This window comes from Limnohabitans sp. MORI2 (assembly GCF_027925025.1).
Taxonomy (GTDB): Bacteria; Pseudomonadota; Gammaproteobacteria; order Burkholderiales; family Burkholderiaceae_C; genus Limnohabitans.
In genome coordinates this window covers 2,158,249-2,214,422 of the sequence record NZ_AP027058.1, presented here as the reverse complement: position 1 = coordinate 2,214,422, position 56,174 = coordinate 2,158,249, and the positions used below count along the sequence as shown (strand labels likewise).

59 protein-coding genes and 1 tRNA gene (2 of these 60 only partly in view) are annotated in these 56,174 nt (G+C 55.7%); 47 read left to right on the top strand and 13 right to left on the bottom strand.

Going from position 1 to position 56,174, the window contains the following annotated elements; translation table 11 throughout:
- From QMG27_RS10555 to QMG27_RS10495, 13 genes are all read left to right on the top strand, one after another.
- Window positions 1-771 carry the final stretch of an ATP-binding protein gene (locus QMG27_RS10555; RefSeq protein ID WP_281811142.1) on the top strand. The gene continues 1,590 nt to the left of window position 1, outside the view, so 771 of the gene's 2,361 nt are visible here — the last part of the coding sequence; its start codon lies off the left edge, out of view; its stop codon occupies window positions 769-771.
- A gap of 73 nt (window positions 772-844) precedes the next feature.
- Entirely contained in the window at window positions 845-2,944 is a 2,100-nt protein-coding gene (locus tag QMG27_RS10550) for a 4Fe-4S binding protein (RefSeq protein WP_281811140.1), read from the top strand.
- A 7-nt stretch (window positions 2,945-2,951) separates the two neighbouring features.
- Entirely contained in the window at window positions 2,952-3,569 is a 618-nt protein-coding gene (locus tag QMG27_RS10545) for a molecular chaperone TorD family protein (RefSeq protein WP_281811138.1), read from the top strand.
- Window positions 3,570-3,738: 169 nt separating this feature from the next.
- Window positions 3,739-3,957 (top strand): formate dehydrogenase, encoded by a 219-nt coding sequence (locus QMG27_RS10540; RefSeq protein ID WP_281811135.1) that lies wholly within the window; start codon window positions 3,739-3,741, stop codon window positions 3,955-3,957.
- An 11-nt stretch (window positions 3,958-3,968) separates the two neighbouring features.
- Window positions 3,969-6,932: a formate dehydrogenase subunit alpha gene (locus tag QMG27_RS10535; RefSeq protein ID WP_281811133.1), complete on the top strand. Its 2,964-nt coding sequence runs from the start codon at window positions 3,969-3,971 to the stop codon at window positions 6,930-6,932.
- 12 nt (window positions 6,933-6,944) lie between these two features.
- Window positions 6,945-7,574, top strand: a complete 630-nt coding sequence (gene fdh3B, locus QMG27_RS10530; RefSeq protein ID WP_281811131.1) for a formate dehydrogenase FDH3 subunit beta — start codon at window positions 6,945-6,947, stop codon at window positions 7,572-7,574.
- Window positions 7,571-7,792, top strand: a complete 222-nt coding sequence (locus QMG27_RS10525) for a hypothetical protein (protein WP_281811129.1) — start codon at window positions 7,571-7,573, stop codon at window positions 7,790-7,792. Before fdh3B ends, QMG27_RS10525 begins: the two co-directional genes overlap by 4 nt.
- Before the next feature lie 15 nt (window positions 7,793-7,807).
- Window positions 7,808-8,947: a formate dehydrogenase subunit gamma gene (locus QMG27_RS10520; protein ID WP_281811127.1), complete on the top strand. Its 1,140-nt coding sequence runs from the start codon at window positions 7,808-7,810 to the stop codon at window positions 8,945-8,947.
- Between the two features lie 22 nt (window positions 8,948-8,969).
- A complete protein-coding gene (locus tag QMG27_RS10515; protein ID WP_281811125.1) occupies window positions 8,970-9,335 on the top strand; it encodes a hypothetical protein in 366 nt (121 codons plus the stop codon).
- A gap of 72 nt (window positions 9,336-9,407) precedes the next feature.
- Window positions 9,408-10,286 (top strand): formate dehydrogenase accessory sulfurtransferase FdhD, encoded by an 879-nt coding sequence (locus QMG27_RS10510; protein ID WP_281811123.1) that lies wholly within the window; start codon window positions 9,408-9,410, stop codon window positions 10,284-10,286.
- Entirely contained in the window at window positions 10,283-12,928 is a 2,646-nt protein-coding gene (locus QMG27_RS10505; RefSeq protein ID WP_281811121.1) for an FtsX-like permease family protein, read from the top strand. Before QMG27_RS10510 ends, QMG27_RS10505 begins: the two co-directional genes overlap by 4 nt.
- 8 nt (window positions 12,929-12,936) lie before the next feature.
- Complete coding sequence (locus tag QMG27_RS10500) at window positions 12,937-13,644, top strand: DNA alkylation repair protein (protein WP_281811119.1); 708 nt, start codon at window positions 12,937-12,939, stop codon at window positions 13,642-13,644.
- 24 nt (window positions 13,645-13,668) lie between these two features.
- Complete coding sequence (locus QMG27_RS10495; RefSeq protein ID WP_281811117.1) at window positions 13,669-14,079, top strand: group II truncated hemoglobin; 411 nt, start codon at window positions 13,669-13,671, stop codon at window positions 14,077-14,079.
- Window positions 14,080-14,106: 27 nt separating this feature from the next.
- On the opposite strand, the gene QMG27_RS10490 is transcribed toward QMG27_RS10495, so the two are convergent.
- The gene (locus QMG27_RS10490; RefSeq protein WP_281811115.1) at window positions 14,107-14,748 is read right to left on the bottom strand and encodes a Smr/MutS family protein; all 642 of its coding nucleotides are present in this window, start codon (window positions 14,746-14,748) and stop codon (window positions 14,107-14,109) included.
- On the bottom strand, window positions 14,745-15,422 hold the full coding sequence (gene radC / locus QMG27_RS10485) for a DNA repair protein RadC (RefSeq protein ID WP_281814611.1): 678 nt from the start codon (window positions 15,420-15,422) through the stop codon (window positions 14,745-14,747). The genes QMG27_RS10490 and radC overlap by 4 nt, the downstream gene beginning before the upstream one ends.
- 65 nt (window positions 15,423-15,487) lie before the next feature.
- Here radC and QMG27_RS10480 point away from each other — a divergent pair, with 65 nt between their 5' ends.
- From QMG27_RS10480 to QMG27_RS10435, 10 genes are all read left to right on the top strand, one after another.
- Window positions 15,488-15,946, top strand: coding sequence for an FKBP-type peptidyl-prolyl cis-trans isomerase (locus QMG27_RS10480; protein WP_281811113.1), 459 nt, complete (start codon window positions 15,488-15,490; stop codon window positions 15,944-15,946).
- Window position 15,947: 1 nt separating this feature from the next.
- On the top strand, window positions 15,948-16,877 hold the full coding sequence (gene ispH / locus QMG27_RS10475; RefSeq protein WP_281811111.1) for a 4-hydroxy-3-methylbut-2-enyl diphosphate reductase: 930 nt from the start codon (window positions 15,948-15,950) through the stop codon (window positions 16,875-16,877).
- A 20-nt stretch (window positions 16,878-16,897) separates the two neighbouring features.
- Window positions 16,898-18,340 carry a serine--tRNA ligase gene (serS, locus tag QMG27_RS10470; protein WP_281811109.1) on the top strand — a complete coding sequence of 481 codons (1,443 nt, stop codon included), beginning with the start codon at window positions 16,898-16,900 and terminating at the stop codon, window positions 18,338-18,340.
- Window positions 18,341-18,372: 32 nt separating this feature from the next.
- Window positions 18,373-18,852 carry a hypothetical protein gene (locus tag QMG27_RS10465; protein WP_281811107.1) on the top strand — a complete coding sequence of 160 codons (480 nt, stop codon included), beginning with the start codon at window positions 18,373-18,375 and terminating at the stop codon, window positions 18,850-18,852.
- 34 nt (window positions 18,853-18,886) lie between these two features.
- Window positions 18,887-18,976: transfer RNA gene (locus tag QMG27_RS10460), tRNA-Ser, on the top strand.
- 205 nt (window positions 18,977-19,181) lie between these two features.
- The gene (locus QMG27_RS10455) at window positions 19,182-22,343 is read left to right on the top strand and encodes a CHAT domain-containing tetratricopeptide repeat protein (protein WP_281811105.1); all 3,162 of its coding nucleotides are present in this window, start codon (window positions 19,182-19,184) and stop codon (window positions 22,341-22,343) included.
- Between the two features lie 22 nt (window positions 22,344-22,365).
- Window positions 22,366-22,815 carry a hypothetical protein gene (locus tag QMG27_RS10450; RefSeq protein ID WP_281811103.1) on the top strand — a complete coding sequence of 150 codons (450 nt, stop codon included), beginning with the start codon at window positions 22,366-22,368 and terminating at the stop codon, window positions 22,813-22,815.
- Window positions 22,816-22,901: 86 nt separating this feature from the next.
- A complete protein-coding gene (locus QMG27_RS10445; protein WP_281811101.1) occupies window positions 22,902-23,600 on the top strand; it encodes a hypothetical protein in 699 nt (232 codons plus the stop codon).
- 37 nt (window positions 23,601-23,637) lie between these two features.
- Window positions 23,638-24,873 (top strand): voltage-gated chloride channel family protein, encoded by a 1,236-nt coding sequence (locus tag QMG27_RS10440; RefSeq protein ID WP_281811099.1) that lies wholly within the window; start codon window positions 23,638-23,640, stop codon window positions 24,871-24,873.
- A gap of 10 nt (window positions 24,874-24,883) precedes the next feature.
- Entirely contained in the window at window positions 24,884-25,318 is a 435-nt protein-coding gene (locus tag QMG27_RS10435; RefSeq protein WP_281811097.1) for a hypothetical protein, read from the top strand.
- Between the two features lie 28 nt (window positions 25,319-25,346).
- On the opposite strand, the gene QMG27_RS10430 is transcribed toward QMG27_RS10435, so the two are convergent.
- Complete coding sequence (locus QMG27_RS10430) at window positions 25,347-25,544, bottom strand: hypothetical protein (RefSeq protein WP_281811095.1); 198 nt, start codon at window positions 25,542-25,544, stop codon at window positions 25,347-25,349.
- Window positions 25,545-25,564: 20 nt separating this feature from the next.
- Here QMG27_RS10430 and QMG27_RS10425 point away from each other — a divergent pair, with 20 nt between their 5' ends.
- The 10 genes from QMG27_RS10425 to ccmI are packed head-to-tail and all read left to right on the top strand — an operon-like array spanning window position 25,565 to window position 33,505.
- On the top strand, window positions 25,565-26,488 hold the full coding sequence (locus QMG27_RS10425) for a GNAT family N-acetyltransferase (protein ID WP_281811093.1): 924 nt from the start codon (window positions 25,565-25,567) through the stop codon (window positions 26,486-26,488).
- 3 nt (window positions 26,489-26,491) lie between these two features.
- A complete protein-coding gene (ccmA, locus tag QMG27_RS10420; RefSeq protein ID WP_281811091.1) occupies window positions 26,492-27,130 on the top strand; it encodes a cytochrome c biogenesis heme-transporting ATPase CcmA in 639 nt (212 codons plus the stop codon).
- On the top strand, window positions 27,127-27,798 hold the full coding sequence (gene ccmB / locus QMG27_RS10415) for a heme exporter protein CcmB (protein WP_281811089.1): 672 nt from the start codon (window positions 27,127-27,129) through the stop codon (window positions 27,796-27,798). Before ccmA ends, ccmB begins: the two co-directional genes overlap by 4 nt.
- Entirely contained in the window at window positions 27,795-28,538 is a 744-nt protein-coding gene (gene ccmC, locus QMG27_RS10410; protein ID WP_281811087.1) for a heme ABC transporter permease CcmC, read from the top strand. The genes ccmB and ccmC overlap by 4 nt, the downstream gene beginning before the upstream one ends.
- Window positions 28,535-28,726 carry a heme exporter protein CcmD gene (ccmD, locus tag QMG27_RS10405; RefSeq protein ID WP_281811085.1) on the top strand — a complete coding sequence of 64 codons (192 nt, stop codon included), beginning with the start codon at window positions 28,535-28,537 and terminating at the stop codon, window positions 28,724-28,726. Before ccmC ends, ccmD begins: the two co-directional genes overlap by 4 nt.
- On the top strand, window positions 28,726-29,178 hold the full coding sequence (gene ccmE, locus QMG27_RS10400; protein WP_281811083.1) for a cytochrome c maturation protein CcmE: 453 nt from the start codon (window positions 28,726-28,728) through the stop codon (window positions 29,176-29,178). Before ccmD ends, ccmE begins: the two co-directional genes overlap by 1 nt.
- A complete protein-coding gene (locus QMG27_RS10395) occupies window positions 29,175-31,094 on the top strand; it encodes a heme lyase CcmF/NrfE family subunit (protein ID WP_281811081.1) in 1,920 nt (639 codons plus the stop codon). Before ccmE ends, QMG27_RS10395 begins: the two co-directional genes overlap by 4 nt.
- Complete coding sequence (locus QMG27_RS10390) at window positions 31,091-31,672, top strand: DsbE family thiol:disulfide interchange protein (protein WP_281811078.1); 582 nt, start codon at window positions 31,091-31,093, stop codon at window positions 31,670-31,672. Before QMG27_RS10395 ends, QMG27_RS10390 begins: the two co-directional genes overlap by 4 nt.
- Entirely contained in the window at window positions 31,669-32,172 is a 504-nt protein-coding gene (locus tag QMG27_RS10385; RefSeq protein WP_281811076.1) for a cytochrome c-type biogenesis protein, read from the top strand. The genes QMG27_RS10390 and QMG27_RS10385 overlap by 4 nt, the downstream gene beginning before the upstream one ends.
- A 1-nt stretch (window position 32,173) precedes the next feature.
- Window positions 32,174-33,505, top strand: a complete 1,332-nt coding sequence (gene ccmI, locus QMG27_RS10380) for a c-type cytochrome biogenesis protein CcmI (protein ID WP_281811074.1) — start codon at window positions 32,174-32,176, stop codon at window positions 33,503-33,505.
- A gap of 63 nt (window positions 33,506-33,568) precedes the next feature.
- Here the strand turns inward: ccmI and QMG27_RS10375 are convergent, their stop codons facing one another.
- The 6 genes from QMG27_RS10375 to QMG27_RS10350 are packed head-to-tail and all read right to left on the bottom strand — an operon-like array spanning window position 33,569 to window position 38,446.
- Window positions 33,569-34,162: a response regulator transcription factor gene (locus QMG27_RS10375; protein ID WP_281811072.1), complete on the bottom strand. Its 594-nt coding sequence runs from the start codon at window positions 34,160-34,162 to the stop codon at window positions 33,569-33,571.
- Between the two features lie 22 nt (window positions 34,163-34,184).
- A complete protein-coding gene (locus QMG27_RS10370) occupies window positions 34,185-35,381 on the bottom strand; it encodes a tryptophan--tRNA ligase (protein WP_281811070.1) in 1,197 nt (398 codons plus the stop codon).
- Window positions 35,382-35,401: 20 nt separating this feature from the next.
- Complete coding sequence (locus QMG27_RS10365; RefSeq protein WP_281811068.1) at window positions 35,402-36,073, bottom strand: site-2 protease family protein; 672 nt, start codon at window positions 36,071-36,073, stop codon at window positions 35,402-35,404.
- A gap of 45 nt (window positions 36,074-36,118) precedes the next feature.
- Window positions 36,119-36,754, bottom strand: a complete 636-nt coding sequence (locus QMG27_RS10360; RefSeq protein ID WP_281811066.1) for an L-threonylcarbamoyladenylate synthase — start codon at window positions 36,752-36,754, stop codon at window positions 36,119-36,121.
- On the bottom strand, window positions 36,754-37,647 hold the full coding sequence (locus tag QMG27_RS10355) for a 3',5'-nucleoside bisphosphate phosphatase (protein WP_281811064.1): 894 nt from the start codon (window positions 37,645-37,647) through the stop codon (window positions 36,754-36,756). The genes QMG27_RS10360 and QMG27_RS10355 overlap by 1 nt, the downstream gene beginning before the upstream one ends.
- Window positions 37,616-38,446, bottom strand: a complete 831-nt coding sequence (locus tag QMG27_RS10350; RefSeq protein ID WP_281811062.1) for a TatD family hydrolase — start codon at window positions 38,444-38,446, stop codon at window positions 37,616-37,618. The genes QMG27_RS10355 and QMG27_RS10350 overlap by 32 nt, the downstream gene beginning before the upstream one ends.
- 92 nt (window positions 38,447-38,538) lie before the next feature.
- Between QMG27_RS10350 and QMG27_RS10345 the strand changes: the two genes are divergently transcribed.
- Window positions 38,539-38,964 carry a universal stress protein gene (locus QMG27_RS10345; protein WP_281811060.1) on the top strand — a complete coding sequence of 142 codons (426 nt, stop codon included), beginning with the start codon at window positions 38,539-38,541 and terminating at the stop codon, window positions 38,962-38,964.
- A 42-nt stretch (window positions 38,965-39,006) separates the two neighbouring features.
- Here QMG27_RS10345 and QMG27_RS10340 read toward each other — a convergent pair whose 3' ends face one another.
- A complete protein-coding gene (locus QMG27_RS10340; protein ID WP_281811058.1) occupies window positions 39,007-39,540 on the bottom strand; it encodes an Rrf2 family transcriptional regulator in 534 nt (177 codons plus the stop codon).
- 128 nt (window positions 39,541-39,668) lie between these two features.
- Here QMG27_RS10340 and nhaR point away from each other — a divergent pair, with 128 nt between their 5' ends.
- Window positions 39,669-40,565, top strand: a complete 897-nt coding sequence (gene nhaR, locus QMG27_RS10335; protein WP_281811056.1) for a transcriptional activator NhaR — start codon at window positions 39,669-39,671, stop codon at window positions 40,563-40,565.
- 15 nt (window positions 40,566-40,580) lie between these two features.
- Here the strand turns inward: nhaR and lolD are convergent, their stop codons facing one another.
- Entirely contained in the window at window positions 40,581-41,258 is a 678-nt protein-coding gene (gene lolD / locus QMG27_RS10330) for a lipoprotein-releasing ABC transporter ATP-binding protein LolD (protein WP_281811054.1), read from the bottom strand.
- Between the two features lie 8 nt (window positions 41,259-41,266).
- The gene (locus tag QMG27_RS10325; protein WP_281811051.1) at window positions 41,267-42,538 is read right to left on the bottom strand and encodes a lipoprotein-releasing ABC transporter permease subunit; all 1,272 of its coding nucleotides are present in this window, start codon (window positions 42,536-42,538) and stop codon (window positions 41,267-41,269) included.
- A 60-nt stretch (window positions 42,539-42,598) separates the two neighbouring features.
- Between QMG27_RS10325 and QMG27_RS10320 the strand changes: the two genes are divergently transcribed.
- The 9 genes from QMG27_RS10320 (at window position 42,599) to QMG27_RS10280 (ending at window position 52,488) form a co-directional block, all read left to right on the top strand.
- Window positions 42,599-43,630: a hypothetical protein gene (locus tag QMG27_RS10320; RefSeq protein WP_281811049.1), complete on the top strand. Its 1,032-nt coding sequence runs from the start codon at window positions 42,599-42,601 to the stop codon at window positions 43,628-43,630.
- Between the two features lie 4 nt (window positions 43,631-43,634).
- Window positions 43,635-45,344, top strand: a complete 1,710-nt coding sequence (gene recJ, locus QMG27_RS10315) for a single-stranded-DNA-specific exonuclease RecJ (protein WP_281811048.1) — start codon at window positions 43,635-43,637, stop codon at window positions 45,342-45,344.
- Between the two features lie 17 nt (window positions 45,345-45,361).
- Window positions 45,362-46,123: a spermidine synthase gene (locus tag QMG27_RS10310; RefSeq protein ID WP_281811046.1), complete on the top strand. Its 762-nt coding sequence runs from the start codon at window positions 45,362-45,364 to the stop codon at window positions 46,121-46,123.
- 116 nt (window positions 46,124-46,239) lie between these two features.
- Window positions 46,240-46,725 carry a tripartite tricarboxylate transporter TctB family protein gene (locus QMG27_RS10305; RefSeq protein WP_281811044.1) on the top strand — a complete coding sequence of 162 codons (486 nt, stop codon included), beginning with the start codon at window positions 46,240-46,242 and terminating at the stop codon, window positions 46,723-46,725.
- 17 nt (window positions 46,726-46,742) lie between these two features.
- Window positions 46,743-48,254: a tripartite tricarboxylate transporter permease gene (locus QMG27_RS10300; RefSeq protein WP_281811042.1), complete on the top strand. Its 1,512-nt coding sequence runs from the start codon at window positions 46,743-46,745 to the stop codon at window positions 48,252-48,254.
- 103 nt (window positions 48,255-48,357) lie between these two features.
- On the top strand, window positions 48,358-49,632 hold the full coding sequence (locus QMG27_RS10295) for a DUF3422 domain-containing protein (protein ID WP_281811040.1): 1,275 nt from the start codon (window positions 48,358-48,360) through the stop codon (window positions 49,630-49,632).
- On the top strand, window positions 49,629-51,470 hold the full coding sequence (locus tag QMG27_RS10290; protein ID WP_281811038.1) for a gamma-glutamyltransferase family protein: 1,842 nt from the start codon (window positions 49,629-49,631) through the stop codon (window positions 51,468-51,470). Before QMG27_RS10295 ends, QMG27_RS10290 begins: the two co-directional genes overlap by 4 nt.
- Complete coding sequence (locus QMG27_RS10285) at window positions 51,463-52,074, top strand: EndoU domain-containing protein (protein ID WP_281811036.1); 612 nt, start codon at window positions 51,463-51,465, stop codon at window positions 52,072-52,074. The genes QMG27_RS10290 and QMG27_RS10285 overlap by 8 nt, the downstream gene beginning before the upstream one ends.
- A gap of 3 nt (window positions 52,075-52,077) precedes the next feature.
- Window positions 52,078-52,488 carry a hypothetical protein gene (locus QMG27_RS10280; RefSeq protein WP_281811034.1) on the top strand — a complete coding sequence of 137 codons (411 nt, stop codon included), beginning with the start codon at window positions 52,078-52,080 and terminating at the stop codon, window positions 52,486-52,488.
- A gap of 24 nt (window positions 52,489-52,512) precedes the next feature.
- On the opposite strand, the gene QMG27_RS10275 is transcribed toward QMG27_RS10280, so the two are convergent.
- Window positions 52,513-54,273 (bottom strand): cation:proton antiporter, encoded by a 1,761-nt coding sequence (locus QMG27_RS10275; protein ID WP_281811032.1) that lies wholly within the window; start codon window positions 54,271-54,273, stop codon window positions 52,513-52,515.
- Window positions 54,274-54,363: 90 nt separating this feature from the next.
- Between QMG27_RS10275 and QMG27_RS10270 the strand changes: the two genes are divergently transcribed.
- The 3 genes in view from QMG27_RS10270 to QMG27_RS10260 are tightly spaced (at most 30 nt apart) and all read left to right on the top strand, a layout consistent with a single transcriptional unit that may run on beyond the window.
- On the top strand, window positions 54,364-55,272 hold the full coding sequence (locus tag QMG27_RS10270; protein WP_281811030.1) for a DMT family transporter: 909 nt from the start codon (window positions 54,364-54,366) through the stop codon (window positions 55,270-55,272).
- Window positions 55,272-56,066, top strand: a complete 795-nt coding sequence (locus QMG27_RS10265) for an SDR family oxidoreductase (RefSeq protein WP_281811028.1) — start codon at window positions 55,272-55,274, stop codon at window positions 56,064-56,066. Before QMG27_RS10270 ends, QMG27_RS10265 begins: the two co-directional genes overlap by 1 nt.
- 30 nt (window positions 56,067-56,096) lie before the next feature.
- On the top strand, window positions 56,097-56,174 hold the beginning of the coding sequence (locus QMG27_RS10260) for a hypothetical protein (RefSeq protein ID WP_281811026.1). It continues 390 nt past the right edge of the window; 78 of the gene's 468 nt are visible here — the first part of the coding sequence; it begins with the start codon at window positions 56,097-56,099; its stop codon lies off the right edge, out of view.

Below are 56,174 nucleotides of genomic sequence, written 5' to 3'. Positions count from 1 at the left end.
GGGAATGCGATTAAATTCACAGAAGATGGCACCATCACTGTGGCGTCACGTGTGTTTGCGGTGCGTGCCGACGATGAGTTCCGACTGGAAATTTCGGTGGCAGATACGGGCATTGGTTTTGATGACGCACGGGTCGAATCTTTATTTAGCCCATTTACACAAGCTGACGAATCGATCACGCGTTCTTACGGTGGCACGGGTTTAGGTTTGGCGATTACGAAAAGTTTGATGCAACTCATGGGTGGTGATGTCACTGCCAAAAGCCAGCCAGGGCAAGGGGCCTGTTTCACCATCAACTTTCCTGTTCAACGTGTGACCGAAGAAACCACGTTGATCCGTGCCGCTTCTGGTGGGGGTGTCATGCTGTCTGATGACAGTGTGGCCAACAAGGTGTTGACTGTTCTTCTGGTTGAAGACCATGAAATCAACCGTAAATTGGCGCAGATCATGTTGCAGCGTATGGGGCATCAATTTGTACTCGCCAACGATGGGCAGCAGGCCCTGAACTGCCTAGACAAAGAGCGCTTTGATGTGGTCTTGCTCGACGTGATGATGCCAGTGATGGATGGGCTCACAGCGTTACGTATTTGGCGTGAGCGAGAGCTTGAACGTCAGTTGCCGCGCACAACTGTCCTGATGGTGACAGCGCATGCGATGACTGGGGACCGAGAGCGATTCATGGCCGCAGGGGCAGATGGCTACGTGTCTAAGCCTATGTCTGAGATTGCTTTGCGCAAGGAGATTCAACGTGCTTTGCTTCGCAATGCCTAAGTAAAGGGGATATATCAGCGGGGCTTTGCAAGGCCGCTACCATTGCGCCTTCACTGATTCACGCCTCCCTCGCATGACCACACTGATTTGCGACTGCAATCAAACCCAACCTCTGGACCCCAAAGCACTGGGCGAAAGCCTGTCTGAGTCACTTGCGCTGCACACTGCGTTGTGCCGTCGCGAGGCCGGAGCATTTGTGCAAGCCGTGCAAGGCACGGACGATGTGGTGGTGGCCTGTACCCAAGAGCAACGCTTGTTTGGCGAGCTGGCGGTACAGGCTCAGGCCAAGACTTCGGTCATTAAGTTTGTCAACATCAGAGAAACAGGAGGGTGGAGCCATGACGCCAAAAATGCTTCGCCCAAAATCGCTGCGCTTTTAGCGACCGCCCATTTGCCTGATCCTGAGCCTGTGCCCACGGTGACATTCAAAAGTGCTGGGCGCTTGCTCATCGTAGGGCCACTTGATGCAGCCGAACAAGCTGCGGCGTTGCTGGCCGATACCTTGAATATCACGATCTTTAGCCAAGGTGCTGGCGAGGCGGGCGGTGCGCAAGCTCGTCGTTATCCCGTGCTGGGTGGGCAAGTGGTGCGCGTGGATGGTTGGCTGGGCGCGTTCAAGCTCACCTGGCAAAACAACAACCCGATTGACCTTGATCTCTGCACACGTTGCAACGCATGCGTGTCCGTTTGCCCCGAGCAAGCGATTGGCCTCGACTACCAAATTGACTTGAGCAAGTGCAGCTCGCATCGCAACTGCGTGACGGCATGTGGGGCCATTGGCGCCATCAACTTCCAGCGCGAAGCGCAAGAAGAAACGGCAGAGTTCGACCTCGTGCTCGACCTGCGTGAGCAAAGCGCTTTCACACGCCACGCTCTGCCTCAAGGCTATTTCCGTGGCGCAACGCCTGCCAACTTGCTGCGCTTACGGGAGCTGGTGGGTGAGTTTGAAAAGCCCAAGTTCTTTGACTACAAACAAAAACTGTGCGCGCACAGCCGCAACGAAAAAGTAGGCTGCAACGCCTGCGTGGATATTTGCTCTGCTGAAGCTATCAGCTCTGATAAATCACGCCAACAAATCAAGGTCAATCCAAATTTGTGTGTGGGCTGCGGTGCGTGCACCACGGTGTGCCCCACTGGTGCACTGACTTACGCTTACCCGCGAGCGAGCGAGCAAGGAACGAAGCTTAAAACGCTATTAAGCACCTACCAAAAAGCAGGTGGCAAAGATGCGGTCATTTTGTTGCACAGCCAAGATGCGGGCCAAGCTTTGGTGAATGAACTAGGCCGCGCCGCGCAGCTCAAGGTGGCGCAAGGCCTGCCTGCACATGTCATCCCCGTGTCTTTGTGGCACACCGCCAGCTTAGGTTTGGATGTGTGGCTCTCAGCCTTAGCTTACGGTGCAGCCCAAGTGTTGGTTCTGCAAACTGCTGAAGAGGCTCCGCAATATGCCGATGGACTGAAGGCGCAAATGACTCAAGCCCAGGCGATGCTTGAAGGCTTGGGCTATGCCAAGCCTGGCCAGATGCTTGTGCAGTTGGTACATGCCACACAAGCGATGGAGCTGGATGCCGAGCTGCAACGCCTCACCACAGGCCAGCAGCGTCTGAATTGCAGCGTGCCTGCGGCTACGTTTGCGGTGATGGCCGAAAAACGCAGCACGCTGAGCATGGTGATTGACCACTTGCTAGAACACGCGCCCGTCTTGAAAACTGCAGCTGCCCCTGAAGCTTTGGCTTTGCCTAAAGACGGTGCGCCGTTTGGTTTGGTTGAAGTTAATAAAGATAAATGCACTTTGTGCATGAGCTGCGTCAGCGCGTGCCCTGCCAATGCGCTGCAAGACAACCAACAAGCACCGCAGTTGCGATTCTTTGAAAAGAACTGCGTGCAGTGTGGTTTGTGTGTCAGTACCTGCCCTGAGAAAGCGCTCAACCTCGTGCCGCGTTTGTTACTCACGCCCCAACGCAAAGAAGTGCGCGTGCTCAATGAAACCCAGCCTTATGGCTGTGTGCGATGCGGTAAACCCTTTGGCACGCTCAAAGGCATCGAGGCCATGATCGGCAAATTGGCAGGCCACGCGATGTTCCAAGGTGAGGCGCTGGAGCGCCTCAAAATGTGCGGCGACTGCCGCGTGATTGACATCTACTCTTCTGACGACGAGCACAAAATTTTGTAAGCCATTTATGACTGACCTTCACTTGTCTTCCGCCCTTGACGAAGAAACCGCTCGCGCCGAGTTGTACGGTTTAATTTCGGAGTTGTTCTACGCCCCGCCGCGCTCTGAGTTGCTGGCGCAGTTGCGCGTGGCGGCCACCGATGCCCCAACCTCGGGGGGCTTTTTGGAGGAGCCATGGCGCCAACTCGTGGGCGTGGCTCGCGACATGGACGACAAGAGCATTCATAACGAACATCACACTTTGTTTGGTGGCGTGGGCAAGCCCGAGGTCTATGTGTATGCCTCGCATTTTTTGACTGGCTTCTTGAATGAAAAGCCTTTGGCGCAATTGCGCACTGACTTGACAGCGCTGGGCTTAGGTCGCGATGACACCACCATGTCTGAGACCGAAGACCATGTGTCGTACGTGTTTGAAGTCATGCGCTTTTTGGTGGCGGGCGACGACGTGGCCGTGTCCAACCTGACGCAGCAAGCCAAATTTTTTGCTGCACATGTGCAAACTTGGGTGCCCGCGTTTTGCGATGCTTTGCAGGCTACGCCGCGCGCGCGTTTCTACGCTGCACTGGCTGAGCTGACTCGCGCGTTTGTCAGTGTTGAAGCGCAAGGCTTTGACATGTTGGCTTAAAAATTCGGATTTATTTTTTCTTTTGATGAACGTTATGACGCTTAGGTGACATAACCCAATGGTGGGATTGTTTTTTAGACGGAATTGTGGTTATTCCGCCCTAGACAAACTCACAACATTGTTACAGTATGCAAACTCGTGCATAAGAATATCCAATGAGGAGCTAGACATGCCAAAAGAAAAACTGAATGACCAGGCGACACACTCGCGCCGTGGCTTTTTTATGGGTGCTGCCGCTGCAGGCGCAGCCGCAGCAGCTGTGACAGCTATGCCTGGTCTCAGCACTCCCTCAGCTGAAATGAACAAACTTCCTCCCGCACCCGAAAACGGCGGCGGCTACAGCTTGAGTGAACACGTCAAGCGTTACTACCAGACCACTCGCGTCTGAAGGAGATACACATGTTGTTGACCCGTAAATCCGATTCAACTGCCCAAACTGTTGGCAGTTCTGCGTTTGTAGGCCGCTTGCAACGCGGTTTGTCGCAAGCACTACCTACCTTGGATCGTCGCGGCTTCTTGCGTCGTTCGGGCTTAGGTATTGGCGTGGGTTTGGCTGCGACGCAACTCACTTTGGTGAAGAAAGCCCAGGCATCTGGTGCCATGTCCAAAGACGGCGCTGGCAAGATCGAAGTCAAACGCACTGTGTGTACCCATTGCTCTGTGGGTTGCGCTGTGGATGCCGTGGTCGAAAACGGCGTTTGGGTGCGCCAAGAAGCGGTGTTTGATTCCCCCATCAACCTCGGCGCACATTGCGCCAAAGGTGCTGCCTTGCGTGAGCACGGCCACGGTGAGTTCCGCTTGCGTTACCCGATGAAGTTGGTCAACGGCAAATACGAGCGCATCAGCTGGGATACCGCACTCGACGAAATCAGCGCTAAGTTGCTGGAGCTGCGCAAGACCTCTGGCCCAGACAGCGTTTACTGGATTGGCTCCTCCAAGCACAACAACGAACAAGCCTACTTGTTGCGCAAGTTTGTGAGCTACTTTGGCTCCAACAACTGCGACCACCAAGCCCGTATTTGTCACTCCACCACCGTGGCCGGTGTGGCCAACACTTGGGGTTATGGTGCGATGACCAACTCGTACAACGACATGCAAAACAGCAAGGTCGCTTTGTACATTGGTTCTAACGCTGCCGAAGCCCACCCTGTGTCGATGCTGCACATGCTGCACGCCAAAGAAAACGGCTGCAAGATGATCGTGGTCGACCCACGTTTCACACGCACAGCGGCCAAGGCCGATGAGTACGTGCGCATTCGCTCTGGTTCTGACATCGCTTTCTTGTTCGGTCTCTTGCACATCATTTTCAAGAATGGTTGGGAAGACAAGAAATACATCAACGACCGCGTGTTCGGCATGGACAAGGTCAAAGAAGAGGTGATGGACAAGTGGACACCTGACAAGGTGGAAGAGGTCTGCGGCGTCACACCAGAGCAGTTGCTCAAAGTGGCCACCATGCTGCACGAGAACAACCCTGGCACCATCGTGTGGTGTATGGGCCAAACCCAACACACCATTGGTAACGCCATCGTGCGTGCCTCTTGCATCTTGCAGTTGGCCCTAGGTAATGTGGGTAAGAGCGGTGGTGGCACCAACATCTTCCGCGGTCACGACAACGTGCAAGGCGCAACCGACGTGGGGCCTAACCCCGACTCATTGCCTGGTTACTACGGCATCGTCGAAGGTTCATGGAAACACTTCGCCAAAGCATGGGGTGTGGAATTCGATTGGCTCAAAGGCCGCTTTGCCAACCCCGGCATGATGACCAAACCTGGCATCACCGTGTCGCGTTGGATTGACGGCGTTCTCGAAAAGAACGACCTGATCGACCAAGACAGCAACCTCAAGGCCGTGTTCTATTGGGGTCATGCACCCAACTCACAAACCCGTGGTTTGGAAATGAAGCGCGCCATGGACAAGCTCGACTTGTTGGTGGTGGTTGATCCCTACCCATCGGCCACAGCCGCGATGGCAGCCATGCCCGGCAAGGCCGAAGACCTCAACCCCAACCGCGCGGTGTACTTGTTGCCCGCTGCGACACAGTTTGAAACCAGCGGTTCTTGCACAGCATCGAACCGTTCGATTCAGTGGCGTGAGAAGGTCATCGAGCCCTTGTGGGAGAGCCGCTCTGATCACATGATCATGTATCAATTGGCGCAAAAGCTTGGCTTTGGCCCAGAGCTGGTCAAGAACTACAAGCTGCAAAAAGTCAAAGGCATGGACGAACCCATGGTCGAAGACATCTTGCGCGAAATCAACAAGTCGGTCTGGACCATTGGCTACACCGGTCAAAGCCCAGAGCGCTTGAAAGCGCACATGCGCAACATGCACCTCTTTGACGTCAAGACCCTCAAGTCCAAAGGCGGCAAAGACAAAGAAACCGGTTACGACTTTGGTGGCGACTACTTCGGCTTGCCTTGGCCTTGCTACGGCACACCCGAACTCAAGCACCCAGGCTCGCCCAACCTGTACGACACCTCCAAGCACGTCATGGATGGCGGCGGTAACTTCCGCGCCAACTTTGGTGTTGAGAAAGACGGTAAAAACCTGTTGGCTGAAGATGGCTCGCACTCCAAAGGCGCGGACATCACCACGGGCTACCCTGAGCTCGATCATGTGTTGCTCAAGAAACTCGGCTGGTGGGACGAACTCACCGATGCCGAAAAAGCATTAGCCGAAGGCAAGAACTGGAAGACCGACAACTCCGGCGGCATGATGCGTGTGTTCATGCAAAACCACGGTTGCCATCCTTTTGGCAACGCCAAAGCGCGTGCCGTGGTGTGGAACTTCCCAGACCCCATCCCACAACACCGCGAGCCTTTGTATGGCACACGTCCTGACTTGATGGAGAAGTACCCCACACACGCTGACAAAAAAGCGTTCTGGCGTCTGCCCACCTTGTACAAAACCGTGCAAGACAAAAACATGGCTGACAAGGTGCACGAGAAGTTCCCGCTCATCCTCACTTCAGGCCGTTTGGTCGAGTACGAAGGTGGCGGCGAAGAAACCCGTTCCAACCCATGGTTGGCCGAGTTGCAACAAGAAGCCTACGTGGAAATCAACCCCAAGACCGCAGCAGATCGTGGCATCCGCAACGGCGAGCGCGTGTGGTTGAAGAGTCCCACTGGCGCACGTTTGAATGTGCAAGCGTTGGTGACTGAGCGCGTGGACACAGGCACTGTTTGGATGCCGTTCCACTTCTCTGGTCGCTGGCAAGGTGAAGACCTGCTCAAGTACTACCCCAAAGGCGCTGCGCCTGTGGTGCGAGGTGAGGCGGTCAACACGGCCACCACCTATGGTTATGACAGCGTCACCATGATGCAAGAAACCAAAACCACCGTTTGCAACATCGAACGCGCCTAAGGAGAAATTGATATGGCACGCATGAAATTTATCTGTGACGCTGAGCGTTGCATCGAGTGCAACGGTTGCGTCACCGCTTGTAAAAACGAACACGAAGTTCCATGGGGTGTGAACCGTCGCCGTGTGGTCACCTTGAACGACGGCGTACCCGGTGAGAAATCCATCTCAGTCGCTTGTATGCATTGTTCAGACGCGCCTTGTATGGCGGTTTGTCCTGTGAACTGCTTCTACAAGACCGACGAAGGTGTGGTCTTGCACGACAAAGATGTGTGCATCGGTTGCGGCTACTGCTCATACGCTTGCCCATTTGGCGCACCTCAGTTCCCAAGCCAGGGCACCTTTGGTGTGCGCGGCAAGATGGACAAGTGCACGTTCTGCGCCGGCGGCCCAGAAGCCAACGGCAGCCAAGCCGAGTTTGAAAAATACGGTCGCAACCGTTTGGCCGAAGGCAAATTGCCTGCGTGCGCCGAAATGTGCTCGACCAAAGCCTTGCTCGCTGGTGACGGCGACGTGGTGGCCGACATCTTCCGCAACCGTGTGGTCAAACGCAACAAGGGTGCTGAAGTGTGGGGCTGGGGTACGGCTTACGGCTCTAAGCAAGCCGGTCAAGCGCCTGCCAAGGTCGAAGGAGTGAAGAAATGATGAAACGCCTTTCACTCATGGTGCTCAGCGTGGCCGCACTCACTGCTTGCGGTGAGAAAGCTCAAACCCTTGGTACCAAAAAAGATGCCACAGCCTTTAGTGGTGCTGAGAATGCGTTCGTGGCGACGGGGTGGACCGCCGGCGACAAAAACAGCTGGGAGCAACACCTGCGCGCTCGCGCTCAATACGGCCAAAACGACAACAGTCGCGCACCGTAAACCAAGGGGCACATCATGTACCGCTCTTTTCAATCGGTGTTGTGTGCAGCGTTGACAGTGTTTGCACTGTCGGCGGTGGCACAAGACAAAACGCCTGCAGCAGCCCCCGCTGTGCAGAGCGTGAACATTCAAGACGTCAAGCCTGACGCCAGCGATTCGCCTGGCTACGCCGAGCAAACCAATGGCGAACGTGGCAAAGTCCAGCCCGGCAACAACGCGCCCATGTGGCGTGATGTGGGCAAAGGCGTGGAAGGCTACAGCAGCTTGCCCAAGTCACAAGCCCCAGAGGCGGGTGTGTTGATTCAACCTTTCGTTCAGTACCCTGGCTCACGCCTCACCAACGGTGGCGAAGCATGGCGGCAAGTGCGCAACAACTGGATCATCCCTTATGGTGGTTCGTTGCTCCTGATCGTGTTTGGCGCGATCGCCTTGTTCTATTGGCGCAAGGGCATGATCATGATGCACGGTGCGCCCACCGGCGTGGAGATTGAACGCTTCACACCATTCGAGCGTTCAGCCCACTGGGTCAATGCCATTGCCTTTGTGGTGTTGGCGTTGTCTGGCCTCACCATGGCGTTTGGCAAGTTCATCATTCAGCCCATCATTGGCGACACGCTGTTTGGCTGGATCACTTACATGCTGAAAAACGCGCACAACTTTGCTGGTCCTCTCTTCGCGGTGTCGCTCACCATCGTGTTCATCACGTTTGTGAAAGACAACTTGCCAAGCAAGGAAGACATCACTTGGATTCTCAAGGGCGGTGGTCTGCTTAGCGGCAAAGAAGTCCCTTCACACCGTTTCAATGCAGGCGAAAAAGTGGTGTTTTGGGCGGGTGTGTTTGGCCTCGGCTTAGTGGTGGTGGCGTCTGGCTTGGTGCTGGATAAAGTCATTCCTTTCCTTGTGTACGAGCGCAGCACCATGCAAATGGCGCACATGATTCACGCAGTGGCAACCGTGTTGATGATGGCCATGTTCATGGGACACATATACATGGGCACCATTGGCATGGAAGGCGCCTACAAAGCCATGAAAACCGGTTATGTGGATGAAACATGGGCCAAAGAGCATCACGAACTTTGGCACGACGACATCAAGGCTGGCAAGATTCCAGCTCACCGCTCCGAAGAAGCTTCGGGCACCACAGCGCATGTTTGACGCGCTGAATAGGAGAATAAGCATGAACAAAGCACTCTTTGCACTGATCTTGGCCGCTGTCAGCGCCACGGCCTTTGCCAAATTGCCACCTCTGAGTGACGAAGCCAAAGCCAAGGCTGAGGAAGCCAAAGCCAAAACAGCGCACACAGCCAAAGTGGATGCCTACTTGCTGTGCAAGTCGCAAGACAAAGTGGCAGCGCATGTGCAAAAAACAAACAAAGCAAAAGCTGGCAAGCCCGAGGCCACACCGCCTTGTGCTGACCCTGGCAAGTTTGTTTACACACCACCAGAGGCCGCCGCTTCTGCACCAGCCGCTGCCGCTTCGGCCCCAGCTGTGGCAGCCGCACCTGCGAAAGCTGTAGCGCCCGCTGCACCGGTGAAAAAGTAACCCATACAGCCTTGCTGTTCATTGGGCCGCACCGCAAGGTGGCGGCCCTTTTTGTTGTAGCCTACTCAGCTTATGTCCTTAGATTCTTCTGTGCTGCCGCACCTCACTCAAGCTAAAACCGAATTGACCCGTCATATCGATGTCGTCAACGAGCACGGCGTGCACGAGCAGGTGTCCATTCCTGCCGAGCGTGCGCTCACGGTGTATGTGGACAAGCGCGAAATTGTCACGCTCATGACCTTGGGTGAACATCCCGAGTTGTTGGTGTTGGGCTATTTGCGCAACCAGCGTTTGGTGAACGATGTCAGTGAGGTCGAGTCCATCACGGTCGATTGGGATGCCGGCGAAGATGGCGCAGGCGTGGCTGCTGTCAAAACGCGCCACGGCATTGCTGACATTGCGACCCGCACCGAAAAACGCGTGGTCACCACGGGTTGCGGCCAGGGCAGTGTGTTTGGTGATTTGATGGCTGAGATAGACACATTGGAATTGCCCGATGCACGCATCAGCCAAGCGCGTTTGTATGCCGTGCTCAATGCCATTCGCTTGCAAGAAACCACGTACAAGTCTGCAGGCTCGGTGCATGGTTGCGCTTTATTCGATGGTGAGCGCATGCAAATGTTTGTAGAAGACGTGGGGCGTCACAACGCCATCGACACCATCGCCGGATGGATGTGGATGAATGGCGTGACGGCCAATGTCGATTCAATTTTTTACACCACAGGCCGTTTGACCAGCGAGATGGTGATGAAGTCCGCACAAATGGGCGTGGCCGTGGTGGTGTCGCGCAGCGGCATCACACAAATGGGATTTGACGTGGCCAACCGTTTGAATTTGTGCACGATTGGCCGCGCGACGAACAAACACTTTCTTGCCTACACCGCGAACGAGCGTTTGCTGTTGCAGCCTGAACTGGCTGTGGGTGGCGTGCACAAGGTGCACAACGCATGAGTCAAGGCAAGCACATGGTGTCCACGGGCGTGACATGGTGGACGCAGGCTTGGCGCACGTTATGGCGTGACGCGCGTGCGGGCGAGCTTCGCTTGTTAGTCGTGGCGGTGGCATTGGGCGTGGCCGCACTCAGCTCGGTGAGTTTTTTGGCGGACCGATTGAATGGTGGTTTGCAACGTGATGCACGCCAACTCTTGGGGGGCGATGTGGTGGTGGTGAGCGACCAAGCCACGCCCGCACACATCGTGCAGCGCGCCAAAGCTGAAGGCTTGCAAGGCGTAACGACATTGAGTTTTCCCACCATGGCGCGTGGACAAGCGCAAAGCGGTGCGGAGAGCAACAGCCGTTTGGTAGCGCTCAAAGCCGTGGAGGCGGGCTACCCTTTGCGTGGTGAACTCACAGTGGCTAGCAGCTTGGCTGCTGCGCAGCTTGAACTCAACCATGACAGCACCAACCTCATTCAAGACGGCGGCAAGTTGGGGGCTGAAAAAATCAAAGGTATTCCAGCGCGTGGCGAGGTGTGGATGGAGGTTTCAGGCTTAGAAGCCTTGGGCCTTGATGTGGGCGACAGCGTGTTGCTTGGCAACAACCGTTTGCGCATCAGCCGCGTGTTGGTGAATGAGCCCGACCGTGGCGCGGGTTTCATGAATTTCGCGCCGCGTGTGTTGATGAACGCGGTTGATCTGGAAGCTACCGCCTTGGTTCAGCCCGCCAGTCGCGTCACATGGCGTTACGCCGTGGTTGGCGCAGACAACGCGACTCAAAACTTTTTGGCATGGGCTGAAGCCGAGAGTAAAAAACCAGAGGTGCGTGGCGTGCGTGTGGAGTCGCTCGAAGCAGGTCGCCCTGAGATGCGCCAGACCTTGGATCGTGCGGGTAAGTTTTTGAACCTCGTGGCGTTACTCGCTGCTTTGCTCAGTGCCGTGGCAGTGGCCCTGGCCGCACGCGCATTTGCTGCACGTCATTTGGATGACTGCGCCATGCTGCGTGTGTTGGGTCTGAGTCAACGCCATATTGCGTTGTCGTACTCCGCAGAGTTTGTGTGGGTTGGCACGTTTGCCAGCGCGTTGGGTTTGGCTTTGGGTTATGCCGTGCATTTGGTGTTCGTGGCGTTGCTCAAAGGTTTGGTCGAGACGGCTTTGCCTGCGCCAAGTATGTGGCCCGTGGTGTATGGACTAGGTGCTGGTCTGACTTTGTTGCTTGCATTTGGTTTGCCGCCCGTGTTGCAACTGGCCAGCGTGCCACCCTTGCGCGTGATACGCCGCGATGTGGGTGAGCTCAAGGCCACGACGCTCAGTGTGTGGGCCTTAGGCTTGGCAGGTTTTGCACTGTTGTTGATTGCGGTGAGCCGTGATTTGAAACTCGGCCTCATGGTGGTGGGGGGGGGGGCAGCTGCAGTGTTGTTGTTTGCGGGCATGGCTTGGTTGGCCGTGCAGGTGTTGCGCCGCAGCGTGGTGGAGGGGAGTGCGCCGCCTTGGTTGATGCTGGCGACACGACAGGTGAGTGCCCGCCCCGTCTATGCCATGGTGCAGGTGAGTGCGCTGGCCGTTGGCTTGTTGGCGCTGGCTTTGTTGGTGTTGCTGCGTACCGATCTCATCAGTAGCTGGCGCAATGCGACGCCAGTGGATGCCCCCAATCGTTTTGTCATCAACATCCAGCCCACACAAACCGATACATTTTTGCAAACCCTGCGCGATGCCGGTGTGAGCAAGCTCGACTGGTACCCCATGATTCGCGCACGTTTGGTGGCAGTGAACGGCAACACTGTCACGCCTGACAGTTACACCGAAGAGCGTGCCCAGCGTTTGGTAGACCGAGAGTTCAATGTGTCCTTTAGCGCCGACAGGCCTGAACACAACACAGTGGTCGCGGGCGCGTGGCAAGCGGAAGAAGCAGATGGTTTGAGCATTGAAGAAGGCATTGCCAAAACTTTGAAACTCAAACTGGGGGATACCTTGCGCTTTGACATGGCCGGTGTATTGCACGAAGCACGCATCACCTCTGTGCGGCGTGTGGACTGGGCTTCGATGCGTGCCAACTTCTTTGTCATGTATCCCGTCAGCCGAATGACCACCGGTGCTGGTTTTGATGTGCCCACCACTTACATCGCGGCTTTCCGTGCACCACAGCGCGCGGTCGCGACGGACAAGCCCACACCATCGTTTGACAACCAACTCATCAACCGTTTTCCCAACGTCACCAATGTAGACATGGGCGCGACCTTGAATCAAGTGCAAAGCGTGCTCGGTCAAGTGGTGCGTGCGGTGGAGTTTTTGTTCTTGTTCACTTTGGCAGCGGGTCTGGTGGTGTTGTTTGCGGCAGTGACGGCGACGCGTGAAGAACGTGCGCGTGAATACGCGGTGCTTCGCGCCTTGGGTGCATCGAATCAACTGCTGGCCAATGTGCAACGCGCCGAGTTGGCAGGCATTGGCGCACTGGCTGGTTTGCTGGCCACCTGTGTGGCCATGTTGATGGGCTGGGGGTTAGCCCGCTTTGCGTTTGAGTTTGAATGGACGGCCAGCCTATGGGTGCCTTTGCTTGGGGCCATGGTGGGTGCGTTACTGGCCTTGGCCGCAGGCTGGTGGGGCTTGCGCGATGTGCTGCGCCGCCCCGTGGTGCAGACCTTGCGGCAAGCGTCTTGAAGGTGGCGATGACGTCTAAGCAAGCCATGAAGCCCAAGCAGTTTGTGCTCGCGGTTCAACACGCCCTCACACCTTTGGCTGATGCGGTCAGGGCTGAGCAAATGAAAGCCTACTTGCTCAACCAGTTTGAATTCTTGGGTTTGCCAGCGCCCGTTAGGCGCGCAGCGGCCAAAAGCATAGGCAAAGTGCAGTGGCAAAGCTCGGCTGATTTGTTGGCCGCTGCTGAGTTGCTGTGGCAAAAACCCGAACGTGAGTACCGTTACACCGCGGTGGATTTGCTGCGTCAACACAGCCAGCAACTCTGTGTGAATGATTTGCCTGCACTACAGGCACTGTTGTTGCGCGAGCCTTGGTGGGAAACCGTGGATGGCCTAAGTGCGGTCATCGCCGAGGTGATGCATGTGGCCGTGCAGCAAAAACCCAATGCCGCCAGAGTGATGGACCCGTGGCTCAAGCACCCTAGTCATTGGGTACGCCGAGCAGCCATGCTGCACCAGCTCGGTTGGCGCTTAGACACTGACAGTGCTCGCTTGTTTGGCTATGCACAGGAGCTGGCCGAGGAAAAAGAATTCTTCATCCGCAAAGCCATCGGCTGGGCTCTGCGCGACTATGCACGGTGGAATCCACAAGCTGTGACGCACTTTTTGGTGGAACACCGCACACGGTTGTCTGGCCTGACGGTACGCGAAGCTGCCAAACATTTGACCTTACCCTGATCGATTGGCGCGACAATCAGCCTTATGCAAATCGAAGAAAAGCCACCTTTTGATACGCCGTTTGAATGGATCGGGGGCGAGCCTCGCGTCAAACTATTGGTGGATCGTTTTTACGACTTGATGGATTTAGAGCCAGCATATCTAGAGCTGCGCGCAACCCACGGCCCTGATTTGTCCAACGCCCGCGAGCGCTTGTTCATGTTCTTGTGCGGTTGGTTGGGTGGCCCGGATTACTACATTGAAAAGCACGGTCATCCACGTTTGCGCATGCGCCACATGCCATTCTCCATCGGCATCAAAGAACGCGACCAGTGGGTCGCATGCATGGACCAAGCGATGGGTGAAACACACGTACCCGAAGAGCTGCGCACCCGTTTGAAAGCCAGCTTTTTCCAAACTGCAGATTGGATGCGTAACCGAGACGTCACGTTCTGACGTCAATGCTGTGCAAGCGCTGGCGGTTTATGCGGCGCTTGGCCCCAGCAACACCACCAACGCCCCTGCACCGCCGTCCGAAGGCTTGGCTTGCACAAAGGCAATCACTTCTTGCTTTTGTACCAGCCAGCGCTGTACTTTGCTTTTGAGCACTGGCTCTTTGCCGGGCGAGCCCAAGCCTTTGCCGTGCACCACGCGCACGCAACGCCAGCCCATGCGTTTGGCATCACGCACAAATTGGCCTACGGCTTCGCGGGCTTCGTCGCTACGCAGACCGTGCAGGTCAAGCTGGCCTTGAATGCTCCATTCGCCCTTGCGTAGTTTGCGTGTCACGTCGGTTCCAATGCCGGGGCGACGAAAGCTCAGTTGGTCGTCTACGTCGAGCAAGGTGCTCACATCAAACTCGTCGCTCATGCTCTCGATCAAGGCCGCTTGGTCGTCCAGCGTTTGTTGCAAGGGACGTGCGGCAGGGCGTTGTGGCGTGATCAGCACGCGGGGCTTTGCTGCGATGGGTTTGACGTTACCCACAGCATGGGTGAATAAATTGCGCTCTGCCTCGGCGCGGCGCTCGGCTTCTTTGCGGGCTTCTTCGGCCGCGGCAGCTGCTTTGGCTGCGTCATTCACTTGTTTGCGAATCGCGCCCAAGTCTTGCAACGATTTGGCTTTCACAGCAGCCCCTCTTCAGCCATCGACAAATACTTGCCTTGCGCCACGATGATGTGGTCGCGCACAGTCACATCAATGAGTGCCAAGGCTTCTTGCAGGGTGCGGGTGAGTTTCATGTCAGCTTGTGAGGGCTTGACCGTGCCGCCCGGATGGTTGTGTGCCAATACCACGCCGTCTGCGCCCAAGGCGAGGGCGGTCTTGGCCACTTCGCGCGGATAGACCATGGTTTGCGACAGCGAGCCGCGAAACATGGGCTGGTACGACAACAGGCGGTTGTGGGCATCAAGGAACAAAACTGCAAAGACCTCGTGTTTGAGTTGGGCGAGTTCGAGTTGGAGGTATTGTTTCACCGCATTGGGTGAATTCATCACGGTGGTTTCCGTTAATTGTTGCGTCAAGGCGCGACGGGCCATTTCCAGCACCGCCACCAGCTGCGAGCGTTTGGCGTCGCCGCCCATGCCTTTGCAGGTTTTGAGCTCTGCCGCACTGGCGTGGATGAGGCCCGCAAAGCCCTTGAAGCGGTCCAGCAGCTCTTGGGCCATCACAAACACGCTTTTGCCTTTGATGCCGGTGCGCAGAAAAAGGGCCAGCAGTTCGGTGTCGGTCAGCGCCGAGGCCCCGTGTTTGAGGAGTTTTTCGCGGGGGCGCATCTCAGCCGGAAGCTGGGCAATGGTCATGGGTTCGGGCATTCGGTCCATAGCGAGAGCTTTCTACAATAGGCGGTTCAACCAAAAAGAGTCCTATGACTGCATCCAACGCTCACCCTACCATCGGCCCCGATTCTTTTTTAACGCTGCACTATCGGCTTTCGGGACCGCAAGGCGACGTGATCAACACGTTCAACGACAAACCTGCCACGCTCTCGCTGGGTTCGGGCGAGTTGTCGCCCGCGTTGGAGCAGCATTTGTTGGGTTTGGCTGAAGGCACGCACACCACGTTTGAACTGGCCGCAGGCGAGGCCTTTGGCGAACGCAACCCCGACATGCAGCAATGGGTGAGCAAGAACTTGCTCAAAGAGTTTGGCGACCCCGATGAGCAATACAACGTAGGCGATGTGGTGCAGTTCCCTGCGCCCACGGGCAAGGGCTCGTTTGCCGGCGCGATTCAGCAGGTGACTGACGACGCGGTGTTGTTTGACTTCAACCACCCACTGGCCAACCAGCCGGTGACGTTTGAAGTGCAAGTGATTGGTGTGCTCTGACATGAGCTTGCAAGAAATCGTCTTGGCTGAACCCCGTGGCTTTTGCGCGGGCGTGGACCGCGCCATCGACATCGTGGAGCGGGCGCTTGAGAAGTTTGGCGCACCCGTGTATGTGCGTCACGAAATCGTGCACAACACCTTTGTGGTGGCTGATCTCAAAAGCCGTGGTGCGATCTTCATCGAAGACTTGGCCGAAGTTCCCGCAGGCGCGACGCTGGTGTTCAGCGCCCATGGTGTGCCCAAGGCGGTGGAAGAAGAAGCAGCACGCAGAGGCTTTCACGTGTTTGATGCCACTTGTCCCTTGGTGACCAAGGTGCATGTGGAAGTGGCCAAGCTGCACAAAGAAGGCTTTGAGTTCATCATGATTGGCCACAAAGGCCACCCCGAAGTTGAGGGCACGATGGGCCAGTTGCTCGACGGCATTTACTTGGTCGAAGACGTTGAAGACGTGGCCAAGGTGCAACCCAAACAAACGGAACGCTTGGCCGTGGTGACGCAAACCACCTTGAGTGTGGACGACGCAGCGCACATCACCGAGGCGGTGGTGGCGCGCTTTCCCAACATTCGCAAACCCAAGATGCAAGACATTTGCTACGCCACGCAAAACCGCCAAGACGCGGTGAAGGTGCTGAGCAAAGCGGTGGAAATGGTCATCGTGGTGGGTAGCCCCACCAGCTCTAACAGCAACCGCTTGCGCGATGTGGCCGAGCGCTCTGGCGTACCCAGCTACATGGTGGACAACGCGGATGAACTCCAAGAAGCGTGGTTCACAGGTAAAACCTGCGTCGGCTTGACTGCGGGGGCATCGGCCCCTGACATCTTGGTGCAACAAGTCATTGCCCGCATGCGCGCTTTGGGCGCGGTGTCGGTGCGCACGCTCGATGGCGTGCAAGAAACCATCAAATTCCCGCTCCCCAAGGGACTGAAATAAAAATACGAAGGACGAAGTACATGCTCGACATCAACCAACTGCGCCGCGATTTGCCCAGCGTCATTGCCAAACTCGAAAGCCGCAAAAAGCCGCAAGCCTTTTTGGATGTGGACAAATACCAAGCGCTAGAAGCCGAGCGCAAAACCTTGCAGACACGCACCGAAGAGCTGCAAAGTCAACGCAATAAAGTGTCTAAAGAAATTGGCATGTTGATGGGGCAAAGAGCTCGTTTGGTAGCGGCAGAAGAAAACGATGTGGTTGATGCGAATGACATGAGAGTTGCTTCGCTAAAAGACGAAGTTGCCAAAATTAATACTGAACTTGACACCTCGGCTGTGCGCTTAGACGCGTTGCAAGCGGAGCTGCAAACCTTGTTGCTGGCTGTGCCCAACTTGCCTTTCGTTGCGGATGCTGGGTCCCCATATGAAAGCGTTCCTGTTGGGGAGGATGAAACTGGCAATAAAGAGTTGCGTCGTTGGAGTCCTACGGGTCAAGACCCCGCACCTTTGGGCTTCGAGCCTAAAGACCATGTGGACTTGGGCGAGCCTTTGGGCCTCGACTTTGAAATGGGCGTCAAGCTCTCGGGCTCACGCTTTACGGTGATGAAGGGCCAAATTGCTCGTATGCACCGTGCTCTTGCACAGTTCATGCTCGATGTGCAAACCCAAGAACATGGCTATACCGAGTGCTACACGCCTTATATGGTGAACCGCGATTCGTTGCTGGGGACGGGGCAGTTGCCCAAGTTTGAAGAAGACTTGTTCAAAGTTCCGTTTGGTTTAACAGCTCCATCCGAAAAGGAAGTCGCGGCTCTAGCTGCTTCTGGTGAAGCGTTGTCAATTGCTGGCGCGCGTCAGTCTTATCACTACCTAATTCCAACGAGCGAAGTTACCTTGACTAACTTCGTGCGCGACGTGGTGATGGCTGAAAGCGATCTGCCGATCAAGCTCACCGCACACACACCATGCTTCCGTTCAGAGGCGGGCAGCGCAGGGCGCGACACACGCGGTTTGATTCGCCAACACCAGTTCGACAAAGTGGAGATGGTGCAAATCGTGCACCCCGACAAGAGCTATGAAGCCTTAGAGCAAATGACGCAGCACGCCGAAACCATTTTGCAAAAACTTGGTTTGCCTTACCGCGTGATGTTGCTGTGCACCGGCGACATGGGCTTTGGCGCGACTAAAACGCACGACCTCGAAGTGTGGTTGCCTGCTCAAAACACCTACCGCGAAATCAGCTCGGTGTCGAACTGCGAAGCCTTCCAAGCACGTCGCTTGCAAGCGCGGTTCAAAAATGCCCAAGGCAAAAACGAACTCGTGCACACCCTGAACGGTTCAGGCTTGGCTGTGGGCCGCACTTTGGTGGCCGTGCTCGAAAACTACCAACAAGCTGACGGCAGTATTCGTGTGCCTGAAGCGCTGCGCCCCTACATGGGTGGTGTGGCGGAATTGCGCGGTTGATCCAATTTCCTAAACTCGAAGGAATGCACGCTGTGAAAAAACTACTTCTCTTGTTGGCCACAGCGTTGCTGACTGCATGCGGCACAACCGGCGATTCGCAAAACAACTCAGACAATGCTCAGCGTCCCAGCGTGGACCAATTTGGTCGCATGCCCATGCCAGCAGGAACCAAGTTGCGCACCACGGAGTCTTTGATCTTTGGGGTGGGTGAAGCGTGGTTAGGGCGTGCTGTGTTTGAGATACCGACCGATGCCAATGCCAGCTACAACTTCTATGCCGAGCAGTTGCCTCGTCAAGGTTGGACCATGGTGGCTTCGGTACGCGGCAAAAAGAGTTTGCTCGTCTTCACGCGTGCAGATCGCTCCGCCACGATTGAGATTGAAGACAGTGGTTTGTTCAGCGGCTCATTGGCCTCGATGACGGTTGGCCTTGTGGGTAGCGCAGTCGGTGCACCCGCAGGTGCAGGCGTGGTGGTGCAGCCCTTGGGTGGCGCTGGCGCACGTCGCCCCTGATAGAATTGCAGCTTCGACAAACGACACCGAATCAGGAGAAGTGGCAGAGTGGTCGAATGTACTTGACTCGAAATCAAGCGTAGGGGCGACCCTACCGAGGGTTCGAATCCCTCCTTCTCCGCCAAGCCTAAAAAGCACCCCAAAAAGCCGTTCAGTATTGAACGGCTTTTTTCATTTCAATTCGTAATTATTTGCATCTAAAAACTTAATTTAAATATAGATACTTTAGGAGTGCATTTTTGGGTTGTTGAAGATATTTAGCAGTTAACACACGATGAAAGTTATATTTAGCTTTTCTATACGTAGATCCCCGCAAAAAGGATTCCAAAATGAAGAGAACTTTTTTCAAAGTGTTTGTTCGTCTTGCATTTGGTCTTCTGATCGCAACCTCAGTCGGCTACGTTGCGGCAGCACAAGCGTTGGAAGCAGAAGTATCTGTTCCGAAAGGAATTCAGGATATTGTGGCTTTGCTAAATCAAACATCAGCAGATAACAAATCCAGAGACGATGACATAAAACTTCTCAGCAAAGCTCCTCCTCAGGATGCATCGACAGAGAATTTATACAGCCATTACTACTTTCAAGCGAAGGCTGCGCAACGATTGGGTCGCATCAATCTGCGGGTAGATTTGCTCAATAAATCACTCGAGCATGCCAAGGTGGGGACGCAACAACAGTTTCAGGTGACTGCTGAATTGGTTCAGTCTGAAATGCAAATTGGCAATTCAAAAAAAGCGATTGCGCGTTTTGAAGCCCTCTTAGAAAAAGTACCTGATCGCTACTCGGGTTTGTTGGTTGGGTACAACTCCAGCCTATCCCAAGCGTATGCGCAAATTGGCGATTTTGAAAAAGCTGAAAAACATCTCAGAGATGCTGGCGCTGTCTTGACGTCGCTGAAACGAGCACCCAACTACGCTCTGATTGGCCCAGCTTGGACCACAAGTTTTTTATCAGCACAAGCTGAATTGGCTTTTCAACGCGGCCATTTTTTAGAGGCTGAAATTACGCTGAGAAAAATCATTGATTTGTTTGCGCCATACATCAAAGGCATGGAAGCGATGGTGATATCCACTGGTGATACTGAGCGTGCGCCAGGCCTGGGATCCGACGAGAGGATTAATTCAAATATGAATGGTCCGAAAGAGTCTTTGCAAAATTTCCATAGCAAATTAAGTGCAACGCTGATCAAGTTGCGCAAGGTCAATGAAGCTGAATACTACGCTCGAGAAGCATTGAAGATGTCTTTGGCTCGTACAGGCAAAGATTCTGTTTCTACGGCCAGGGCACTGCGACAGCTGGCAATTGTGATGTTGTCACGAGAGAGAAATAAAGATGCCATTTATTTGCTGAATCAAGCATTGCTCGGATTGAAAGAGTCGGGCGTCACAGACGAATCAATTCAATTGGCGATGACTAAAAAAACGATGGCATCGGCTTTGATTGCCGATGACAGATTTGCCGAAGCGTTGAAAATTTACACCGAGCTCGAAGCAACTTTAAAGACATATTCTGAGACGGCTCGCTTTGTCGATCTAGATAGCCCTGATCGTGTCTTGGCGTTGGTTCGAACTTCTGAGTTGTCTCGCGCTGAAGATGCGGCGCGACGGTTGGTTGCTTTGAGTGAAGCACGTACAGGTAAGTCTTCCAAAGAGACAACACAATCTAAGTTGCTTTTGGCTGTTACCTTAGCAGAACAACGCAAAGATGATTCTGCTCAACAGTTATTTACGTCATCTATCAACGATCTCATTGAGCAAGAACGCGAGGTTTCCTCAGACTCTGATGGCATTTCATCCAAAGAGAAGAAGTTTTTGGCTGGCTATGTCGAGTCATATCTAGGTGTTTTGTCTCGTGCATATGACAAGAATCCAAGTCAAAAGTTGGCGAGTGAGGCTTTTGCATTGGGGGACTTAGCGCGCAGCAGCAATGTGCAACGCGCGCTCAGTGCCAGTACGGCGCGCGCCAACATCACGGATCCGCGCTTGCTTAAGTTAGTTCGTCAAGAGCAAGATTTGAATCAGCAAATTGTTTTCTTGACACGTTTTAGCAAAGAACTCTCGATGCAGCCGGTCAGTGAGCAGTTGCCACAGATTCAGGCGAAGATGAAAGCTGATATTGAGCAGCTGCGCAAAGAGGCAAAACATGCTGCTCATTTGATTGCTTTGGATTTTCCTGAGTATGCGGAGTTGGTCAGCCCAAGACCGATTACCCTTGAAAAGATCCAAAAGCTCATCAAGCCGAACGAAACCATGGTCACATGGTTTGTGGGTCAGCACACCAGTTATGTCTGGGCTGTGAATCATCAAGGCGCACCGATGTTTAAGTCGGTTGCGATCGGGCAAGCAGAGGTGCGCAAGAGCGTCACCCAAATTCGCAAATCACTCGATCCGGGAGTTGCCACGATTGGAGATATTCCTCAGTTTGACTTCCAGTTGTCTGCTCGCATGTATGACACGCTGTTCAAGCCCGTACAAGCTGCGTTTACAGGCAAGAACACGCTTGTGGTTGTGCCACATGACGAGATTGGGCAATTGCCATTGGGGGTATTGACCACAGCACCGTTTCAGCTCAAAGGTACACCAGACAAGCTTTTTGCGAACTACAAGGATGCGCCTTGGTTGATTCGTCAATATGCCATTGTCAGTGCGCCCTCTGCGACATCGCTGAATGCCTTACGTGGATTGCCAGAGCCTAAAAAGGGACGACTGGACTTCATAGGTTTTGGGGATCCGCTGTTCAGTGTGGAGCAAGCTAAGCTCGATGATCGTCAGCATGCGGCCGCTTCCACCTCTGGCACGCAGTTGGCTTCTCGTGGTGTACCGCTGCGTCTGAGAAACTCTCCCAACACGTCTAGCGTGAGCTCTGCCGAGGTCAGCATGTTGCCGCGTTTACCGGATACGAATGAAGAAATTTTGGAGATTTCCAAAGTTTTTAACGTACAACCTGAGCGCGACATCTTTTTGCAAAAACGTGCGAATTTGGACGAGGTGCTGAAAGTTGATCTATCCAACCGCAAAGTAGTCATGTTCTCTACCCATGGCTTAGTTCCAGGCGAACTTGATGGCTTGACGCAACCAGCCTTGGCATTGACAAACCCTGAAGTGCGCAATGAAAAAGGCGATGGCCTATTGAAAGTGGACACAATTTTGACGTTGAAGCTAGATGCGGACTGGGTTGTTTTATCGGCGTGTAACACTGCGGCGGGTGAGGGCGAAGGTGCGGAGGCTTTGTCTGGCTTGGGGCGTGCATTCTTTTTTGCAGGGGCAAGAGCGATCTTGGTATCAAGTTGGCCTGTAGACAGTGAGGCCTCTCGCAAGTTGATGACAGACTTGTTCAAACGCTATGCGCAAGAGCGAGATATGAGCAAGCCCCGAGCTTTGCAGTTGGCGAGTTTGAAGTTATTGGATGAGGGGGTGCCTGACGATCAGAAGTCGCGTTACACCTATGCGCATCCATTGTTTTGGGCGCCATTCACGATGGTTGGCAATTAATTGTTGAAAAGAGGGAATCTGTATGAAGAAAAAAAATCAAATCATTGGGGTGATCGCTGTGGTGCTTGCGCTGGGGTCTGCATCCCTGCAAGCAGCGCCTTTGATCACACCTAAGGAAGCTCAGATGCCCGCTGCGAGTGGCGAATTGAAAACACGTGGCATTGCGCGCGGACCTGGCATCAAGGTCATCTCGCCCGATGTGACTGCGCCAGAAATCAAGGGCCCTTTTGATTTGAAAGTGGTGTTTGAAAGTCGAGGTGGCAACAAGATCGATGCCTCGGCTGTGAAGGTGACTTACCTCAAAGCCACTGCGGTAGACCTGACACCTCGTCTCAAAGACGCAATCACCGAGAACGGCATTGACTTTGCCAAGGCCGAAGTTCCTCCGGGTGAACACTCGGTCAAGATCACAGTCAAAGATGTGGATGGTCGAGAGTCCAGCACTGTGATGAATCTGGTGGTTGGTAAGTAATGGAGTGCGTGTACTGCCTGAGTCCGGTTGATGAAAAGGCGAACGTGTGCAAGGTGTGCACGCGTGATTTGTATTTATTCCGGCCCTTGCTTGAAAAAGTCAAAGAGCTAGAGGACAAACTGGCGGAATATCAGGACCCTGTCGAATTAAAGGCACGGGTTGAAGAGCTTGAGTCTTTGCTAGCCGCTGAGCGGGCTCAAGTTGCAATCCGACTGGCGACACCTTGGCGAGTGCTGGCGGACATTGGCCAGTTCATCTTCATCCCGTTGGCGCTTTTGCTGCTTGCGCATGCGCTGGTGACGGTGGTGTACGACATCAATATGTTGTACCTGCGCATTGTGTCGATGGTGTTGCCTTTGCCTTTTGGTATTTACTTGTTCAAAACACGCCAGCGTTCGATTTTGGCTTGGTTCATGGGGACGGCTGTATTGGCTGTGGCATCCGTCATTGGCATGAGTGCGATTACAGGATGGGTGGATCAAACGCCAGTTCTGCCGCAAAGCATGGTGGAGTGGCGCGAATTCATTGAGTACGCAGCTAGTATCACCTTTAGCTTTTTGACGGGCATGTTGCTGGGGGGCATGTCGTACCACCGCAAGCATCGTGTACGTACGAAGAAAGAGCCGCCATTTTTGATGGCTTTGGTTGCGGGCTTTACCAAAGGGAAGTCCTCGCCAAAAGACATTCAGGACACCATCAAGAAGTTGGAAGAGGTGGGTGGAAGTCTGGTGGCCGCAGGCACGACAGCCATGTCAATCTACACAGGTTTAAAAGGTTTTATGTGACCATTTGGCGTACCGGTGAATGGGCGAAAATAGCCCCATGCACCTGTTTGACCGCCAAGCGTTGATCGCGCTATTCAGATACATCATCAAGGCCATGTTCTTGGCGATTGTGGTGGCTGTTTTAGCTGGTTCTGCATCCGCCCTGTTTCTCTTCTCGCTCGATTGGGCTACCCAGACCCGCGAAGCCAACCGATGGCTGATTTGGGGCTTGCCTGTGGCGGGCTTCTTTGTAGGTTGGTTGTATCTCAAGTTTGGTCAGCACGTGGAGGCGGGCAATAACTTGTTGATCGACGAAATTCACGACCCTAAAAAAGTCGTGCCTTTGCGCATGGCGCCTTTTGTGTTGGGTGGCACGGTCATTTCTCACTTGTTTGGCGCTTCCGTAGGCCGTGAAGGCACAGCGGTGCAAATGGGCGGGGCTTTGGCCGATCAGCTCACACACTTTTTCAAGCTCAACCATGTGGACCGTCGCATGGTGTTGATGGCCGGTATCAGTGCGGGTTTTGCTTCCGTCTTTGGCACGCCGTTGGCGGGTGCTGTGTTTGCGCTGGAGGTGTTGGCCATTGGCCGTATGCGCCTCGATGCGTTGCTGCCCTGTGTGATTGCCGCTGTAGTGGCTGATCAAGTGGGTTTGCTGTGGGGCGTGCAACACACCCAGTACGAGGTGGGTTTGGTGCCTCAAATCACAGCTTGGTTGTTGGCTGCCATGGTGGTGGCGGGTGGCGCATTTGGTTTGGCAGGTAAGGTGTTTGCAGACAGCACGCACGCGCTGAGTGCTGTGATGAAAAAGCACATTGCCTACGCACCGCTGCGTCCCTTGTTGGGCGGCGCCGTGATAGCGGCTGTGGTGATGTGGGGCAGCTTTGACCGCTACATCGGTTTGGGCATTCCCGTGATGGTGGAGGCGTTTGCTCATCCCCTCGCGCCGACTGACTTTGTGGGCAAGATGGTGTTCACCATTGCCTCGTTGGGGTCTGGCTTTAAGGGCGGTGAAGTGACGCCTTTGTTCTACATCGGCGCGACCTTGGGCAATGCCTTGGCTCCCTTGTTAGATGTGCCGTTTGCTTTGCTCGCTGCCGTGGGGTTTGTGGCGGTATTTGCCGGAGCGGCCAACACACCTATTGCCTCGACCTTAATGGCGATGGAACTGTTTGGTGCAGAGATCGGTGTGTTTGCCGCGCTGGCCTGCGTGATGAGCTATGTGTGCTCGGGCCATAACGGTATTTACCGCGCTCAGCGTGTGGCGCATCGCAAGACAAACACGTCTTCTTAGAATGGGAACTATGACCATGAACCTCAACCGTTTGCTACAAGCCGTGCTGTGCGCAGTGGCTTTGCTTGGCATGCCTGCGTTTGCCCAAACTTTCAAAATGCCATGTGAGGTTGAAGCGACGATTCCAGCGGCTGAAGATGTGAAGATCAAGCCACAAAAAGTGGTGATTGAGATTCAATCCATGGGCAAAAACATCTTCTTGAAAATGAATGGCCCTGAGCCTTACACCTTGATCGCCAACAGCTTGGCCACTGAAGAATTCACAGGCAAAAACTTAACCACGGCCAAAGAGATGGGCGCGTTCCGTAAACACAAGGTCACGGGCGCAGAGTCAGAAATTCGCATTGAGCAAGCCACCGTGATCGTGAGTGCTTATCACGACACCACCTACATGGGTAAGAAGGTTCGCATCAACATCACAGGGCCATGCAGCGTGCCCCGCTGAGGCCGTGCAAACAGCGATGGCTCAGTGTTTAAAACCAGCACCAAAAACCGGTGCAGTTGCCCGTGATTTGCTGAATGAGCAAATCAATCACGCTGCTGATGACCAGCAGTGGCAAACCCACGTACACAAACACCCACAGCACAAACACCAACGTGAGTCGAGGTTCTTCCAAGCGATGGCCCATCACGGTCTCAGCTTGTCGGCGAAGGCGAAGTTTGTTCAACATGGTGTGAGGATTCTAGGCGCATGAAAGTCAACTGGGACACCCTGAGCTATCCCGAGTGGGATGCACACCATGCTGCCGCTGCTGCACCCTTGCAGCAAGACTGGGCCTATGGTGCATGCATGAAAACGCTGGGCGTCGGTGTGCTCCGCGCGTACGTTGAACAAGACGGTGCACCTGTGGCTTTGGCCCAGTTCATCGTGCGCCGCATGGTGGGTGGCTTGGCCCATATGGCGCTGTGTTCGCTCGGGCCTGTGTGGCTGCAACCTTTGTCGGGTGCTGATAAATCGCGTGTTTACAAGGCGCTCAAGAGGACGATACCGTTGAAGAACTTGCGCGTGGTCGCGTTCACGCCGCTAGAAGCGCAAGGCCCCGAGTTGGGCCTCTCGCGCTGGCGTCGCGTCATGACAGGCCACAGTACGGTGATGCTCGACCTCACTTTGTCGATGGACGAATTGCGCGCGCAGCTCGACAAACGCTGGCGTCACCGCCTAGGCGGTGCTGAAAACTCGGAGCTCACCGTTCACCGCGTAGGTACCAATGCGGGCCAATACCGTTGGTTGCTCGACGCTGAAATGCAGCAGCGTGAGCAACGCGGCTTGCACGGTTTGCCGCTGCAGTTCTTCGATCTGTATGTGCCCTCGCGCCAACAACCGGCTAAAACGATTTTGACCATGCGTGCTGACGTGGGCCGCGACCGTGTGGCCGGCATGATGTTTTTGATCCATGGCGAAGCCGCCACCTACCAAGTGGGTTGGACCAGCGACGCAGGCCGTGACTTGCATGCCCACAACCTAATTTTGTGGAAAGGCATCGAAGAGTTGCGCGAGCGCGGTGTGCGCAAGCTCGACCTCGGTGGTGTCAACACCACCCGCAGCGCAGGGATTGCACGTTTCAAGATGAGCACAGGCGGCCAAGTGCTGACCTGCGCAGGGACCTTCATTTAAACCATGCTGCGCGTCTCCAACCTCTCATGCAGTCGTGGCAACAAGCCGCTGTTTGCTGACGTCAGCTTTGAGCTCAAAGCCGGTCAAACCCTGCACCTTGAGGGTGACAACGGCGTAGGCAAAACCAGTTTGCTGCGCATCATCTGCGGCTTGTCACCTGCTGATGCGGGCGAGGTGTGTTGGCACGACAAAACCATTCAGCAAAACGCGACTGCCTTTCGTTCGTCTTTGTTTTATTTGGGCCACGGTTTGTCGCTCAAAGAAGAGCTGACCGCTTTGGAAAACCTGATGTCCGATGCCGCGGTGTCGGGCCGTGAGTTGAGCCAGGCACAAGCCTTGGTCGCCTTGGCCCGCATGGGGCTGCGTGGGCGCGAGCACTTGCCGCTGCGTGTCATGTCGCAAGGTCAAAAGCGCCGCACGGCCTTGGCCCGTTTGCTGGCTAGTCAAGCGCCGCTGTGGGTGTTGGACGAGCCCTTTGTAGCTTTGGATGTCAAAGCGGTGGATGGCTTGCGTGGTTTGTTGACCGAGCATGTGGCCAATGGCGGCATGGTGTTGTTCACCAGCCATCAACCTGTGGCGCTCAACAGCGCCAACGGCACATCGGTCGATGTGCAAACTTACCGACTGAAAGGCGTGGCATGAGTGGCGGCGCGTTCATGGCCGTGTTACGGCGCGACTTGCTTTTGGCCATGCGCCGCAAGAGCGAGGTGCTGACAGCGGTGTTTTTCTTTGTGGTGGTCGCAGCCTTGTTTCCGCTGGGCATTGGCCCAGAGCTGAACACCTTGCGCTTGGTTGCACCTGGCGTCTTGTGGGTGGGGGCACTGCTGTCGAGTATGCTGGCCTTGCAGCGTTTGTTTGAGGCGGATTACCGCGACGGCACGCTGGAACAAATGGCTTTGTCGCCTACGCCAATGCCCTTACTCATCAGCGCCAAACTGCTGGCGCATTGGTTGGTCTCAGGGGTGCCGTTGGTATTATTGGCGCCAGTTTTGGGGTTGCAGTTTGACCTCTCGGCGGATGCACTGCTGACCCTCACCTTGGCCCTATTGTTGGGCACGCCGATTTTGTCTTTGGTGGGCGGCATTGGTGCTGCCTTGACCTTGGGTGTGCGTGGCGGTGGCGTGTTGTTGTCGCTGTTGGTGTTGCCTTTGTTCATCCCTGTACTGGTGTTTGGCGCGGGTGCGGTGGAAGCGCAAGCCAGTGGGTTAGGCGCACAGGCGCATTTTTCAATTTTGATGGCCATGCTGTTGCCTGCAGCCTTTTTCAGCCCGTTTGCATGTGCAGCGGCTTTAAGGATCGCGTTGGAATGAAGAATATCAATTGGTTTCACTACGCTGCGCCGCAAACCTTTTATGGGTTGGCGGGCAAGGCGTGGCCTTGGTTTGCGGTGCTTGCCACAGTCTTGATGCTAGTGGGCATGTGGCTGGGCTTTGCTGTGGCCCCGACCGACTTTCAGCAAGGCGAGGGCTACCGCATCATCTTCGTGCACGTGCCTGCGAGTTGGATGTCAATGGTCATTTACTTGGCCATGGCGTTTTGGAGCGTGCTGGGTCTGACCTTCAACACCCGCTTGTCGGGCATGATGACCCGCGCTTTGGCACCCACGGGTGCCTTGTTTGCATTTCTCTCGCTGTGGACCGGCGCACTGTGGGGCAAGCCCATGTGGGGCGCGTGGTGGGTGTGGGATGCACGCCTCACGTCTGAGCTGATTTTGTTTTTCTTGTACCTCGGCTACATCGCCTTGACCTCCGCGATTGACGACACACGCCGCAGCGACCGTGCGGGCGCGCTCATTGCCATCGTGGGTGCCATCAACGTGCCCATCATTTATTTCTCAGTGAAGTGGTGGAACACCTTGCACCAAGGTGCCTCGGTGTCACTCACCAAAGCCCCCAGCATGGCCGAGATCATGTTGTGGAGCATGTTGCTGATGGCGCTGGCGTTTTGGTTTTACACCGTGGCGCTGGTGCTGTACCGCGTGCGCACGCTCATCTTGCAGCGTGAGAGCCATGCCACTTGGGTGCACGAACTTGACGAGGTGAAAGCATGAGGTGGGAGAGCTGGAGTCAGTTTTGGGCCATGGGCGGCTATGCCGTGTATGTGTGGGGCAGCGTGGGTGTGACCGCTTTGCTCTTGGCCGTGGAAGTGTGGCAAGCCCGTTGGGCGCACCGCGTTGTGCTGAATCAATTGAAAGCCGAGCTGGCTGTGGCTCAATTACCTGTTGAAGAATTGATGTGATGAAACCCAGAACCAAACGATTTGCACTGATTGCCGCTGGCATTGTGGTGCTGTGCGCGGCAGCAGCTTTTGTGCTGAACGCCTTCCAAAGCAATTTGGTGTTTTTCTTCACGCCCACGCAAGTGAGCAACGGGGAAGCGCCCAAAGGCCGTGTGTTCCGTGCGGGTGGCATGGTGAAAGAAGGCAGCTTGGTCCGTGACGGCAACACTGTGCGCTTTGTCATCACAGATACCGCACATGAAATGCCTGTGACTTACATAGGCTTGTTGCCTGATTTGTTCAAAGAGGGCAAAGGCGTGGTGTCGCAAGGTAAGTTGGGTGACGACGGCGTCTTTGTGGCCAGCGAGGTGTTGGCCAAGCACGATGAAAACTACATGCCGCCCGAAGCGCAGCATGCGATGGACCAAGCCGCTGCCGCCAAAGCCGCGCAGTCCCTGAAGGTCAAACCATGATTCCAGAAATCGGTCATTTCGCCCTCATCTTGGCCACTGTGGTGGCGTTGATGCAGGGGGTGTTGCCCATTGCCGGCACTTTGGTGTCCTCGCAGCAAACACGAGTGACTTTGCAGTCCTTGGCGCGTCCAACTGCCGCATTGCAATTTGTGTTGGTAGCCTTTGCATTTGGGGCCTTGGCCGCTGCGTTCTTAGGCAATGATTTTTCGGTGCAGTATGTGGCGCAACATTCCAACTCGTTGTTGCCTAAGCCCTATCAGTTTGCTGCGGTGTGGGGTGGTCATGAAGGCTCACTCTTGCTGTGGGTGTTGTTGTTGTCCATGTGGTCGGTGGCAGTTGCGGTGTTCTCGCGCAGCTTGCCGCTCGACATGGTGGCTCGCGTGATTGGCGTGCTGGGTTTGATTTCGGTGGGTTTCTTGCTTTTTATCTTGACCACCTCCAATCCCTTTGAGCGCTTGCTGCCAGCGGCCTTAGATGGCCGCGATTTGAACCCCTTGCTGCAAGACCCAGGCTTGGTCATTCACCCGCCCATGCTCTACATGGGTTACGTGGGCATGGCAGTGGCATTTGCATTTGCCGTGTCTGCGTTGATGAGCGGTCGCTTGGATGCGGCCTGGGCACGTTGGTCACGTCCTTGGACGGTGGTGGCGTGGATGTTTCTCACCTTCGGTATTGGTCTGGGGTCATGGTGGGCCTACTACGAACTCGGATGGGGTGGTTGGTGGTTTTGGGACCCCGTTGAAAATGCTTCTCTCATGCCTTGGTTGGTGGGCACGGCGCTGATTCATTCATTGATGGTGACGGAGAAACGCGGCAGCTTCAAGGCGTGGACGGTGTTGCTGGCGATTGCGGCTTTCTCGTTGTCTTTGCTAGGCACGTTCTTAGTTCGCTCGGGCGTGCTCACCTCTGTGCATGCGTTTGCGTCAGACCCCAAGCGTGGTGTGTTCATCTTGATTTTCTTGGCTGTGGTGGTCGGTAGCTCGCTCACCCTGTTTGCTTGGCGTGCACCGCGTGTGGCCTTGGGCGGTCGTATGGAGTTGGTTTCGCGTGAATCGTTCTTGTTGGCCAACAGTGTGTTGCTGGTGGTGGCTACAGCGGCGGTCTTGCTGGGCACGATTTATCCACTCATCATTGATGCGCTCAACTTGGGCAAGTTATCTGTGGGGCCTCCGTATTTCAATGCCGTGTTTGCACCGCTGTTGGTGCCTGTGGTATTTCTCATCATTCCAGGGTCTGTGGCGCGTTGGCGTGATGCCCATGTACGTGAGATCGCGCATCAGCTGCGCTGGACATTGGCGGGCGCGGCAGCTTTGGCCGTGCTGTTGCCATTTGTGCTGGGTGGTTGGTCGTTGGGTGCTGCGTTCGGTTTGTTTCTCGGTTGCTGGGTGGCTTTAGGGACAGCACAACAAGTGCTGGCGCGCGTGAGTAAGCCAGGACGCATTCCAGCCTCGTTTTGGGGTCAGCACATCGCCCACTTCGGTATGGCGGTGTTGGTGATAGGTATCACCGGTGTGAAGTGTTACGAGGTCGAGCGCGATGTGCGCATGCAAATTGGTGATGTGGTCACCATCGCACCCTATACCTTCCGCTTGAATTCACTCGACGAAGTGCGCGGCCCCAACTACAAGGCCGTGCGCGCTGATGTACAAGTGCTGCGCAATGACAAGGTCATTGAAATTTTGCAACCGGAAAAACGCCGCTATTTTTCATCGGCCATGCCCATGACCGAAGCAGGTATTGACTCGGGGTTCATGCGTGACTTGTATGTCTCCTTAGGTGAACCCTTGAACGATGCACGCAGCGAGTGGAGCATGCGCGTGTATTACAAACCCTTTGTGCCGTGGTTGTGGGGAGGCGTTGTGTTGATGGTCTTGGGTGGCCTCATGGCAGCTTTGGACCGGAGGTATCGCAAATGAAAAAAGTCTTGATTCCACTGGTGCTGTTCATCGCTTTGGTGGTATTCCTAGCCGTGGGTTTGAAACGTGACCCTCGCGAAATTCCTTCGCCTTTGATTGGCAAGCCTGCCCCGCATTTCACGTTGTTCACCTTGGATGGGGGCGATGCCAAGTTTTCACCCTCTGACATGCAAGGGCAAGTGTGGATGCTCAATGTCTGGGCCACTTGGTGTGTGGCTTGTCGAGAAGAACACCCAGTATTGGTGGCCTTTGCTGAGAAGAATCAAGTGCCTATCGTGGGTCTGAGTTACAAAGAAATTCAGCCGCAAGACCCCGCGTACAAAGCGCCTTTTGATGAAAAGCTCAAGCTCGCCCGCGAACGCAGTGAGGTGTGGCTCAAGCGGCATGGCAACCCGTATGTGACCTCGGCGATGGACATGGATGGTCGTGTGGGCATCAACTACGGTGTCTACGGCGTACCCGAAACCTATGTGATCGACAAGGCCGGTGTGATTCGCTACAAGTTCGTGGGCGCTGTGTCACCTGCGTTGCTGGCTGAAAAAATCTTGCCCTTGATTTCGGAGTTGAACAAGTCATGAAACGCTGGATGCTGAAGGCTGTGTTGGTTGCCAGCATCTCGCTGGCTGTTGGGTGTGTGTTGCCCCATCTGGCCGTGGCACAAACGGCTGAATTTCAAGCAAGCCGCGAAGCACCTCTGATGGCTGAAGATCCAAAACTCGAAGCCCGACTGGTGGATATCTCGCAAGAGCTGCGTTGCTTGGTTTGCCAAAACGAGTCATTGGCTTCATCGCATGCCGAGCTGGCCGACGACTTGCGTCAAGAGGTGCGAGAGCTGATTCGCTCGGGCAAGTCAGACCAAGAAATCAAAGACTTCCTTGTTGCCCGGTATGGTGACTTTGTGCTTTATCGCCCTGAAGTCAAACCTTTGACCTGGGTGTTGTGGTTCGGTCCATTTCTATTGTTTGTGATGGCCGCGGTTGGCTTGGGTCTTTATTTGCGTCAGCGCCGCACCATGGCTGCGCCTGTTGTATTGAGCGACGAAGCGCGCGAACGCGCCAAGCAGCTGTTGAAAGGTTGATGTGAATCCCGCACTCAGTTTTATTTATGTGGCTTTTGCCATGCTGGCAGTCGTCTTGCTCGTGCTGAGTGTGGCTCTGTGGCGAGGCTCTGAGCAAGGGGCGCGTCAAACCGCCCAATTTGAGAATGGCATAGACGACTTGGCGCAGGCCAATGCAGCGGTGTACCGTGACCAAATGGAGGAGCTCGACCGTGAATTTGTGATGGGCAACCTCAGCTACGAAGAGCTCAAAGTGGCGCGTGATGAGTTGTCTCAACGCTTGTTGATTGATGTCGATGCACAGGCCGCCCCGCAGACCAGTGCTGATGCAGGTCCGGCTTCTTCGCCTGTGGTTTGGCGTAAGCCTTGGCTAGCGATAGGCGCGATGGTGTTCGTCGTGCCTGTGGCCTCGATGCTGATGTACAGCGTTTTGGGTGAGCCTGCCGCGCTGGACCCCCTCGCATTGAAGCAAGGTGTTGGATCGTCCTCTGAAGTGACGCCGGAAAAGCTGACGGAGATGGCCATTGCACTCACGCGTCGCTTGCAAGATGAGCCCAATAGCATGGAAGGATGGGTCATGTTGGGGCGTGTGCAGCGTGCACGTGGTCACTATGAAGAATCTGCAGAGGCTTACGCCAAAGCGTTGGCGTTGAGTCGAGACGACAACCTATCGATTGAACGTGCCGAAGTGTTGGCGCAGAAAAATGGGGGTAGCTTCGCTGGCGAGCCATGGCTCATCATTCAGCGTGTGCTGACGGCAGATCCTCTCCACCTCAATGCGCTCTTCTTAGCGGGTAGTGCCTCGTATGCGGAGATGAATTTCAATACAGCTCTGCGCTATTGGGAACGTGCACGCGAAGTCGTGCCGGCTGATTCACCTGACGCACCCGAGCTCGATCGGGCCATTGCCGAAGCTCGCGAAAAGCTGGGCTTGCCTGCTATTCCTCCACGCGCCACCAATGCCCCTGCTCAGGCGCAAGACAACCAAATTGCGCTCGCTGCTAGCAGTATCAGCGGACGTGTGACTTTGGTCAAAGAGCTCAAAGGCTTGGTGGCACCCACCGACACGGTGTTTGTGTATGCCACCCCCGTGACGGGTTCGCGCATGCCAATTGCTATTTTGCGAACCACCGCAGACAAATTACCGCTCGACTTCACGCTTGACGACAGCATGGCTATGAGCCCCAACGTCAAACTCTCGGGTATGGATGAGGTGACGGTGCGCGTGCGTATTTCTAAGAGCGGCCAAGCCACAGCCCAACCTAGGGACTATGGTGTGAGTCTCACGCCTGTCAAACCAGGCAGCAAAGGTTTGAACTTGATGGTGCGAGATACCTTGCAAGCCTCGCCTTAAGCCCGTGGTTGTAAAGCCCGCAAAAAAGCCCCGCATGCGGGGCTTTTTTGCGGGCGCTGTGAATTACAGCAGGCCGTTGGTGCGTGCAAAGTGCAGCGTTTGCGTGCGGCTTTTCACATCCAAGCGACGGAACAAACGCCACAAGTGGACTTTCACCGTGTGTTCGCTGATGTCGAGTTCGGCTGCGATGTCGCGGTTGCTCAGGCCTCGGTCCAACATGACGATGAGTTGTTTTTGACGCTTGGACAATTTGGTTTCGCCCACTGCCACGGCGGGCTCGTCGTCGCCATGCTCTGCGGCAAACAAACCTTGGATGGCTGAGGAGATTTCGTTGGCAGGCGTGGACTTTTCAATGTAGATGTCAGCACCCGCTTCGATACAGGTTTCTTCGGCTTCACCGGCAGGCATGGCTGAAATCACGGCCAGGGGCACAGTGGCGTACATGGTTTTGATTTCTTTGACAGCAGAAGTGCCCTTCACGCCGGGCAACAACAAGTCGAGCACAAACAGCTCAGGATCCCCGTTTTTGATGATGGCAGCCTGCAGTTCGCTGAACTTTTCCAACTCAACAACTTTGGACGCGGGACGCATGCGGCGCAACAACATGGCGATGGCTTGGCGGACCAAAGGATGGTCGTCAATGATGTACATACTCATTTTTATTACTCCTGAATCAATATTAGTAGTTTAGCCCCATTGCGGACCGAACATCGAACATGGTTTCACGCGCAGTTTTGCGAGCTTTTTCAGTACCTGCGTCCACGATATCACGAACCACTTTGGGGTTGGTGATGTACGGCTCTGCACGTTCGAGCATCGGCTGTTGCTCTAGCAAGATGGCATCAATGATGGGTTGTTTGCATTCTAAGCAGCCAATACCTGCAGTCTTGCAACCTTGGGCCACCCACTGGCGTTGACCTTCGCTGCTGTAGACCATGTGGAATTGCCACACGGGGCACTTGTCCGGGTCGCCCGCATCGGTGCGCTTTTGGCGCGCGGGGTCGGTGGGCATACGTTTGACTTTTTGCTCAATGGTGGCGCGGTCTTCGCGAATAGCAATCGAGTTGTTGTAGCTCTTGCTCATCTTCGCGCCGTCCAGGCCTGGCAGCTTGCTGGCCTCTGTCAGTAGCGCTTGTGGCTCGGGCAAGATGATCTTGCCAGTGCCTTTGAAATAGCCGTTCAGGCGCTCGCGATCTTGTTCGTCGAGTTCGGGTGCGGTGGCAATGTAGCCCAGCGCGCCTTCCATGGCTTTGGCGTCACCTGTTTCTTGGTAGGTCTTGCGTGATTTTTCAAAACGCTTGACGCTGTCTTTGGGCAGCTTGGCCAAAGACGCTTGCACTTTTTCTTCAGCATTGGTTTCGCGGCCATACAAATGGTTAAAGCGGCGTGCGGCTTCGCGCGTTAGCTCCACATGGCTGGCTTGGTCTTCGCCCACGGGCACGTGCTTGGCTTTGTAAATCAAGATGTCCGCGGCTTGTAGCAGGGGGTAGCCCAAGAAGCCGTAGGTGGACAGGTCTTTGTCTTTGAGCTTTTCTTGTTGATCTTTGTAGGTCGGCACGCGCTCTAACCAACCCAGCGGTGTGCCCATGGCCAAGAGGGTGAACAACTCGGCGTGCTCAGGGATGCGGCTTTGCAAAAAGATGGTGCAAGCGTTGGGGTCGAGGCCGGCAGCGAGCCAGTCGATCACCATCTCGTAGACGTTCTTCTCGATCACCTCGCGGTTTTCGTAGTGGGTGGTGAGGGCGTGCCAGTCGGCCACGAAGTAGTAGCAATCCATTTCGGATTGCAAACGCACCCAGTTTTTCAAAGCGCCGTGGTAGTGGCCCAAATGCAAAGCACCCGTGGGGCGCATGCCAGAGAGAACGCGTTCTTTCATGTCGTACTTACTTATAAAAATCAGGTGTTCAATAAAAATTCAAAAGGGCTCAGCAACAGAGATAAAGCGAACACTGTCCACTTCATCAACGGTGCCATCCAAATGTCATCTAGCTTGTTAAAGGCTACCAGTGCCAGCACGATGTACATGCCATAAGCTTCAATTTTTGACAGCCACACAGCAGCGTGCCAAGGCAGCAGTCCTACCAGCACACGGCCACCATCGAGCGGCGGCAAGGGAAACAGATTGAAGACAAACATGGACACATTCACCATCACGCCGGCCAAACTCATTTTTAAAAAGTAGGCTTCTGTCACGCCAAAGCCCTTTAACAGGTAGAACGTCAGCAGCCAAGCGAGGGCTTGTGCAAAGTTGATGGCGGGGCCCGCCAAGGCTACCCAAATCATGTCGCGCTTGGGGTGATTCAGATTGCCAAAGCGAACGGGCACGGGGCGTGCATAGCCAAACAAAAAGTTGCCACCTGAAGCCAAGTAAAGCAGCGCTGGCACGGCAATCGTGCCCAGAGGGTCGATGTGCGGCACGGGGTTCAAAGTGACGCGTCCCAACATCCAAGCGGTGTTGTCGCCTAGCTTATGGGCCACATAGCCGTGGGCGGCCTCGTGCAACGTGATGGCAAACACCACGGGCAAGGCATAGATCAGGATGGTTTGAATCAGCTCAGGGAAATTCACAGCACCATTGTCGCATCCGACACTTTGTTGCTAGGGCGCAGCCATTCACAGGCCCAATGTGCTCAGCGGGCCGCGTCCTTCGCGGATCACCTCGGGGTCACCCCCGCCGTCCATGGGGGTGAGGTCGACCACGGTGGTGGGTTCGAGCGGGCAAGCGCCGGCGTCAATCACGGCGGCGAGGTCGTGCTCAAAACGGTCGCGGATGTCTTCGGCATCGTTCATCGGGTCGGTTTCACCGGGGGCGATGAGCGTGGTGGCCAAGAGCGGTGCACCATGGAGTTCGAGCAAGTCGAGCAAGGTTTTGTTCAGCGGCACGCGCAGGCCAATGGTTTTGCGCTGCGGGTGGCTCACGCGGCGAGGCACCTCTTTGGTGGCCTCCAAAATGAACGTATAGGCCCCGGGCGTGGCTGCTTTGAGTAATCGGTATTGACGGTTGTCCACACGGGCATAGTTGGCCAGCTCCGACAAATCTCGGCACATCAGAGTGAGGTGGTGCTTTTCGTCGACTTGACGAATGCGGCGCATCTGTTCAACCGCGGCTTTGTCATCTAAGTGGCAGACCAAGGCGTAGCTCGAATCTGTGGGTACGGCCACGATGCCGCCTCGCTCCAAAAGTTGCACAGCTTGTTTGAGCAATCGGGGTTGAGGGTTGTCGGGGTGAACTTGAAGAAACTGAGCCATTATTGAATTCGTTCAGCGAGCGCTTCCCACACGGGGGTGAGTTGACCAGGTAGCCAAGGCAGGGTACCTAAGTCAATGCGGCTTTCATCGGGGCTGTGGAAATCACTGCCGCGTGAGGCGAAGAGGCCAAACTCTTGAGCCATGTCAGCGTAGGTCACGTACTCTGCAGGTGTATGGCTGCCAGTGACCACCTCAACGCCTTGACCACCGTGGTGTTTGAATTCGGTGAAGAGGGCGAACTCTTCGTTGGGCGTGAAGCCGTAACGCGCAGGGTGAGCAATGATGGCCATGCCACCAGCTTGCACAATCCACTGCACCGAATCTTTGAGCGTGGCCCAGCGGTGCGGTACAAAGCCGGGGTTCCCTTCGGTGAGGAAGCGCCGAAATACTTCGTTGGTGTCTTGGCAAGCGCCGGTTTCCACGAGGAAGCGTGCAAAGTGCGTGCGCGAAATCAGCTCGGGGTTGCCTGCATATTTCAGAGCCCCCTCATAAGCGCCATGAATACCGACTTTGGCGAGGCCTTCTGACATTTCTTGGGCTCGCTCGCCACGTCCACCGCGTGTTTGGCGCAGGCCCTTCACCAGTTGTTCGTTGTGTGCGTCAAAACCCAAGCCGACGATGTGCACGGTTTTGTTGGCGAAGGTGATGGAAATTTCAACACCCGTGAGGTATTTCATACCGTTGGCTTGTGCGGCGGCGAGTGCACGGTCTTGGCCGCCTACTTCGTCGTGGTCAGTCAAGGCCCAGAGTTCTACGCCATTGGCTTTGGCGCGCACAGCCAGTTGCTCAGGCGTGAGGGTGCCATCCGAGACGACGGAGTGGCAATGCAGGTCGGCGTTGAGGATGTTTAACGGCACGCCTTCATTGTAGGCGTGGCAAGGCTTGGCGTGCATTGGCACTGGTGGCTTGGGCCAGCGCCTCTAAAGAAATGCCCCGCAGATCTGCCAGCACTTGCGCGATGCGCGGTAGCTCGGCGGGCTCGTTGCGGCCTTGCGGTTGGCCTGCGGCACGCTGTTCAGCGGTGGCGTAGAGCCAATGCGGTGGAATGTCGGGTGCATCTGTTTCAAGCACGATGGCTGACAGCGGCAGCTCGGTTGCGAGTCGGCGAAGTTGCAAAGCACGGTCATAAGTGAGTGCGCCACCAAAACCGAGCTTGAAGCCCAAGGCGATAAAGGCCTGTGCTTGCTGCATGCTGCCATTGAACGCGTGGGCGATGCCGCCCACCACGGGGGTGTCACGCAAGCCTTTGAGCAGCAGGTCGGCACTGCGGCGCCCGTGCAAGATGACGGGCAGTTGGTATTTTTGTGCGAGCTTGAGTTGGGCTGTGTAAAACTGTTGTTGCCTTGCGTATGTGTCGGGCGTGTTGAGCTCGGGTACGAAACCATCTAGGCCAATTTCACCAACGGCCACCAAACGCGGGTCGTCGCGGCGCTCGTGCAGAGTAGCATTGAGTAGCGTCAAATCTGCATCGGTGGCTTGAGGGGTGCAGAGCGGGTGAATGCCCAGTGCATACGTGTCTTGCTGTGCGTGGGCCAGCAAACGCACGGTCTCAAAGTGCGAGGCTTGCACCGCTGGCATGACGCAGGTGACGATGCCAGCTGCGCGGGTGCGTTGATGCACTTTGACGCGGTCATCGTCAAATTCAGGAGCATCTAAATGCGCGTGAGTGTCAATGAAAAAAAGACGAGACATGCAAGTCACGCAGGTGTTTGTGTTGAGTTGATGAAGGTCAAAAGAATGAATGCGTGTATGCTGGATACTGCGCTAACAAACAAGGAGAGGTTATGAAAATTTTGGTTGCTGTCGATGGTTCGAAATCATCGTTGAATGCTGTCAAGTATGCCGCGAAGTTGGCGGTTGCATTGCGTACCAAGGATCGCATCACCTTGGTCAATGTGCATGATGACCATGGACTTCGCCATGCACAAAAAATTGTTGGCAAGGCTGAGGTGGATGATTATTTAAGAGCAGTGAGTGATGCTGACTTGAAATCTGCTCGCAAATATTTGGACAAAGAAGGCTTGTTACATGACGCCATCATCAAACAAGGTCATGTGGCGCAGGAGGTGGTCAAGACCGCCAACAGCGGTAAATTTGATTTGGTGGTGATTGGCTCCAAAGGCCGCAGTGGTTTAGCTGACTTACTGATGGGCTCCGTTTCTCAACGTGTGGTGAGCGCTGCCAAGCCTCCTGTCGTCGTTGTCAAGTGACGCGATAACTTTAAAGCGGTGCGTGCTCCTAGTGCGCATCGTTCAATGACTGTTTGCCAGCAGTTGACCCAATGCAAAAACAGAGTTTGGAACTTGGGTGCGTTTGTCTATGGTTTGCGGTTTTTTCGCAAACACCCCGCGTTTAGGTGAACTCGGGGCTTGGACAGGACCTGCTTTAGCAAGCTGCGCCGTCACCAAACTGTGCAAGCTGATGGATTGCATGTGGTCTTCCATTTTTTGGTTCAGAGTTGACCACAACGCTTCGGTAGACACGTAGCCATTCTTTTGCGCGTCTTCAGACACATGTTCTTTTTCGTCGGGACTGTTGACCGCATAGATGATGTCAGCCACGCTGATGTGGTTGGCATCGCGGTTGAGGGTGTAGCCACCGCCGGGGCCGCGCGTGCTTTCCACCAAGCCGTGTTGGCGCATTTTGCTAAAGAGTTGTTCCAGGTACGAAATGGAGATGTGCTGGCGTTGGCTGATGGCGGCCAGTGACACCGGTCCTAGGTGTTGACGCATGCCCATATCGATCATGGCGGTGACGGCAAAACGACTTTTGGTACTCAAACGCATGGTGTGCTCCTTTCGGTTGTCAGTTGGCGATTTGCCAAACTACTGCGAACTCTACGCAGAAAATTACTTCGTGTAAATTCGTATTTATTGTTTTATTTGTTCGAGAAAATCGAAGTTAAATAAAGGCTATGAATTTCAAGCATCTCTATTATTTTTGGGTCACGGCACGTGCAGGCGGCATCATGCGCGCCGGTGAACAGTTGCACATCACGCCGCAAACGCTGTCTGGACAAATCAAGTTGCTCGAAGACAGTCTGGGCCGCAAGTTGTTTCGTAAAAGTGGTCGGCAGCTTGAATTGACCGAAGATGGGCGAAAAGCATTGAGTTATGCCGACGACATTTTTGCTTTGGGTTCTGAGCTGCAAGCAGCCATGACCCAACCCCGAGCGGGCGTGCGCACGCTGGAGTTTCGGGTGGGCGTGGCCGACTCGGTGGCCAAGTCGGTGGCTTATCGATTGCTGGAGCCTGCGTTGTCGATTGTTGAGCCCGTGCGCTTGATTGGCAGCGAGGGTAAGTTTCCTGACCTGTTGGCGCAACTTGCTTTGCATCGGCTGGACTTGGTGATTGCCGACGAGCCGCTTTCCAAGCGCATCAGCGTGAAGGCGTTCAACCATGCGTTGGGTACGACGCCCATGAGTTTTTTTTGTACGCCTCAGCTCAAGTCCACGCTGAAAGGCCGGTTTCCGCAGTGCTTGCATGAAGCCCCCATGCTGATTCAAGGCTCAGCTTCCTCCGTCAGACAGCAGCTCGATGGTTGGCTGGTGCGTCACAAAATACAACCCCGCGTGGTCGGCGAGTTTGACGATGGTGCGTTGATGACCGCGTTTGGCCGAGAAGGACGAGGTGTGTTCATGTCGCCCAGCATCTTAGAAAAAGAGACCGTGTCGCAGTTTGGCGTGCAGGTGATAGGCCGCACGGACGAACTGGTGGAGGAGTTTTTTGCGGTGTCGGTTGAGCGACGTATTTCACACCCGTGTGTGGCCGCGATCACGCAAAACGCGCGTGGTCGTTTGTTCAACGGGTGATGTTTCTCTGGCGTCTTACGCCAATTTCCCGGAGTCAAGGTGCAGTTGGCGGTCACAGCGCGCGGCCAAGGCGCTGTCATGCGTCACCAACACAAATGCGGTGTTGTGTTGACGAGCCAATTGCAACATCAAGGCAAATACTTGGTCAGCCGTATTGCGATCCAAGTTGCCAGTTGGCTCATCGGCTAGCACGCACGCAGGCCTTGTCACCAACGCACGGGCAATCGCCACGCGTTGGCGTTCACCGCCTGACAGCTCGGCAGGGCGGTGATGCATGCGATGGCCGAGGCCTACCGCTTCAAGCATGGCTTGCGCTTGTGCGCTGGCTGCTGCGCGGTCCATGCGGCGAACCCACAACGGCATGGCCACGTTGTCGAGCGCGCTGAACTCGGGCAGCAAGTGGTGGAACTGGTACACAAACCCTAGGTGCTGGTTGCGCAAATCGCCCAAGGCTGAGGCGCTTTGGCCTGCCAATGGCTGGCCCATCAAAGATACGCTTCCACTGGTCGGTTCATCTAACCCACCCAGCACATGCAGCAAGGTGCTTTTGCCAGAGCCTGAAGATCCAACGATGGCCAAGGTTTCGCCAGCGTTCACCGACAGGTCAACGTTGTGCAACACGGTGACATCCAGCGGCCCTTCGGTGAAGCGTCGGCTGATGTGGTGGGCAGTGAGAACAGGTGTGTAGGTCATCGCAAGCCTTATTCGTAGCGCAAGGCAAGAGCCGGGTTGACGCGGCTGGCGCGCCAACTGGGATAGATGGTGGCCAAGAACGCAAGCACCAACGAGATGATGGCAATCGGCCAAATGTCGCCCGCTTGCGGGTCGCTGGGCATGCGGCTGATGAGGTAGATGTCTCGCGGCAAGAAGCTCGCCCCCAACAAGTTTTCAATCGCGGGCACGATGACGTCGATGTTGAAGGCCACCGACAGACCCAGCGCCAAGCCAGCCAGCGTGCCCAGCACACCTACCGTGGCACCTTGCACCACAAAAATGGTCATGATGCTTTTGGGGCTTGCGCCCAGTGTGCGAAGAATGGCAATGTCCGCGCGTTTGTCGGTGACGGTCATCACCAGTGTGGTGACGAGGTTGAACGCCGCCACCGCGACGATGAGGGTGAGGATGATGAACATCATGCGTTTTTCCACTTGCACCGCGGCAAACCAGGTGCGGTTTTGGCGGGTCCAATCGCGCACGATCACTTCGGGGCCGAGTTGCAGGGCCAAGTCATACGCCACGCTGCGGGCTTGTTGACTGTCTTTGATTTTGAGTCGCACGCCAGTGGGCGCTTCGAGGCGGAAGATACGTTGTGCGTCTTCGATGTGCAGCAAAGCCAGCGAGGCGTCGTATTCGTAATGGCCTGAATCAAAAATGCCCGAGACGTGGAGTTGTTTCAAACGCGGCATCACACCTGCGGGCGTCACTTGCCCGCCGGGTGCAATGAGCGTGATTTGGTCACCCACCCGCACGCCCATCGACATGGCCAACTCGCCGCCCAGCACCACATTGAAGCTGCCGCTTTGCAAGGTGGCGCGCACCTCACTCGGAATTTGCAAGGTGAAGTCACTCACCTGTGTTTCGGATTCGGGAGCAATACCACGCACCATTGCGCCACGCATGTCTTCACCACGGGCCATCAGGGCTTGCTGCGACACAAATGGGGCGGCTGCCACGACCTCTGTGTTTTGTTTGGCTTGTGTAATCAGGGTATTCACATCGACAAAGCCTTCGCCACCCGGGGCGAGTAGCTCAATGTGTGACACGACGGCCAACATGCGGTCACGCACTTCTTTTTGAAACCCGTTCATCACACTGAGCACGATGATGAGTGCGGCTACACCCAGTGCGATGCCCAGCATGGACACGCCCGAGATGAACGAAATGAAGCCGTTGCGTCCCGACACTCGGCCCGCGCGTGTGTAACGCCAGCCAATCAGCAGTTCGTAGGGGAGTCGGGTCGAGGTGTTTTGCATGTGGCTGGATTATCCCCGTAGTGACCAGCTTGCCATCCTGCATCAAGGACAATCAGCGGTATGACTTCTGTGCTGAGCTCTTCGCCGTCCGATGTTGGACGTGCCACCACCTTGATCCCCTTTGCATTGTGGAGCCTGCAAGGCCCCGAAGCCGCAGCATTGGTCCAAGCCGAACTGCCGCACCTGCGCAACTGGCTGAAGTTGGCCACGCGCGTGGCGGTGCAAGCCGACACCGTGCAAGCCCCTTTGCTGGCCAGCTTGACGCCGCCCCATGAGCGCTCATGGGCTCAAGCCATGGGCTGGCGCATCGCCGATGGGTGCATGCCAAGCGCTGCACGAACGGCCGCAGCGTATGGCCTGTGCGAGGCAGGAGACGAGACGTCGTCGCGTGGCTGGGCCTTCATCAGCCTGTGCAACTGGCATGTGAGCAACGGCCAAGTCACCTTAGGTGATCCAGCTCATTTGCAGATCGATGCAGAGACAGACGCCACTTTGTTTCAAGCGATGCAAGGTTTTTTTGCTGAAGACGGCATTGCCTTGCATCCCTACAAGCCAGGCCAATGGTTGGCGCAATCGGCGTTGTTTGCTGATTTGCCCACAGCCTCGCTTGACCGCGTGATTGGCCGCAACATCGACCCTTGGCTTGTGGGTAGCCACACCACGGCGCCGTTGAGCCCTGCCGCGCAACTGCTGCGCCGCTTGCAAAACGAAATGCAAATGTTGCTCTACACCCACCCTGTCAACGAGCGTCGTCGATTGAGCATCAACTCGTTTTGGGTGCATGGCACTGGCACGCCACCTGCAGCACAGCCTGTACGTTCCGAGCCGACGGTGGTGCACACCTTGCGTGACAGTGCTTTGCAGCAAGATCTCATCGGTTGGCTAGAAGCGTGGCAACAGGTGGACGCGCAAGTGATTGGGCCCATGCTGACGCGTGTCACAGCGGGTGAGCCGCAGCGATTGGTGCTGTGTGGCGAATATGAATTTCAGGTGTACGACAGCGCCAAGCCTTCGTTGTGGCAACGCGTGCGCCAACACTTCGCACCGACTTCTTTAGACACTGTGTTGGCCGTCGCGCCTTTGAAAGATTAAGCCCATGCAATTCATTCCTCGCGACATGCCACCACGCACCATTTGGGCCTTGGAGCAAGCAGGGGTGCATCCGCTGCTGGCGCGTTTGTATGCCGCACGCGGCGTACAAGACGCAGCGGCTTTAGATGCTTCGCTGGCGCAGCTGTTACCGCCCACCGGTTTGAAAGGCATCGAAGCTGCCGCTGTGCTGTTGGCCGACGCGATGGCTGCGAACAAGAAACTCTGCATCGTGGCCGACTATGACTGCGATGGGGCCACCGCCTGTGCCGTGGCGCTGCGAGGCCTGCGTTTATTGGGTGCAAGGCACGTGAGCTACATCGTGCCCGACCGCGTGGTCGATGGCTATGGCCTCACGCCCCCCATTTCTGAGCGCGTCAAAGCCAGCGGTGCGGATGTGCTCATCACCGTGGACAACGGCATTGCCAGCGTGGAGGGCGTGGCACGTGCCCGTGCTTTGGGCTTGCAAGTGCTCGTGACCGACCACCATTTGCCGGCCGCTGTATTGCCTGAGGCCGACGCCATCGTGAACCCCAACCAACCAGACTGCACGTTTGAGAGCAAGGCACTCGCCGGTGTGGGTGTGATGTTTTATGTGTTGCTTGTCTTGCGTGCGGAGCTGCGCAAGCGTGGCGTTTTCACTGCCGAACAGCAACCCAAGCTCGACACACTTTTGCCGCTCGTTGCCCTAGGTACCGTCGCCGACGTGGTCAAGCTCGATGCCAACAACCGCCGTTTGGTGGCCCAAGGTTTGGCACGTGTGCGTAAGGGGCAAATGCCTGCAGGCATGGCAGCTTTGTTTGCTGCAGCAGGCCGCAAAAGCGAGACATGCACCTCGCAAGATTTCGGGTTTGCCATTGGCCCACGCATCAACGCGGCAGGTCGTTTGTCAGACATGACTTTGGGTATTGAATGTTTGACCACCGACGACGTGGGCCGTGCCACCGAGCTGGCCACGCAACTTGACCGCATCAACCGCGAGCGCCGCGAGATTGAAGGTGACATGCGCGAGCAAGCGCTAGAGCTCGCGCAAGAAATGTTTGACCCAGAAGAAGAACCGCCCTCAGCTCTGTGCGTGTTCGATCCCGAGTTTCACGAAGGCGTGGTCGGCATCGTGGCGGCCAAGCTCAAAGACTTGCACCATCGCCCCACGTTTGTGTTTGCGCCTAGCCAAGCAGCGGGCAAAGGTCACGAGCTCAAAGGTTCGGGTCGCTCCATCCCAGGTTTTCATTTGCGTGATGCGTTGGACCTCGTCGCCAAGCGCCACCCCGGTGTGTTGCTGCGCTTTGGTGGCCATGCCATGGCGGCGGGTTGTACCTTGGAAGAAGACAACCTCGCCACCTTCGAAGAAGCCTTGCAAGAGGTCGCGCAAGAGTGGCTCGACGAAGCCACCTTGCAGCGCCGCCTAGACACCGATGGGCCGCTGCTGCCCGAATACCGCCGCCCCGAGTTGGCCGACACCCTGGCCCGCGAAGTGTGGGGCCAAGGCTTTGCACCACCCACCTTCAGCGAAGAGGTGGAGGTGGTGGGGCAACGGCTGGTGGGCGAAAAACATTTGGCCCTCAAGCTGCGCCACCACGGTCAGCCCGTGGACGGCATTTGGTTTGGCCGTGTGGAACCTTTGCCAGCCAAAGCGCATTTGGCCTTTCGTTTAGAGGCTGACGAGTGGCAAGGCAACAAACGCGTGCGCTTTGTGGTCGAAGGCATGGCTGGATAAAAAACATAAGCAACGCAATGGCAACCAAGAAAAAAATCCAACTTCCAGAAGTCAATTTCTCTGACTATGGCGACACCCGCTACCTGCACCTCGGCACACCCTGGGTGCAAGGTTCGATGAACATTGAAAAACCTTTTGACATCGATCTGGAATACGTGCAACGCATGATGGCGTGGCTCTTGTTCGTCGACCCTGACAAGGTGGGCAAGCTCCACGCCATGCAGCTCGGTTTGGGTGCGGCAGCACTGACCAAGTTTTGTTTCAAGCACCTGCGCATGAAAACCACGGCCATTGAACTCAACCCGCAAGTGGTGGCGGCTTGTCGTCTGTGGTTCAAGCTGCCTGCCGACAGCGCCAAGCTGCAAGTGGTGTTGGGTGACGCGGCCGAGGTGGCCAAGCATGACCATTGGCGCGGCCAGATTGACGCGTTACAAGTCGACTTGTATGACCACGAAGCTGCATCCCCCGTGCTCGACAGCGCTGAGTTTTATGGTCATTGCCGACAACTGTTGACCGACGATGGCTTCATGACAGTCAACCTGTTTGGCCGCAGCTCTAGCTTTGCGCAAAGCGTGGAGAAGATGGCGGCCGCGTTTGGGGCCGATGCCTTGTGGGCCTTCAAGCCCACACGTGAGGGCAATACCGTGGTGCTGGCGCAGCGCACGCCGACGCACCCCAAGCGTGCCGAGCTCATGGCGCGTGCTGAAGCGATTCAAGCGCGCTGGCCCTTGCCGGCGACCAAGTGGTTGCGCGTGTTCAAGCCTTTGAAAGAGGTGTGATTTAGGGTTTACCCCTGATATCTGCATTACTCAAAATAGGTGTAACCCACATCGAACCGCACCAAGGCAGACCTCCATAATTCAGCGCATATTTGCTATTGGATAGAGGAGATCAAATGATCAAAAGTCAAAAAGACTTTTTCTCCGGCCTGATGTTCACATTGGTCGGCGGTGGTTTCGCATGGGGTGCAACCAACTACACCATCGGGACCGGTGCTCGCATGGGCCCTGGTTACTTCCCCATGTTGCTCGGTATTTTCTTGGCCGTGTTGGGCGCGTTCATCACGTTCTATTCTTTGGTCGAGCACACCGAAGATGGCGAACCCATCGGCAAGTTTGCCTGGAAGCCCATCATCTTCATCTTGGGTGCCAACGTGGTGTTTGGCATTTTGTTGGCGGGTTTGCCCAGCTTTGGCATTCCACCCATGGGCTTGATTGCTGCGATTTACGCCTTGGTGCTGATTGCCAGCAAAGCCGGTGAAACCTTTGTCCTCAAAGACGTGCTCATCTTGGCCACGATCTTGTCGGTGGGTAGCTATGTGGCGTTCATCTTGCTGCTGAAGTTGCAAATGCCTGTGTGGCCCACCTTTATTGCTGGCTAAGCCGGGAGAACTAAAAAATGGATTTGATTGCAAACCTCTCTCTGGGTTTTGGTGTGGCGTTCACGCCCATCAACCTCATGTACGCCTTGGTCGGTTGTATCTTGGGCACGCTCATTGGCGTGTTGCCAGGCATTGGCCCTGTGGCGACCATCGCCATGTTGTTGCCCGCCACCTATGCGCTGCCACCTGTGTCGGCGCTGATCATGTTGGCCGGTATTTACTACGGCGCTCAATACGGTGGTTCAACCACTGCGATTTTGGTGAACTTGCCTGGTGAATCGTCTTCGGTGGTGACCACCATCGACGGCTACCAAATGGCTCGCAAAGGCCGTGCAGGCCCCGCTTTGGCGGCTGCTGGTTTGGGTTCGTTCTTCGCCGGTTCTGTGGGTACCTTGATCTTGGCGGCCTTCGCGCCTCCTTTGACTGAACTCGCATTCAAGTTTGGCCCTGCCGAATATTTCTCACTCATGATTTTGGGCTTGGTTGGCGCGGTGGTGTTGGCTTCGGGCTCCTTGCTCAAAGCGATTGCCATGATCGTGTTGGGCCTCTTGATGGGCTTGATCGGTACCGACGTGAACTCTGGTGTCGCACGTTTCAGTTTTGACATCCCCGAACTCACCGACGGTGTGGGCTTCGTGGTGGTGGCGATGGGTGTGTTCGGTTACGGCGAGATCATTTCGAACTTGTCGCAACCCGAAGAGGACCGCGAAGTCTTTACAGCCAAGGTGGAAGGCTTGTTCCCCACCAAGGAAGACTTCAAGAACATGATGCCTGCCGTGATTCGCGGTACCTCGCTCGGTTCTCTGCTGGGTGTGTTGCCTGGTGGTGGTGCGTTGCTGGCAGCGTTTGCGGCTTACACCATCGAGAAGAAAACCTCGTTGCGTGAGGGTGAAGTCCCATTCGGTCAAGGCAACATCCGTGGTGTGGCAGCGCCTGAAGCTGCGAACAACGCGGGTGCACAAACCTCGTTCATCCCCTTGCTCACCTTGGGTATTCCACCCAACGCCGTGATGGCTTTGATGGTGGGTGCGATGACCATTCACAACATCCAACCCGGCCCACAGGTGATGACCAGCAACCCCGAGTTGTTCTGGGGTCTGATTGCCTCCATGTGGATTGGTAACTTGATGCTCGTGATCTTGAACTTGCCATTGATCGGCATGTGGATCAAGTTGTTGTCTGTGCCTTACCGCTTCTTGTTCCCCGCCATCGTGCTGTTCTGCGCGATTGGTGTGTACTCGACCAACAACAACACCTTCGACATTTGGATGGTGGCTGGTTTTGGTTTGATCGGTTACATCTTCATGAAGTTGGGTGTGGAGCCTGCCCCCTTGCTGTTGGGTTTCATCTTGGGCCCGATGATGGAAGAAAACCTGCGTCGTGCGCTGTTGCTCTCACGTGGTGACTGGTCTGTGTTTGGTACACGTCCTTTGTCGGCTGGCTTGTTGGCTGCTGCTGCGATGCTTTTGGTGATTGTGCTGTTGCCATCCATCAAGTCCAAACGCGAAGAAGCCTTCGTGGAAGATTGATTCAGTTCAAACTGTTTCAACCTCAAACGGCACCTTCGGGTGCCGTTTTTCATTCGGCTTCGCTTATATTGAGGCTTGCATCCGTTTTCTCAGAAAGACCACGATGATCGACCATCCCCAACGACTGGCCTTGCACAACGAAGTGCACGCACGACCGCCAGAGCCTATGCAAGCGCCGCAGGTGATTTCGCGGGTGGTCATGTGGGTCGATCGTCCCAGCGCACAAGCCAGTCGCGATCATTTGACGCAGCTGCTGCATGATCACCACCTGCCCGCGCCCGACACCCACACCAACCATGTGCGCATGGACTTGGGCTCGTTTCGTTTGCGTTGGGAGCTGCATACCGAGTTCGTGTCATGGACTTTCATGCGCCCTGTGAGTGCAGATGTGTTTGCACATGGCGAGCCGATGACAGCCATTCAAGCTGTGCCTCAAAAATGGCTCACGCAGTTGCCAGGCGAATGTTTGGCGCGTTTACATGTGTGGCTGTTGCCGTCTTCCACGACGGATATTCATCAAGACATGCCCAAGGTGTTGCGTGAAGATACGCTGGTGGCCTCCACGGTGGCTGAAGGCCATGGCGAGGTGTACACCGATTTTCAATTGCACCCCGATGGCTATTCGCGCATTGTGTTGTTGACGGGGTCGCTCACGCCGCGTCGTCAAGGCAGTTTGGTGCAACAACTGCTTGAGATCGAAACCTACCGCATGGCGGGCTTGTTGGGTGTACCTGCCGCGCGCCAAGCGTCGCATGCGTTAGCCGATGCCGAACGTGAGTTTGCTGCATTGGCCAATGCCATTCGCCATGCCAGCAGCGCCGATGAAGCGGTGTTGTTGGATCGCCTCACGCGCTTGGCGGGTGAAGTGGAAGGGCAATACGCCAGCACGCATTCACGCTTTTCAGCCACACGAGCGTACTTTGAGTTGGTCGATCGCCGCATCCGTGACATTGCTGAATCGCGCATGCCCGGCATGCAAACCATCGCGGAGTTCATGGAGCGCCGTTTGTCGCCCGCACGCAGCACATGCGACTGGGCAGCGCGTCGTCAAAACGCCTTGTCTGAACGTGTCTCGCGCATGAGCAACTTGTTGCGCACGCGGGTGGACTATGAGCAGCAACAAAGCAGCCAAGCCTTACTCACCACCATGAACCAGCGCCAAGACGTGCAGCTCAAGTTGCAATCTACGGTGGAGGGGTTGTCGGTAGCAGCCATCACGTATTACTTCACTGGCCTGGTCAGCTACTTAGCCAAAGGTGCTGAGAAAGTGGGTTGGCCGTTTTCGCCTGATCTCACGGCAGCGTGTGCTTTGCCGTTTGTGGGCTTGCTCGTGTGGTTGTCGATGCGACGCCTGCACAACAAAGTGTTTAAAAAATGACCGACGCGCGCGTTCGTCGTGCATGGCAGGGTAAGACGCTGCGCAGGCGCATCTGGCCCATTGCGTTGTTGCTGTGGCTAAGTGCTTGCACTACACCACCTCATAACAGCACGCCACTGCAACCCGAAATTGCCACTGGCTTCAACCGCAAAGCTGATGTGGTGACCACGCAGTTTGCGGTGGCCGCTGCCAACCCTCTGGCCACGCAAGCTGGGTTTGATGTGCTCAAGGCGGGTGGCTCTGCTGTCGATGCCGCCATCGCGGTACAAATGGTCTTGGGGTTGGTCGAACCCCAATCAAGTGGCCTTGGGGGCGGCGCATTTTTGTTGCACAGCGCAGGTGCCCATGTGCAAGCCTTCGACGGCCGAGAAACAGCCCCTGCAGCGGCCACAGAAGATTTATTGCTTGGGCCCGATGGCAAACCGCTGGCATTTCATGCTGCGGTTGTCGGGGGGCGTGCGGTGGGTACACCTGGTGTGCTGCGCATGTTGGCGCAAGCGCATGCGCAGCATGGCAAGTTGCCGTGGGCTCGGTTGTTTGAGCCTGCCATTCGCTTAGCCACACAAGGTTTTGCCATCAGTCCGCGTTTGCATGCACAACTCAAGGCCGATGCGTATTTGCGTTTAGATGCATCAGCGCGCGCTTACTTTTACCAAGCGAATGGTGAGCCACATCCTGTGGGGCATCTGTTGCGTAACCCAGAGTTGGCTGTCGTGCTGCAACGCATAGCCACCGAAGGTGTTCAAGCGTTTTACAGCGGCGAAGTGGCGGAGGCCATGGTGCGCAAAGTGCAACAACACGCCAGCAACCCAGGGCGCATGACGCTGAGTGACTTGGCCAACTACCAAGCCAAAGAACGCATCCCCTTGTGTTTTGACCATCCTGCGCATGCGCGTGTGTATCGCATCTGTGGCTTCCCGCCACCGAGCTCGGGCGTGATGGCGATCGGTCAAATCTTGGGCATGTTGCAGCACACGCCCGCTTCCATGATGTCCTCACCCCGTGAAGCGGTGGATGGCACACCTGACCCGCGCTGGCTGCATTTGTATGCCGAAGCCTCGCGCCTTGCGTTTGCCGACCGTGCGCACTATGTGGCTGACCCTGATTTTGTGCCGCCCCCCAGTGGCGAGTGGCAAAGTTTGTTGGCGCCTGCCTATGTGCGTGAGCGAGCCAAGCTCATTCGACCCACTGCTATGCCGCAAGCCTTGCCCAGCGTGCCTGTGCGTGGGCAGCGCAGCAGCTTTGCGCCCATGCTTGATCAGCCAGAGTACGGCACCTCGCACATCAGCATCGTGGACGCGCAGGGCAACGCGCTGGCCATGACCACCACGATTGAAGATGCATTTGGTTCACGTCAAATGGTCAAAGGCTTTTTGCTCAACAACGAGCTCACCGATTTCAGCTTTGTGCCGCGTGATGCGCAGGGGCGTGTGGTCGCCAACCGAGTGCAACCCAACAAGCGCCCACGCTCGTCGATGTCTCCTTTGTTGGTGTTTGACAAGGCCACAGGCGAATTGGTGGCGAGTCTGGGTAGTCCGGGCGGTGCCATGATCATCCACTTCACGGCCAAAACTTTGTATGGTGTGTTGAACTGGGGTCTGAGTCCACAACAAGCCATTGCATTGCCTAACTTTGGCAGCGTGGGTGGGCCCATGGTGTTGGAAGGGGGGCGCTTTGCACCTGCTACCCTTGCGGCCTTGCGCGAGCGCGGCCATGAGGTGCGTGAGCAAGCCTTGACCAGCGGACTGCAAGCCGTGGTCAAACAAAACAAGAATGGCAAAAACGTGTGGGTGAGCGGTGCAGACCCTAGACGTGAAGGTGAGGTGATGGGTGAGTAACGTGATTCGTATGGCATTGGCTTTGGTGATCGTCGCGCTGTCGGCTTTCTTTTCATACCAAGCGCCGCATAGCCCCACGCCTGCAGTGGCGCATGAACAGAGCAAGAAGGTGGCAGCAGCCAAAGACGTTGAATCGCAAGATGAACGTGTGGTTGAGGTTGCCAAGTCTGCTAAGGCGACGCTGCCCGCCAGCCATTCCCCCATTGATTTCAAACACATCATCGGCGCAGATTACAAACGTCACACGGGCGAGCCTACGGGTGGCCACACGTTGCTCAACGGCGATGTTCGTGTGATTGAAGGCACAGCATCAGCCCCCGATGCTTCAGGGGTGTACCGCGCCCAAGTACAAATGGTCGATCCGCAGCATCCAGGCCAGTGGATCACCAAGACCGACCGCAATGGCAACCCTATGCCTAACACCATGTTCCCCAAAGACTGGACGGCAGAGCAAGTGGTAAGCGAGGTCAACGCCGCGTGGTTCAGCCCTACCAAAACGGTTCGTGGTGACAAGTGGAGTGCGCTCACACCCAGTGGTGTGCGCGTCGAGGGCTACCTAGAACCCCGCGTCACGGCTTACCCCGTTTACAGCAATCGTCATTGAGCTATGCCGCTTCGCTGTTTCATGCAAGAACAAGCGCCACTACCTGGCAGTGATGCGCAAGCCGTGCACTATCCCGTCTGTGAGTGGGTGGGCGATGGTGGCGAAATCGATGCAGAGCATCCGCTGAATCGCTTTGTGTGTGCGTGGCTCACCAGCGACGTGAACACGGTTGAACAGTGTCAAAACGTGCTGGATGTGTTGGCGCAAGTGGCATCAGGTCAGCGTACACATTGGGCGCTAGATGGCGACGCGTTCAATGTGGATGTGCATCCCCATGGTTTGCAATTCAACTTCAGTCATGTGGGGCCCGATGACACAGCTTGGTGGAATTTGCCAGAGGGGCGTTTGCCCATGCAGCCCGTGCGTGAGTTGGTGAGTGCCTGGTGTCGTTATTTGCAGACCGAGCCTCGGTGAGCTTGCATCGCGTGACGCGATGCTTCAGTCCTCTGGCGTTTCAAACTTGTGCTTGAGCACATCGCGCATCAGCGCATAGCGCGTCATACGCTGGCCTTGCACCAAACGAATCACGCGCTTCAAAGGAATGCCAATATGCGCCAAGGTTTGGCTGGCGAGCATGAGGCTGCCTTCAATCACTTCAGGCACCACTTCGGCCGCGCCTGCGGCGCGCAAGTCTTCGAGGTGTTCATCGTCGTGCGTGCGCACGATCACGGGTACATGCGGCGCGTGTTCTTTGACCCAAGCCAACACTTTCAAAGCAGAAGGTAAATCGGGGTAGGTCACGGCCACGGCAGAGGCGCGCACCAAGCCAGCAGACATGAGGCTTGAGAAACGGGTGGCGTCACCGAGCTCCACATGGTGGCCGTGGTCACGTCCCATTTGTACTTTTTCTGGGTCAGAGTCGAGGGCCACGTAGGGAATATTTTCGAGTGTCAGCAAATCGGCCAAGTTGTGGCCGCTTCGGCCGTAGCCGCACACGATGACATGGTGCTCAATCTTGAGTGTGCGTTGGGCCATGCCGGTGAGGGCGAGCGACTGCAGCAACCAGTCGTTGCTGATGAGTCGGTTGACGATGCGATCGGCGTTCATCACCAAGAACGGTGTAGCAATCATCGACAACACCATCGACGCCAATATGGGGCTCATCCACGCTGCGGGGATGAGCGAGTTTTGGACACCGAGTGACAACAACACAAAACCGAATTCACCCGCTTGTGCGAGGTACAGGGCTGTACGCAGGCTTACACCGGCAGGTGCGCCGGTGAGGCGAGCCAAGATGAATACCAAAGCCGCTTTGAGAAACAAAGGCACGAGCGACAGCAACAGCACCCAACCCCAGCTGTCGATCAACACTTCCCAGTCGAGCTTCATGCCGATGGTGATGAAGAACAAGCCCAGCAACACATCGTGGAAAGGGCGAATGTCGGCTTCCACCTTGTGTTTGAAATCGGTCTCGGCAATCAACATGCCTGCCAAGAACGCGCCCATGGCCAGAGACAAACCTGCGAGTTCGGTCAGCCATGCCAAGCCCAGCGTCATGAACAAGAGGTTGAGCATGAACAACTCATCGCTCTTGCGGCGCGACACGATGTGCAGCCAAGCGCGCATCACACGCTGGCCACCCCACAGCAACAAGCCCACCAACACGGTGGCTTTGAGCATGGCAATCGACAGCACGCGCCAAATATTGTGTTCACCCATGTCAGCCAGTGCGGGAATTAGCACCAACAATGGCACGACGGCCAAATCTTGAAACAACAACACGCCCATCACGCGCTGGCCATGTGGTGATTCCAGCTCAACGCGATCGGACATGAGCTTGACCACAATGGCCGTGCTTGACATGGCCAAGGCACTGCCCAATGCAATAGAGGCTTGCCAGCTCAAGCGCCAGATATAGCCTAGCTCTTTGAGTGCAAAGCCGACCGCTAAGTTAAATAAAAACGCACCCACCAGCGTGAACACCACTTGGCCCAACCCCAAACCAAACACCAGTTTGCGCATGCGCATGAGTTTGGGTAGGTTGAATTCCAAGCCGATGACGAACATCAAAAACACCACACCAAATTCGGCCAAGTGCTCGACCGCCACCGAATCGTTGGCCAGCGCCAAGGCGTTGGGGCCAATCACCACGCCTGCAAACAAATAGCCCAGCATGGCCGGCAAATGCAACAGTCGACAACCCACCACGCTGACCACAGCAGCGCACAAATACAAGAGGGTGAGTTCGAGGGAGGACATACCCCCTAATGGTACCGAGCGTTTGTGACACGCTTGTGTGAAAGCCTCACATAAACTCAGGTTTTCTCCAGCGAATTCACACCTCTCTCAATGCCCCATTCACAACGTCCTGCTTTGTCAGGGCTCTTGCTTGCCACCGCTGGTGCGATTGCATTCAGCGGCAAGGCCATCATCGTCAAGCTGTCTTATGTGTATGGGGTCGATGCCGTCACGGTCATCATGTATCGCATGTTGTTTGCGTTGCCGTTCTTCATCGCGATGGGTTTGTGGGCCGAGCGCCAAGCCATTGCGCGTGAGAACCCGCTGACGCGTCGCGATGTGATCGACATCGTGGGTCTTGGCTTTGTGGGCTACTACCTGTCGAGTTACTTAGATTTTTTAGGTTTGCAATACATCACTGCCAGTCTGGAGCGACTCATCTTGTATCTCAACCCCACGCTGGTGGTGTTGCTGGGGTGGGCGGTTTATAAAAAGCCGATTCATCCCATCCGTATGTTGGCGATGGCCATCAGCTATAGCGGCGTGATGTTGGTGTTCTCGCATGAGCTGTCGTTTGCCGGATCGAACGTGGCGCTTGGTGGCAGCTTGGTATTAGGCAGCGCGGTGAGCTATGCCGTGTATTTGCTCTACAGCGGTCAGCTGGTGCAGCGCATTGGCTCGTTGCGTTTGGTCGGTTGGGCGACCAGTGTGGCGTGTGTGTGTTGCATTGCTCAATTTGTGGTGCTGCGTCCGCTGTCTGCTGCAGATGTGCCGGTCGAGGTGTTGTGGCTTGGTGTGCTTAATGCCGTTGCCTGCACGGTGGCGCCTGTGCTCATGGTGATGATGGCGATTGAGCGCATTGGCGCTGCTTTGACTGCGCAAACAGGCATGATTGGTCCGATGTCCACCATTGCGCTGGGCGTGTGGTTATTGAATGAACCAATGAATATTTGGATTGGTGTGGGTACATTGTTGGTCGTCAGTGGTGTGTTTATTGTTTCTAAGTATGGAGCGAAGTGATGGATTTAGGACTCAAAGGCAAATGGGCATTGGTGGGCGGTGCAAGCAAAGGCTTGGGCTTCGGCTGTGCGCAATCCTTGGCGCGTGAAGGTGTGAATGTGGTCATCGTCGCGCGTGGTGCTGAGGCGCTGGATGCTGCGGCTTCGGAGTTGCGCAAGCTGGGCACCACCATCCTCACAGTAGCGGCAGATATCACCACGCCAGCAGGCCGCGAAGCCATTTGGTCAGTCGCTGGCGGCCCTGGCCAAAACTTTGACATCGTGGTGACCAACGCAGGCGGCCCACCGCCCGGTGACTTTCGCAACTGGGAACGCGACGACTGGATCAAGGCGGTGGACGCCAACATGCTGACCCCGATAGAACTCATCAAGGCCACGGTAGATGGCATGGCTGCACGTGGTTTTGGCCGCATCGTTAACATCACATCAAGCGCGGTGAAAGCGCCCATCGACATCTTGGGTTTGTCCAACGGCGCACGTACTGGCTTGACAGGTTTTGTGGCGGGTGTGGCACGCACGCAAAAGCTCGCAGGCAATAACGTCACCATCAACAACTTGCTGCCAGGCAAGTTTGACACCGACCGTTTGGCCACCACGCACAAAGCGGCTGCCGAGAAAACAGGCAAAAGCGTGAACGACATTCGTGGCGTGCAGCAAGCACAAATCCCAGCGGGGCGATTTGGCAACCCACAAGAGTTTGGTGACACCTGCGCGTTTTTGTGTTCTGCCCAAGCCAGTTACATCACAGGCCAAAACATCTTGACCGATGGTGGCGCGTATGCGGGTACTTTCTAAGTTTGCTTGTCTGAGATGATGAAAAGGCTTTTGCCCCTTTTGCTGTGTTGGGTGAGTGCATCAAGTTTGGCGAAGGAGCAAATTGCTGTTGATGCGATAGAGGCGAAG

Coding starts and splice junctions, on each gene's coding strand:
- QMG27_RS10275 (WP_281811032.1), bottom strand. CDS start 54,273: ATGTCCTCCCTCGAACTCACCCTCTTGTATTTGTGCGCTGCTGTGGTC.
- fdh3B (WP_281811131.1), top strand. CDS start 6,945: ATGGCACGCATGAAATTTATCTGTGACGCTGAGCGTTGCATCGAGTGC.
- ccmE (WP_281811083.1), top strand. CDS start 28,726: ATGAAACCCAGAACCAAACGATTTGCACTGATTGCCGCTGGCATTGTG.
- QMG27_RS10280 (WP_281811034.1), top strand. CDS start 52,078: ATGCCGCTTCGCTGTTTCATGCAAGAACAAGCGCCACTACCTGGCAGT.
- QMG27_RS10375 (WP_281811072.1), bottom strand. CDS start 34,162: ATGAGTATGTACATCATTGACGACCATCCTTTGGTCCGCCAAGCCATC.
- QMG27_RS10300 (WP_281811042.1), top strand. CDS start 46,743: ATGGATTTGATTGCAAACCTCTCTCTGGGTTTTGGTGTGGCGTTCACG.
- QMG27_RS10340 (WP_281811058.1), bottom strand. CDS start 39,540: ATGCGTTTGAGTACCAAAAGTCGTTTTGCCGTCACCGCCATGATCGAT.
- QMG27_RS10430 (WP_281811095.1), bottom strand. CDS start 25,544: ATGTTGAACAAACTTCGCCTTCGCCGACAAGCTGAGACCGTGATGGGC.
- QMG27_RS10535 (WP_281811133.1), top strand. CDS start 3,969: ATGTTGTTGACCCGTAAATCCGATTCAACTGCCCAAACTGTTGGCAGT.
- lolD (WP_281811054.1), bottom strand. CDS start 41,258: ATGACCTACACACCTGTTCTCACTGCCCACCACATCAGCCGACGCTTC.
- QMG27_RS10350 (WP_281811062.1), bottom strand. CDS start 38,446: ATGTCTCGTCTTTTTTTCATTGACACTCACGCGCATTTAGATGCTCCT.
- serS (WP_281811109.1), top strand. CDS start 16,898: ATGCTCGACATCAACCAACTGCGCCGCGATTTGCCCAGCGTCATTGCC.
- QMG27_RS10310 (WP_281811046.1), top strand. CDS start 45,362: ATGGCAACCAAGAAAAAAATCCAACTTCCAGAAGTCAATTTCTCTGAC.
- ispH (WP_281811111.1), top strand. CDS start 15,948: ATGAGCTTGCAAGAAATCGTCTTGGCTGAACCCCGTGGCTTTTGCGCG.
- QMG27_RS10360 (WP_281811066.1), bottom strand. CDS start 36,754: ATGGCTCAGTTTCTTCAAGTTCACCCCGACAACCCTCAACCCCGATTG.
- QMG27_RS10295 (WP_281811040.1), top strand. CDS start 48,358: ATGATCGACCATCCCCAACGACTGGCCTTGCACAACGAAGTGCACGCA.
- QMG27_RS10500 (WP_281811119.1), top strand. CDS start 12,937: ATGACGTCTAAGCAAGCCATGAAGCCCAAGCAGTTTGTGCTCGCGGTT.
- QMG27_RS10270 (WP_281811030.1), top strand. CDS start 54,364: ATGCCCCATTCACAACGTCCTGCTTTGTCAGGGCTCTTGCTTGCCACC.
- QMG27_RS10515 (WP_281811125.1), top strand. CDS start 8,970: ATGAACAAAGCACTCTTTGCACTGATCTTGGCCGCTGTCAGCGCCACG.
- QMG27_RS10265 (WP_281811028.1), top strand. CDS start 55,272: ATGGATTTAGGACTCAAAGGCAAATGGGCATTGGTGGGCGGTGCAAGC.
- QMG27_RS10520 (WP_281811127.1), top strand. CDS start 7,808: ATGTACCGCTCTTTTCAATCGGTGTTGTGTGCAGCGTTGACAGTGTTT.
- QMG27_RS10355 (WP_281811064.1), bottom strand. CDS start 37,647: ATGCACGCCAAGCCTTGCCACGCCTACAATGAAGGCGTGCCGTTAAAC.
- ccmA (WP_281811091.1), top strand. CDS start 26,492: ATGCTGCGCGTCTCCAACCTCTCATGCAGTCGTGGCAACAAGCCGCTG.
- QMG27_RS10550 (WP_281811140.1), top strand. CDS start 845: ATGACCACACTGATTTGCGACTGCAATCAAACCCAACCTCTGGACCCC.
- QMG27_RS10455 (WP_281811105.1), top strand. CDS start 19,182: ATGAAGAGAACTTTTTTCAAAGTGTTTGTTCGTCTTGCATTTGGTCTT.
- ccmD (WP_281811085.1), top strand. CDS start 28,535: ATGAGGTGGGAGAGCTGGAGTCAGTTTTGGGCCATGGGCGGCTATGCC.
- ccmB (WP_281811089.1), top strand. CDS start 27,127: ATGAGTGGCGGCGCGTTCATGGCCGTGTTACGGCGCGACTTGCTTTTG.
- QMG27_RS10425 (WP_281811093.1), top strand. CDS start 25,565: ATGAAAGTCAACTGGGACACCCTGAGCTATCCCGAGTGGGATGCACAC.
- QMG27_RS10395 (WP_281811081.1), top strand. CDS start 29,175: ATGATTCCAGAAATCGGTCATTTCGCCCTCATCTTGGCCACTGTGGTG.
- QMG27_RS10525 (WP_281811129.1), top strand. CDS start 7,571: ATGATGAAACGCCTTTCACTCATGGTGCTCAGCGTGGCCGCACTCACT.
- QMG27_RS10510 (WP_281811123.1), top strand. CDS start 9,408: ATGTCCTTAGATTCTTCTGTGCTGCCGCACCTCACTCAAGCTAAAACC.
- QMG27_RS10440 (WP_281811099.1), top strand. CDS start 23,638: ATGCACCTGTTTGACCGCCAAGCGTTGATCGCGCTATTCAGATACATC.
- QMG27_RS10495 (WP_281811117.1), top strand. CDS start 13,669: ATGCAAATCGAAGAAAAGCCACCTTTTGATACGCCGTTTGAATGGATC.
- radC (WP_281814611.1), bottom strand. CDS start 15,422: ATGACCATTGCCCAGCTTCCGGCTGAGATGCGCCCCCGCGAAAAACTC.
- QMG27_RS10325 (WP_281811051.1), bottom strand. CDS start 42,538: ATGCAAAACACCTCGACCCGACTCCCCTACGAACTGCTGATTGGCTGG.
- ccmC (WP_281811087.1), top strand. CDS start 27,795: ATGAAGAATATCAATTGGTTTCACTACGCTGCGCCGCAAACCTTTTAT.
- nhaR (WP_281811056.1), top strand. CDS start 39,669: ATGAATTTCAAGCATCTCTATTATTTTTGGGTCACGGCACGTGCAGGC.
- QMG27_RS10505 (WP_281811121.1), top strand. CDS start 10,283: ATGAGTCAAGGCAAGCACATGGTGTCCACGGGCGTGACATGGTGGACG.
- QMG27_RS10290 (WP_281811038.1), top strand. CDS start 49,629: ATGACCGACGCGCGCGTTCGTCGTGCATGGCAGGGTAAGACGCTGCGC.
- QMG27_RS10345 (WP_281811060.1), top strand. CDS start 38,539: ATGAAAATTTTGGTTGCTGTCGATGGTTCGAAATCATCGTTGAATGCT.
- QMG27_RS10385 (WP_281811076.1), top strand. CDS start 31,669: ATGAAACGCTGGATGCTGAAGGCTGTGTTGGTTGCCAGCATCTCGCTG.
- QMG27_RS10545 (WP_281811138.1), top strand. CDS start 2,952: ATGACTGACCTTCACTTGTCTTCCGCCCTTGACGAAGAAACCGCTCGC.
- QMG27_RS10320 (WP_281811049.1), top strand. CDS start 42,599: ATGACTTCTGTGCTGAGCTCTTCGCCGTCCGATGTTGGACGTGCCACC.
- QMG27_RS10450 (WP_281811103.1), top strand. CDS start 22,366: ATGAAGAAAAAAAATCAAATCATTGGGGTGATCGCTGTGGTGCTTGCG.
- QMG27_RS10435 (WP_281811097.1), top strand. CDS start 24,884: ATGACCATGAACCTCAACCGTTTGCTACAAGCCGTGCTGTGCGCAGTG.
- QMG27_RS10305 (WP_281811044.1), top strand. CDS start 46,240: ATGATCAAAAGTCAAAAAGACTTTTTCTCCGGCCTGATGTTCACATTG.
- recJ (WP_281811048.1), top strand. CDS start 43,635: ATGCAATTCATTCCTCGCGACATGCCACCACGCACCATTTGGGCCTTG.
- QMG27_RS10370 (WP_281811070.1), bottom strand. CDS start 35,381: ATGAAAGAACGCGTTCTCTCTGGCATGCGCCCCACGGGTGCTTTGCAT.
- QMG27_RS10390 (WP_281811078.1), top strand. CDS start 31,091: ATGAAAAAAGTCTTGATTCCACTGGTGCTGTTCATCGCTTTGGTGGTA.
- QMG27_RS10540 (WP_281811135.1), top strand. CDS start 3,739: ATGCCAAAAGAAAAACTGAATGACCAGGCGACACACTCGCGCCGTGGC.
- QMG27_RS10480 (WP_281811113.1), top strand. CDS start 15,488: ATGACTGCATCCAACGCTCACCCTACCATCGGCCCCGATTCTTTTTTA.